This is a genomic window from Franconibacter helveticus LMG 23732, assembly GCF_000463115.2.
GTDB classification, from domain to species: Bacteria; Pseudomonadota; Gammaproteobacteria; order Enterobacterales; family Enterobacteriaceae; genus Franconibacter; species Franconibacter helveticus.
The window spans coordinates 228,348-283,766 of sequence record NZ_AWFX01000054.1; the positions used below are offsets into that span (position 1 = coordinate 228,348).

Annotated in this window: 59 protein-coding genes and 2 tRNA genes (2 of these 61 running past the window's edge); 33 read left to right on the forward strand and 28 right to left on the reverse strand. The window is 55.9% G+C overall.

Going from position 1 to position 55,419, the window contains the following annotated elements; all coding sequences use genetic code 11:
• Positions 1-80 carry the start of a flagellar basal body rod protein FlgB gene (gene flgB / locus DW56_RS19060; RefSeq protein ID WP_024552522.1) on the reverse strand. Its footprint begins 337 nt before the window's first position, so 80 of the gene's 417 nt are visible here — the first part of the coding sequence; its start codon is at positions 78-80; its stop codon lies beyond the left edge, outside the window.
• Positions 81-233: 153 nt separating this feature from the next.
• Here flgB and flgA point away from each other — a divergent pair, with 153 nt between their 5' ends.
• From flgA to flgN, 3 genes are all read left to right on the forward strand, one after another.
• Positions 234-890, forward strand: a complete 657-nt coding sequence (flgA, locus tag DW56_RS19065) for a flagellar basal body P-ring formation chaperone FlgA (protein WP_024552523.1) — start codon at positions 234-236, stop codon at positions 888-890.
• A 92-nt stretch (positions 891-982) separates the two neighbouring features.
• Complete coding sequence (flgM, locus tag DW56_RS19070; protein WP_024552524.1) at positions 983-1,279, forward strand: flagellar biosynthesis anti-sigma factor FlgM; 297 nt, start codon at positions 983-985, stop codon at positions 1,277-1,279.
• A 4-nt stretch (positions 1,280-1,283) separates the two neighbouring features.
• Positions 1,284-1,703 carry a flagella biosynthesis chaperone FlgN gene (flgN, locus tag DW56_RS19075; protein ID WP_024552525.1) on the forward strand — a complete coding sequence of 140 codons (420 nt, stop codon included), beginning with the start codon at positions 1,284-1,286 and terminating at the stop codon, positions 1,701-1,703.
• 85 nt (positions 1,704-1,788) lie between these two features.
• On the opposite strand, the gene murJ is transcribed toward flgN, so the two are convergent.
• The 4 genes from murJ to rimJ all read right to left on the reverse strand — a co-directional run bounded on the left by murJ (position 1,789) and on the right by rimJ (position 5,604).
• Positions 1,789-3,324: a murein biosynthesis integral membrane protein MurJ gene (gene murJ, locus DW56_RS19080; protein ID WP_024552526.1), complete on the reverse strand. Its 1,536-nt coding sequence runs from the start codon at positions 3,322-3,324 to the stop codon at positions 1,789-1,791.
• Between the two features lie 113 nt (positions 3,325-3,437).
• Positions 3,438-4,361, reverse strand: coding sequence for a Gfo/Idh/MocA family protein (locus tag DW56_RS19085; protein WP_024552527.1), 924 nt, complete (start codon positions 4,359-4,361; stop codon positions 3,438-3,440).
• 1 nt (position 4,362) lies between these two features.
• A complete protein-coding gene (locus DW56_RS19090; protein WP_024552528.1) occupies positions 4,363-5,010 on the reverse strand; it encodes a YceH family protein in 648 nt (215 codons plus the stop codon).
• A 9-nt stretch (positions 5,011-5,019) separates the two neighbouring features.
• Positions 5,020-5,604, reverse strand: coding sequence for a ribosomal protein S5-alanine N-acetyltransferase (gene rimJ, locus DW56_RS19095; protein WP_024552529.1), 585 nt, complete (start codon positions 5,602-5,604; stop codon positions 5,020-5,022).
• Between the two features lie 265 nt (positions 5,605-5,869).
• Between rimJ and mdtH the strand changes: the two genes are divergently transcribed.
• From mdtH to DW56_RS19140, 10 genes are all read left to right on the forward strand, one after another.
• On the forward strand, positions 5,870-7,078 hold the full coding sequence (mdtH, locus tag DW56_RS19100; RefSeq protein WP_024552530.1) for a multidrug efflux MFS transporter MdtH: 1,209 nt from the start codon (positions 5,870-5,872) through the stop codon (positions 7,076-7,078).
• Between the two features lie 62 nt (positions 7,079-7,140).
• Positions 7,141-7,788, forward strand: a complete 648-nt coding sequence (gene grxB, locus DW56_RS19105; protein ID WP_024552531.1) for a glutaredoxin 2 — start codon at positions 7,141-7,143, stop codon at positions 7,786-7,788.
• Positions 7,789-7,914: 126 nt separating this feature from the next.
• A complete protein-coding gene (locus DW56_RS19110; RefSeq protein WP_024552532.1) occupies positions 7,915-8,475 on the forward strand; it encodes a lipoprotein in 561 nt (186 codons plus the stop codon).
• Between the two features lie 123 nt (positions 8,476-8,598).
• Positions 8,599-9,651 (forward strand): dihydroorotase, encoded by a 1,053-nt coding sequence (gene pyrC / locus DW56_RS19115; protein ID WP_024552533.1) that lies wholly within the window; start codon positions 8,599-8,601, stop codon positions 9,649-9,651.
• A gap of 81 nt (positions 9,652-9,732) precedes the next feature.
• Positions 9,733-9,978, forward strand: coding sequence for a DNA damage-inducible protein I (gene dinI, locus DW56_RS19120; RefSeq protein ID WP_024552534.1), 246 nt, complete (start codon positions 9,733-9,735; stop codon positions 9,976-9,978).
• A gap of 301 nt (positions 9,979-10,279) precedes the next feature.
• Positions 10,280-10,534, forward strand: a complete 255-nt coding sequence (bssS, locus tag DW56_RS19125; RefSeq protein ID WP_034882020.1) for a biofilm formation regulator BssS — start codon at positions 10,280-10,282, stop codon at positions 10,532-10,534.
• A gap of 118 nt (positions 10,535-10,652) precedes the next feature.
• Positions 10,653-11,768, forward strand: a complete 1,116-nt coding sequence (gene solA, locus DW56_RS19130) for an N-methyl-L-tryptophan oxidase (RefSeq protein WP_024552536.1) — start codon at positions 10,653-10,655, stop codon at positions 11,766-11,768.
• 64 nt (positions 11,769-11,832) lie between these two features.
• Complete coding sequence (locus DW56_RS21920; protein ID WP_049291711.1) at positions 11,833-11,946, forward strand: DUF2770 family protein; 114 nt, start codon at positions 11,833-11,835, stop codon at positions 11,944-11,946.
• 272 nt (positions 11,947-12,218) lie between these two features.
• The gene (locus DW56_RS19135) at positions 12,219-12,773 is read left to right on the forward strand and encodes a cytochrome b (protein WP_024552537.1); all 555 of its coding nucleotides are present in this window, start codon (positions 12,219-12,221) and stop codon (positions 12,771-12,773) included.
• Between the two features lie 14 nt (positions 12,774-12,787).
• Positions 12,788-13,363 (forward strand): YceI family protein, encoded by a 576-nt coding sequence (locus DW56_RS19140; RefSeq protein ID WP_024552538.1) that lies wholly within the window; start codon positions 12,788-12,790, stop codon positions 13,361-13,363.
• Between the two features lie 52 nt (positions 13,364-13,415).
• Here DW56_RS19140 and trhO read toward each other — a convergent pair whose 3' ends face one another.
• Positions 13,416-14,465, reverse strand: a complete 1,050-nt coding sequence (gene trhO, locus DW56_RS19145; protein WP_024552539.1) for an oxygen-dependent tRNA uridine(34) hydroxylase TrhO — start codon at positions 14,463-14,465, stop codon at positions 13,416-13,418.
• 232 nt (positions 14,466-14,697) lie between these two features.
• Here trhO and DW56_RS19150 point away from each other — a divergent pair, with 232 nt between their 5' ends.
• Together DW56_RS19150 and DW56_RS19155 are read left to right on the forward strand one after the other, a co-directional pair.
• On the forward strand, positions 14,698-15,621 hold the full coding sequence (locus DW56_RS19150) for a Kdo(2)-lipid IV(A) acyltransferase (protein ID WP_024552540.1): 924 nt from the start codon (positions 14,698-14,700) through the stop codon (positions 15,619-15,621).
• A 180-nt stretch (positions 15,622-15,801) separates the two neighbouring features.
• Positions 15,802-16,176: a MysB family protein gene (locus tag DW56_RS19155; protein ID WP_024552541.1), complete on the forward strand. Its 375-nt coding sequence runs from the start codon at positions 15,802-15,804 to the stop codon at positions 16,174-16,176.
• A 3-nt stretch (positions 16,177-16,179) separates the two neighbouring features.
• Here the strand turns inward: DW56_RS19155 and DW56_RS19160 are convergent, their stop codons facing one another.
• The 3 genes from DW56_RS19160 to mdoG form a co-directional block, all read right to left on the reverse strand.
• Positions 16,180-16,422: a YceK/YidQ family lipoprotein gene (locus tag DW56_RS19160; protein ID WP_394372245.1), complete on the reverse strand. Its 243-nt coding sequence runs from the start codon at positions 16,420-16,422 to the stop codon at positions 16,180-16,182.
• 86 nt (positions 16,423-16,508) lie between these two features.
• A complete protein-coding gene (gene mdoH / locus DW56_RS19165; protein WP_024552543.1) occupies positions 16,509-19,040 on the reverse strand; it encodes a glucans biosynthesis glucosyltransferase MdoH in 2,532 nt (843 codons plus the stop codon).
• Positions 19,033-20,586 (reverse strand): glucans biosynthesis protein MdoG, encoded by a 1,554-nt coding sequence (gene mdoG / locus DW56_RS19170; RefSeq protein ID WP_024552544.1) that lies wholly within the window; start codon positions 20,584-20,586, stop codon positions 19,033-19,035. Before mdoG ends, mdoH begins: the two co-directional genes overlap by 8 nt.
• A 253-nt stretch (positions 20,587-20,839) precedes the next feature.
• Between mdoG and mdoC the strand changes: the two genes are divergently transcribed.
• Positions 20,840-22,003: a glucans biosynthesis protein MdoC gene (gene mdoC, locus DW56_RS19175; RefSeq protein WP_024552545.1), complete on the forward strand. Its 1,164-nt coding sequence runs from the start codon at positions 20,840-20,842 to the stop codon at positions 22,001-22,003.
• A 33-nt stretch (positions 22,004-22,036) separates the two neighbouring features.
• On the opposite strand, the gene DW56_RS19180 is transcribed toward mdoC, so the two are convergent.
• The 6 genes from DW56_RS19180 to csgB all read right to left on the reverse strand — a co-directional run bounded on the left by DW56_RS19180 (position 22,037) and on the right by csgB (position 25,936).
• Positions 22,037-23,524, reverse strand: a complete 1,488-nt coding sequence (locus tag DW56_RS19180; RefSeq protein ID WP_029697351.1) for a phospholipase D family protein — start codon at positions 23,522-23,524, stop codon at positions 22,037-22,039.
• Positions 23,466-23,999, reverse strand: a complete 534-nt coding sequence (ymdB, locus tag DW56_RS19185; RefSeq protein ID WP_024552547.1) for an O-acetyl-ADP-ribose deacetylase — start codon at positions 23,997-23,999, stop codon at positions 23,466-23,468. The genes DW56_RS19180 and ymdB overlap by 59 nt, the downstream gene beginning before the upstream one ends.
• An 83-nt stretch (positions 24,000-24,082) precedes the next feature.
• Positions 24,083-24,391 carry a type 1 fimbrial protein gene (locus DW56_RS19190; protein WP_024552548.1) on the reverse strand — a complete coding sequence of 103 codons (309 nt, stop codon included), beginning with the start codon at positions 24,389-24,391 and terminating at the stop codon, positions 24,083-24,085.
• Between the two features lie 162 nt (positions 24,392-24,553).
• Entirely contained in the window at positions 24,554-24,883 is a 330-nt protein-coding gene (csgC, locus tag DW56_RS19195) for a curli assembly chaperone CsgC (RefSeq protein ID WP_024552549.1), read from the reverse strand.
• Between the two features lie 66 nt (positions 24,884-24,949).
• A complete protein-coding gene (csgA, locus tag DW56_RS19200) occupies positions 24,950-25,435 on the reverse strand; it encodes a curli major subunit CsgA (RefSeq protein WP_024552550.1) in 486 nt (161 codons plus the stop codon).
• 45 nt (positions 25,436-25,480) lie between these two features.
• Positions 25,481-25,936 (reverse strand): curli minor subunit CsgB, encoded by a 456-nt coding sequence (gene csgB / locus DW56_RS19205; protein WP_024552551.1) that lies wholly within the window; start codon positions 25,934-25,936, stop codon positions 25,481-25,483.
• A 773-nt stretch (positions 25,937-26,709) separates the two neighbouring features.
• Here csgB and csgD point away from each other — a divergent pair.
• Genes csgD through csgG form a run of 4 tightly spaced genes read left to right on the forward strand, consistent with a single transcriptional unit; the run spans position 26,710 to position 29,054 of the window.
• Complete coding sequence (csgD, locus tag DW56_RS19215) at positions 26,710-27,357, forward strand: biofilm master transcriptional regulator CsgD (RefSeq protein ID WP_024552553.1); 648 nt, start codon at positions 26,710-26,712, stop codon at positions 27,355-27,357.
• A gap of 4 nt (positions 27,358-27,361) precedes the next feature.
• Complete coding sequence (csgE, locus tag DW56_RS19220) at positions 27,362-27,751, forward strand: curli production assembly/transport protein CsgE (protein ID WP_024562065.1); 390 nt, start codon at positions 27,362-27,364, stop codon at positions 27,749-27,751.
• 26 nt (positions 27,752-27,777) lie between these two features.
• A complete protein-coding gene (gene csgF, locus DW56_RS19225) occupies positions 27,778-28,191 on the forward strand; it encodes a curli production assembly/transport protein CsgF (RefSeq protein WP_024554579.1) in 414 nt (137 codons plus the stop codon).
• Between the two features lie 29 nt (positions 28,192-28,220).
• Entirely contained in the window at positions 28,221-29,054 is an 834-nt protein-coding gene (gene csgG / locus DW56_RS19230; RefSeq protein ID WP_024554578.1) for a curli production assembly/transport protein CsgG, read from the forward strand.
• A 40-nt stretch (positions 29,055-29,094) separates the two neighbouring features.
• Here the strand turns inward: csgG and DW56_RS19235 are convergent, their stop codons facing one another.
• The 4 genes from DW56_RS19235 to ghrA all read right to left on the reverse strand — a co-directional run bounded on the left by DW56_RS19235 (position 29,095) and on the right by ghrA (position 32,041).
• On the reverse strand, positions 29,095-29,568 hold the full coding sequence (locus DW56_RS19235) for a DUF1097 domain-containing protein (protein WP_024554577.1): 474 nt from the start codon (positions 29,566-29,568) through the stop codon (positions 29,095-29,097).
• A gap of 126 nt (positions 29,569-29,694) precedes the next feature.
• Positions 29,695-30,249 carry a TorD/DmsD family molecular chaperone gene (locus DW56_RS19240; RefSeq protein ID WP_024554576.1) on the reverse strand — a complete coding sequence of 185 codons (555 nt, stop codon included), beginning with the start codon at positions 30,247-30,249 and terminating at the stop codon, positions 29,695-29,697.
• Between the two features lie 23 nt (positions 30,250-30,272).
• On the reverse strand, positions 30,273-31,010 hold the full coding sequence (locus DW56_RS19245; protein ID WP_024554575.1) for a phosphatase: 738 nt from the start codon (positions 31,008-31,010) through the stop codon (positions 30,273-30,275).
• 89 nt (positions 31,011-31,099) lie between these two features.
• Positions 31,100-32,041 carry a glyoxylate/hydroxypyruvate reductase GhrA gene (gene ghrA, locus DW56_RS19250; RefSeq protein WP_024554574.1) on the reverse strand — a complete coding sequence of 314 codons (942 nt, stop codon included), beginning with the start codon at positions 32,039-32,041 and terminating at the stop codon, positions 31,100-31,102.
• Positions 32,042-32,242: 201 nt separating this feature from the next.
• Between ghrA and DW56_RS19255 the strand changes: the two genes are divergently transcribed.
• A tRNA-Ser gene (locus DW56_RS19255) sits at positions 32,243-32,330 on the forward strand.
• 541 nt (positions 32,331-32,871) lie between these two features.
• Here the strand turns inward: DW56_RS19255 and DW56_RS19260 are convergent.
• Positions 32,872-35,196, reverse strand: coding sequence for an FdhF/YdeP family oxidoreductase (locus DW56_RS19260; RefSeq protein WP_024562066.1), 2,325 nt, complete (start codon positions 35,194-35,196; stop codon positions 32,872-32,874).
• 311 nt (positions 35,197-35,507) lie between these two features.
• Between DW56_RS19260 and DW56_RS19265 the strand changes: the two genes are divergently transcribed.
• A tRNA-Ser gene (locus DW56_RS19265) sits at positions 35,508-35,595 on the forward strand.
• A gap of 223 nt (positions 35,596-35,818) precedes the next feature.
• On the opposite strand, the gene phoH is transcribed toward DW56_RS19265, so the two are convergent.
• The 5 genes from phoH to putP form a co-directional block, all read right to left on the reverse strand.
• On the reverse strand, positions 35,819-36,607 hold the full coding sequence (gene phoH, locus DW56_RS19270) for a phosphate starvation-inducible protein PhoH (RefSeq protein WP_024554572.1): 789 nt from the start codon (positions 36,605-36,607) through the stop codon (positions 35,819-35,821).
• A gap of 552 nt (positions 36,608-37,159) precedes the next feature.
• Complete coding sequence (gene efeB / locus DW56_RS19275; RefSeq protein ID WP_024554571.1) at positions 37,160-38,446, reverse strand: iron uptake transporter deferrochelatase/peroxidase subunit; 1,287 nt, start codon at positions 38,444-38,446, stop codon at positions 37,160-37,162.
• Between the two features lie 3 nt (positions 38,447-38,449).
• Complete coding sequence (gene efeO / locus DW56_RS19280; RefSeq protein WP_024554570.1) at positions 38,450-39,577, reverse strand: iron uptake system protein EfeO; 1,128 nt, start codon at positions 39,575-39,577, stop codon at positions 38,450-38,452.
• 52 nt (positions 39,578-39,629) lie between these two features.
• Positions 39,630-40,466 (reverse strand): iron uptake transporter permease EfeU, encoded by an 837-nt coding sequence (gene efeU, locus DW56_RS19285; RefSeq protein ID WP_024554569.1) that lies wholly within the window; start codon positions 40,464-40,466, stop codon positions 39,630-39,632.
• Between the two features lie 494 nt (positions 40,467-40,960).
• Positions 40,961-42,469, reverse strand: a complete 1,509-nt coding sequence (gene putP / locus DW56_RS19290; RefSeq protein ID WP_049294232.1) for a sodium/proline symporter PutP — start codon at positions 42,467-42,469, stop codon at positions 40,961-40,963.
• Positions 42,470-42,887: 418 nt separating this feature from the next.
• Between putP and putA the strand changes: the two genes are divergently transcribed.
• Positions 42,888-46,850: a trifunctional transcriptional regulator/proline dehydrogenase/L-glutamate gamma-semialdehyde dehydrogenase gene (gene putA / locus DW56_RS19295; protein ID WP_024562067.1), complete on the forward strand. Its 3,963-nt coding sequence runs from the start codon at positions 42,888-42,890 to the stop codon at positions 46,848-46,850.
• A gap of 56 nt (positions 46,851-46,906) precedes the next feature.
• A complete protein-coding gene (locus tag DW56_RS19300; RefSeq protein WP_024555345.1) occupies positions 46,907-47,299 on the forward strand; it encodes a lysozyme inhibitor LprI family protein in 393 nt (130 codons plus the stop codon).
• Here DW56_RS19300 and rutR read toward each other — a convergent pair.
• On the reverse strand, positions 47,296-47,934 hold the full coding sequence (rutR, locus tag DW56_RS19305) for an HTH-type transcriptional regulator RutR (RefSeq protein ID WP_024555346.1): 639 nt from the start codon (positions 47,932-47,934) through the stop codon (positions 47,296-47,298). The genes DW56_RS19300 and rutR overlap by 4 nt on opposite strands.
• A 274-nt stretch (positions 47,935-48,208) precedes the next feature.
• On the opposite strand from rutR, the gene rutA reads away from it, so the two are divergent.
• From rutA to rutG, 7 genes are read left to right on the forward strand one after another with little or no spacing between them, the layout of a single operon-like run.
• On the forward strand, positions 48,209-49,300 hold the full coding sequence (gene rutA, locus DW56_RS19310; protein WP_024562068.1) for a pyrimidine utilization protein A: 1,092 nt from the start codon (positions 48,209-48,211) through the stop codon (positions 49,298-49,300).
• Complete coding sequence (rutB, locus tag DW56_RS19315; RefSeq protein WP_029697355.1) at positions 49,300-49,998, forward strand: pyrimidine utilization protein B; 699 nt, start codon at positions 49,300-49,302, stop codon at positions 49,996-49,998. Before rutA ends, rutB begins: the two co-directional genes overlap by 1 nt.
• A gap of 9 nt (positions 49,999-50,007) precedes the next feature.
• Entirely contained in the window at positions 50,008-50,400 is a 393-nt protein-coding gene (gene rutC / locus DW56_RS19320; protein ID WP_024554367.1) for a pyrimidine utilization protein C, read from the forward strand.
• 3 nt (positions 50,401-50,403) lie between these two features.
• Positions 50,404-51,213: a pyrimidine utilization protein D gene (gene rutD / locus DW56_RS19325; RefSeq protein ID WP_024562069.1), complete on the forward strand. Its 810-nt coding sequence runs from the start codon at positions 50,404-50,406 to the stop codon at positions 51,211-51,213.
• Positions 51,210-51,800 carry a malonic semialdehyde reductase gene (locus DW56_RS19330; RefSeq protein ID WP_029590183.1) on the forward strand — a complete coding sequence of 197 codons (591 nt, stop codon included), beginning with the start codon at positions 51,210-51,212 and terminating at the stop codon, positions 51,798-51,800. The genes rutD and DW56_RS19330 overlap by 4 nt, the downstream gene beginning before the upstream one ends.
• 9 nt (positions 51,801-51,809) lie before the next feature.
• A complete protein-coding gene (rutF, locus tag DW56_RS19335) occupies positions 51,810-52,304 on the forward strand; it encodes an NADH-dependent FMN reductase RutF (protein ID WP_024554364.1) in 495 nt (164 codons plus the stop codon).
• Between the two features lie 27 nt (positions 52,305-52,331).
• Positions 52,332-53,675 (forward strand): pyrimidine utilization transport protein G, encoded by a 1,344-nt coding sequence (rutG, locus tag DW56_RS19340; protein ID WP_024554363.1) that lies wholly within the window; start codon positions 52,332-52,334, stop codon positions 53,673-53,675.
• Positions 53,676-53,773: 98 nt separating this feature from the next.
• Here the strand turns inward: rutG and DW56_RS19345 are convergent, their stop codons facing one another.
• Positions 53,774-53,956 carry a con-10 family general stress protein gene (locus DW56_RS19345; RefSeq protein WP_049294239.1) on the reverse strand — a complete coding sequence of 61 codons (183 nt, stop codon included), beginning with the start codon at positions 53,954-53,956 and terminating at the stop codon, positions 53,774-53,776.
• A 418-nt stretch (positions 53,957-54,374) separates the two neighbouring features.
• On the opposite strand from DW56_RS19345, the gene wrbA reads away from it, so the two are divergent.
• Together wrbA and DW56_RS19355 are read left to right on the forward strand one after the other, a co-directional pair.
• Positions 54,375-54,971: an NAD(P)H:quinone oxidoreductase gene (gene wrbA / locus DW56_RS19350; protein ID WP_024554361.1), complete on the forward strand. Its 597-nt coding sequence runs from the start codon at positions 54,375-54,377 to the stop codon at positions 54,969-54,971.
• A gap of 19 nt (positions 54,972-54,990) precedes the next feature.
• The gene (locus DW56_RS19355) at positions 54,991-55,218 is read left to right on the forward strand and encodes a YccJ family protein (RefSeq protein ID WP_024554360.1); all 228 of its coding nucleotides are present in this window, start codon (positions 54,991-54,993) and stop codon (positions 55,216-55,218) included.
• Between the two features lie 120 nt (positions 55,219-55,338).
• Here the strand turns inward: DW56_RS19355 and DW56_RS19360 are convergent, their stop codons facing one another.
• Positions 55,339-55,419: the 3' portion of an aryl-sulfate sulfotransferase gene (locus tag DW56_RS19360; RefSeq protein WP_035890310.1), read on the reverse strand. The gene runs 1,617 nt beyond the window's last position; only the last 81 of its 1,698 coding nucleotides appear in the window; its start codon lies beyond the right edge, outside the window; it ends in the stop codon at positions 55,339-55,341.

Below are 55,419 nucleotides of genomic sequence, written 5' to 3' on the forward strand. Positions count from 1 at the left end.
GCCAGAATCTCCTGACGCTGGGCGCGCAAATTAAGCGCTTCTTGCTGAAAGCGCAGCGCGGCGTCGAGTTTGTCGAGCATGATTCCTCCGCATAGCATGGTGATGATGCACAGCTTACTGGGTGAGCGCGCTCCCTTATCGCCGGAATAAGCGCAAAATGCGTCGCTATTTGTTGCCTTGAAGGAAAACGAGTGCGGGTAAAATCATCGCCATTCCGCTAACGGAGACGCGCAATGAAATGCCTGAAAATCTGTTGCGCAGCGCTTGTGCTGCTAAGCTCGCCCCTTTTTGCCGGGACGCTCGAGAGCCAACTGGTTCCCTTCTTCGCCGCAAGGCTTGCCGGGATCAGCGATGACGTCAGCGTCACGGTAAAAACGCCGGCCTCGCTCTGGCCCGCCTGCGAGCAGCCGCAGTTCAGCTTGCCTGGCAATGCGCGTCTGTGGGGCAACCTCAGCGTCCAGGCGCGCTGCGGCAATGAGAAGCGCTATTTGCAGGTGGTGGTTCAGGCGACAGGGCAGTATGTGGTCGCCGCGCAGCCTGTCGCTCGCGGCAGCCGTCTCGATAGCGCCGCTGTCCGTTTGGTACGCGGCCGGCTTGATCAACTCCCTCCCCGGGCGATGCTGGAGTTGAATCAGGCGCAGGATGCGGTTACGCTTCGCGACCTTGCGCCAGGCCAGCCGGTGTTGCTTTCTATGGTGCGCCAGGCGTGGCGAGTGAAAGCAGGCCAGCGCGTGCAGGTTATCGCGCAGGGCGAAGGCTTTAGCATTAACGGTGAAGGTCAGGCGTTGAACAACGCGGCAGTCGCCCAGAATGCCAGAGTTCGTATGGCTTCGGGGCAGGTGGTGAGCGGCACGGTCGGGTCTGATGGGAATATTCTGATTAGTCTATAATCTTCATAAAGATTCGCCGGCCATTGCCGATAAATAAGCAACACCTAAATGACAGGCTCTGCGCCGCGAGCCACCTCAGTGAGGACTAAACCATGAGCAGCATTGAACGCACATCGCCTTCTAAACCGATAAACGCTGTACAGCCGCGTGAAACCAACGAGGCTGCGCCACAGAAATCCCGTACGGAAAAAGCGACTGCCGCGAACAGCGCCAGCGTGACCTTAAGCGATGCGCAGGCCGCGCTGATGCAGCCTGGCGCAAGCGACATCAACATGGAGCGCGTGGAAGCGCTGAAAACCGCTATTCGTAACGGCGAGCTGAAAATAGACACCGGCAAAATCGCTGACGCGCTGATCCAGGAAGCGCGGAGTTACATGCAGAGTAAGTAACTATATGAGTCGTCTGTCGGAAGTGTTAGACCAAATGACCGTCGTCCTGACCAGCCTTAAAGAGGTCATGGATGCGGAACAGCAGCAATTGTCAGCGGGCCACGTTAACGGCAGCGCGTTGCAGCGTATTACAGAAGAAAAAAGCTCACTGCTCGCCACGCTCGACTATCTTGAGCAGCAGCGGCGCTCGCAGCAGGCTACCGTTTCCACTCATGACGACGACGCCCAACGCTGGCAGACAATTACGCAAAAAACGCATCATCTGCGCGATCTGAACCAGCACAACGGCTGGTTGCTTGAAGGACAGCTGGCGCGTAACAGCCAGGCGCTGGAAATATTAAAGCCGCACCAGGAGCCGGGCCTGTACGGCGCCAACGGGCAAACCGCCAGCGCTCATCGCGGCGGGAAAAAGATTTCGATTTAACGCAGACAGATAAACAAAAAAGGCGCCCCGCAGGCGCCTTTTTTGTTTTGCAGACAGACGAATCGTCGCCGGTGGACGCGCGGCGTTAAGCCGTACGCCTTGCGAAATCCCGGGGCCGGAAACCCATCGCCCCAAGGGTAATGAAATAAGCCGCCGCGCCTGCGATAACCACGGCCATCAGGCGCAACAGACGCCACGGCATCGTGCCCTGCTCCCAGTCGGGCATAACCTGCATCACGGCAAACAACGCGGCAGACATCACCAGAACGGCAATCACCAGCTTTAAAAGAAACGCCCCCCACCCCGGTTGCGGCGTAAAAATTTTACGCTTGCGCAGTTGCCAGTAAAGCAACGACGCGTTCAGGCACGCCGCCAGGCCAATAGAGAGCGCCAGTCCGGCATGCTTCAGCGGGCCGATAAACGCCAGGTTCATGAGCTGCGTCATTATCAGCGTCACAATCGCGATTTTCACCGGCGTCCTGATGTCCTGGCGAGAATAGAAGCCAGGCGCCAGCACTTTCACCACAATCAAGCCTGTCAGCCCCACGGAATAGGCGATGAGCGCTTTCTGCGTCATTTCGGCATCGGTGATCGTGAATTTGCCGTACTGAAACAGAGAAACGGTAAGCGGTTTGGCCAGAATGCCAAGCGCTACCGCGCTTGGCAGCGCCAGCAGGAAACAGAGCCGTAGGCCCCAGTCCATCAGACGGTTATATTCGTCGTGGTTGCCGTTGGCGAAGCTTTTTGACAAAGAAGGCAAAAGGATAGTGCCCAGCGCTACGCCCAGCACGCCCGAGGGGAACTCCATCAGACGGTCGGCGTAATACATCCAGGAAACCGAGCCGGAAACCAGAAACGAAGCAAAGATAGTGTTGATGATAAGCGAGATCTGGCTCACGGAAACGCCGAGAATAGCGGGGCCCATCTGACGCACCACGCGCCGCGCGCCTGCATCGCGCAAATTAATGCGCGGCAACACCAGCATGCCGATTTTTTTCAGGTGCGGCAGTTGGTAAACCAGTTGCAACACGCCGCCGACCGTGACCGCCCAGGCCAGCGCCAGCACCGGCGGGTTGAAATGGGGCGCGGCGAAGAGCGCAAAGCCAATCATGCTGATATTCAGAAACGTTGGCGCGAACGCAGGTACTGAGAAACGGTTCCAGGTATTGAGGATGGCGCCCGCCAGCGAAGCCAGCGAAATCAGCAGAATATAGGGAAAGGTAATGCGCAGCAGCTGTGAGGTCAGCGCAAACTTATCCGCCGTATCGGCAAACCCTGGCGCCGTGACCAGAATCACCCACGGCGCGGCAAGCATGCCGGCGACGGTCACTACCGCGAGCGCCAGCGTCAGCAGGCCGCTGACATAGGCGACGAAAACCCGCGTGGCGTCTTCGCCTTGCTTGCTTTTATATTCCGCCAGAATAGGGACGAAAGCCTGTGAGAACGCCCCTTCGGCAAAAATGCGACGCAGCAGATTAGGCAACTTGAAGGCGACGAAAAAGGCGTCGGTCGCAAGACCGGCGCCAAACACCCTCGCCACAATGGCGTCGCGCGCAAAGCCAAGCACGCGGGAAAACATAGTCATCGAGCTGACGGCAGCCAGCGATTTTAATAAATTCATTGAGTTGGTGTTCCACAAACACTAACGCCTGCAAAGCAGGCGTCGGGGCGTTGAGCGAAGCGCTTAGTCTACTCAACTGCCGGGGAAATACTACCGGCAGTTGTTACGAGGAATTATTCGCTCATCGCCTCCCGCCAGAGTTTCTCGACGATGCGTTGGGCCAGCAGCGCCTGGTCGCCCGCGGTTTCCGGAACAGTCTGATTGGTTACGCAGTCGATAAAATGGCGGGCGCAGCCGACAAACCCGCGCTGCTCCAGCGTGCTTTGCCAGCCTGGCACCGGGCTTGCGACTACGCCTGCGCCGCGCTCTTCTCGCCAGTCGCGCATATCGGTCACTTCATAAAGGCCGCCGTCGGTGACCGCCTGCACCCATTCGCGCTGGCTTCCCGCCCGCCGGTGCATGCTGGTGGTGATTTGCAAACGCTCGCGCGCGAAGTGATGCTCGGCGTAAAGCATTTCGCCCTGTTCATTGGCAAGCAGCGTACCGCTTTGCAAAGCGCCCTCGCCCCCCGCCAGCCAGAGCGCGGTATCCACCACATGCAGGTAGTCATCAAGTAACGTGAAACGTAAATCGTGCGGGCCAACGCTGTCGGCGCGGTGCTTATCCATACGCAGCGAAGCCGCTGCATGCAGGCATGCTTTGAGCTGCTGATAACGCGGGGCGAAGCGACGATTGAAGCCCACCATTAACGTCAGCTTTTTACGGGCGGCCAGCGCCACCAGCTTTTCGGCATCCGCGAGATTTTCCGCAAGCGGCTTATCCACGCAAACGTGAATGCCCGCATTCAGCAGTTCGCTGACCACCTGATAATGGCTGCTGGTGGCGCTGTGCACGAAGACCGCGTCGCACTGGGCGGCAAGTCCTTGTAAAGAGTCGATATACGGCAGGCGATAAGCTTCGCATACCGGCAACGCTTTTGCTTTGGTGGGCGAGAACGCGCCCGCTAACTGCCAGCCGGTCGCATGAGAAAGCACCGGCAGCCAGGCCTTTTGCGCGATGCCGCCAAGCCCTACCACCCCAATACGCAGTTTGTTCATGTCAGTCTCCCAGGTGGCCCAGCAGAGAATCGAGCCGCGCTTTCAGCTCCGCCACTTCCGCTTCAAGCGCTTCGACGCGCTGCGTCAGTGAATCCGCCGGCGTGCTGACTGCCTCCACGGCGGTAAGTAAAGTTTCGGTTTCGCCGCTGAAAAGGTGCATATAGCGGCTTTCGCGCTTGCCAGGCTCCCGCGGCAGACGGGCGACAAACGGGCCGTCTTCGCGGTTCGCAAGCCCTTCCAGCGTGGTTTCCACTTCGGTCATATCGGCAAACTCGTACATTCTGCCCACCCGGCTTCGCAACTCGCCCGGCGTCTGCGGGCCGCGCAGCAAAAGCGTGGCGACAAGCGCCACTTCCGGCGGCGACAGTTTCAGCGCGCCGAATTCTGAATTACAAAAACGCTGCTCATATTTGGTAACGCGGTTGCCAAAGCCGCTGACGGTGCGCAGATAGTGACGCTTCACCAGCTCATCGAGCGTTTCCTGCACCTCGCGCTCGGTCAGGTTCATTACCGGCTCGCGGTTGGTTTTCTGATTACAGGCGGCGACAACGCTGTTAACCGACAGCGGATATTGCTCCGGCGTCGTGACCTGCTTTTCCAGCAGGCTGCCGATAACGCGGGCTTGCAGCGCGCTTAACTGATGTTTCATTTTTGCTCCTCAACGACCCGGGATCCATTCTCTGGCGGTCAGCGCAGTCAATACATGGTCGCGCCATACGCCGTCTATCAGCAGGTAATCTTTGGCGTAGCCCTCTTTTTCAAAACCAAGGCGGGCAAGCAGATCGCCGCTGCGCTTATTGTGCGGCATGTAGTTTGCCATGATGCGGTGCATGTGCTGCGTGCGCTGCATGTAACGAATAGCGGACGTCAGCGCTTCAAACATTAAGCCCTGCCCTTGCCACTGTTCGCCCAGCGAATAGCCGAGGTAGCAGGCATGGAACGAGCCGCGCACCACATTGGAAAAATTCGCCACGCCCCGGATCGCTTTTTCGTCCGGATCCAGCAGCGCGAAATAGAAAGCGCTGCCCTGCTTGTGCAGTTCGTTGATCATGCCAAGCCGGGCCTGCCAGCCGGAGGGGTAGCAATGGCTTTCGTCGCGCACCGGCTCCCAGGGCTTGAGAAACTGGCGGTTTTCGGCGTAGTAATCCGCCAGTCGCCAGGCGTCACGGTCGTGCACCAGACGCACCACCAGGCGATCGGTCGTTAGTCGTACTTTCGGCACGTTACTGCGGTAGCCAAACATTTATCATCCACTCCTTCGTCCACGATAAGCCACACGGCGCGAGCGGACGAACCTTCCGCAAGGCGCGCAGTAAGTTAACTATACCTGTGCAAGACAAACAGCGAAAACAACAACATACCATTTTCTGTCTGCGTGAGGCTATTTCGATTAACGCCGTGAATTAAACGTCTGGATCGATAAAAAAATATTGTGGTTACGAATATAGGAAAGTACCGGACGCACCCGCAAAATAGACACTCTTTTTCGCGCTTTCCCGGGAGGGGAAATGGCCAGCGTGTCGCAGGCAAGGAGCCTGGGTAAATATTTCCTGTTAATAGACAATATGCTCGTGGTACTGGGCTTTTTCGTCGTCTTTCCCCTGATCTCGATTCGCTTTGTCGACCAGCTTGGCTGGGCTGCGCTGATGGTGGGCATTGCGCTTGGCCTGCGTCAGTTTATCCAGCAAGGGCTGGGCATTTTTGGCGGCGCGATTGCCGACCGTCTTGGCGCAAGGCCGATGATTGTGACCGGCATGCTGATGCGCGCGGCAGGTTTCGCCACGATGGCGGTCGCCCAGGAACCCTGGATGCTCTGGCTTTCCTGCCTGCTTTCTGGCCTTGGCGGCACGCTGTTCGACCCCCCGCGTTCGGCGCTGGTAGTCAAGCTGGTACGCCCGCATCAGCGCGGGCGTTTTTTCTCCCTGCTGATGATGCAGGACAGCGCGGGGGCGGTGATCGGCGCCCTGCTCGGCAGCTGGCTGCTGCAATATGATTTTCGCCTCGTCTGCGGCGCCGGCGCGCTGCTGTTTGTGATTTGTGCAGGCTTTAACGCCTGGCTGCTGCCCGACTGGAAGCTTTCCACCATCCGCACGCCGATGCGCGAAGGCATGAGCCGGGTTGTGCGCGATAAACGATTTGTCACCTATGTGCTGACCCTTACCGGCTATTACATGCTGGCGGTACAAGTCATGCTGATGCTGCCAATTATGGTGAATGATATTGCCGGTACGCCTGCTGCGGTGAAATGGATGTATGCCATTGAAGCGACCCTTTCGCTCAGCCTGCTTTACCCTATCGCCCGCTGGAGTGAAAAGCGGTTTCGTCTTGAGCACCGCCTGATGGCGGGCCTGCTGCTGATGACCCTGAGCCTGCTGCCAGTCGGCCTGGCAGGCAACCTGCACCAGCTGTTTATCCTCATTTGCCTGTTTTATATCGGGTCGATTATTGCGGAGCCGGCGCGTGAAACGCTCGGCGCCTCGCTTGCCGACGCCCGCGCTCGCGGCAGCTATATGGGCTTTAGCCGTCTCGGTCTTGCCTTTGGCGGCGCCCTCGGTTACGCCGGCGGCGGCTGGCTGTTTGACGCAGGCAAAACCTTGCAGCAACCGGAGCTGCCATGGGCGATGCTCGGCGTTATTGGCGTCATGACCTTTTTTGCCCTGTGGTGGCAGTTCAGCCAGAAACGTCTTGAACCCACCATGCTCGAGCCGGGCGGCTGATTTGCCCCACCCTGGCTTCTCTTCCATACTGAAGGCACGGACGCCATAACAGGAGGAGAAACGTGAAGCTCTATATTTACGATCACTGCCCGTTTTGCGTGAAGGCGCGCATGATATTTGGGCTTAAGAACATCCCGGTTGAACTGAACGTACTGCTCAACGACGATGAAGAAACCCCGACCCGGATGATCGGCCAGAAGATGGCGCCGATCCTGCAAAAAGATGACAGCCGTTATCTGCCGGAAAGCCTCGATATTGTTTATTACATCGATAAGCTTGATGGTCAACCGCTGCTGACCGGTAAACGCAATCCGGCCATTGAAACCTGGCTGCGCAAGGTAAATGGCTATGTTAACCGCCTGCTCTTGCCGCGCATTGCCAAAGCGCCTTTTGATGAGTTCGCCACCCCGCAAGCGCGGGCTTACTTTGTGAAAAAGAAAGAGGCGGCGATTGGCCCCTTCGACGAACATCTATCGCACTCCGCAGGGCTTATCAAGAACATCAATGACGATCTTCGCGATCTCGATAAGCTCATCAAACAGCCTAACGCCGTTAACGGCGAACTTTCGGAAGATGATATTCATCTCTTCCCGCTGCTGCGCAACCTGACGCTGGTGGCGGGGGTCGAGTATCCCAGCCGGGTCGCGGATTATCGCGATAACATGGCCAAACAAACGCAGGTCAATCTTCTCTCCTCAATCTCCATTTAATCCTTATGCCGGTGGTCGCCACCGGCTTTTTCAGCCTTTTCCGCTGGTGGTTCTTATTCTGGCGCGACATGCTGCTTTATGTCAGGATCGTTTGATACGGATTTCGTGCCCATGTCGAGGAATAAGATGAAGAGCTTTATTATTGCCGCCGGACTGGTTATCAGCGGCCTGCTGGCCGGATGCAACCAGCTTACCCAGTACACAATCAGTGAACAGGAAATTAATCAGGCACTGCAAAAGCGCAATAATTTCTCGCGTGATATCGGCGTGCCGGGCGTGGCCGACGCGCATATTGTGCTGAGCAATCTGGCCAGCAAAATTGGCCGGGAGGAGCCGAACAAAGTCACGCTAACTGGCGATGCGAATCTGGACATGACTTCCCTTTTTGGCAACCAAAAGGCGACCATGAAGCTCACGCTTAAAGCGCTGCCGGTTTTTAATAAAGAAAAAGGCGCGGTCTATTTGCAGGAAATGGAAGTGGTAAACGCAACCGTCGAGCCGCAAAAAATGCAGGCGCTGCTGGAAACCCTTACGCCGTATCTGAATCAGTCATTGCGCAGTTATTTCAATCAAAGACCCGCTTATGTGCTGAGCGAAGATGGCAGCGAAGGTGAAAAACTGGCGAAAAAATATGCCAAAGGTCTGGAAGTGAAGCCTGGCGAAATTGTGATCCCTTTCGTTGACTAACCCTGAAGCCGGGGAAGCCTCCCCGGCATAACGCATGAAAAGGATGCAAACGAAAACGTTTACGCTTATCCTTAGTGCCCGGCGCAAATCCAGCCATTATTGTCCTTCCAGCCGGAGCATTTCATGACTGAACAACCCCAGGTGTTAACTATCCGCCGTCCTGACGACTGGCATCTCCATCTGCGCGATGGCGAGATGCTGCAAACGGTGCTGCCTTATACCAGCGAAACTTACGCACGCGCCATCGTCATGCCTAACCTGGCTCCGCCTGTGACAACGGTGGAAGCGGCTGTCGCTTACCGCCAGCGCATTCTTGATGCCGTGCCCGCAGGCCATTCTTTCGAGCCGCTGATGACCTGTTACCTGACCGACACGCTGGACGCCGACGAGCTGGCGCGCGGTTTTCAGCAAGGGGTGTTTACTGCCGCCAAGCTCTACCCTGCAAACGCCACCACCAATTCCAGCCATGGCGTGACCAGCATTGACGCGATTATGCCGGTGCTTGAGCGTATGGAAAGCCTCGGCATGCCCCTGCTTGTTCACGGCGAAGTGACCCACGCGGATATCGACATTTTTGATCGCGAAGCGCGGTTCATTGAAACCGTTATGGAGCCGCTGCGTCGTCGCCTGCCCGGGTTAAAAGTGGTGTTTGAACACATTACGACAAAAGACGCCGCGCAATATGTTCGCGAAGGCAACGAGCTTCTTGCCGCCACTATTACGCCGCAACACCTGATGTTCAACCGCAACCATATGCTGGTCGGCGGCGTGCGTCCTCATCTTTATTGCCTGCCCATCCTGAAACGCAGCGTCCATCAGCAGGCGTTGCGCGAGCTTGTGGCGAGCGGCTTTGAACGCGTTTTTCTCGGTACGGACTCCGCGCCGCACGCCCGCCATCGTAAAGAAGCGAGTTGCGGCTGCGCCGGCTGCTTTAACGCGCCCTCGGCGCTGGGCGCTTACGCGACGGTGTTTGAAGAAATGAATGCGCTGGCGCACTTTGAAGCGTTTTGTTCGCTTAACGGGCCCCGTTTCTACGGTCTGCCCGTCAACGAAGACACCATCGAACTGGTGCGCGAGGAAACTGAAATAGCGCAAAGCATCGCGCTCAGCGACGACACGATCGTGCCGTTCCTGGCGGGCGAAAAAGTCAGCTGGTCGGTAAAACGCGCTCGCTAATTTCCGCATTTCTCTCGCCCCCTGTTGCAAAGCATCATGTGAGCCTGTATAAATATACAGTATCGTTAACAGGGGGTTTTTATGCGCGTTGAAGTCACTATCGCCAGAACCACAACGCTGCCGCCCGGCGCTATTGACGCGCTGGCCAGCGAGCTTACCCGTCGTCTGGAACAACAGTTTCCCGAGTTTCCTAACCGCGTTCAGGTGCGCTATGCCGCAACCAATAACCTTTCGGTACTGGGGGCAGGCAAAGAAGCGAAAGATCGCGTAAGCGAAATTCTTCAGGAAACCTGGGAAAGCGCGGAAGACTGGTTTAGCGAACCCTGATTTAACTAAAATTTCTCTTATGGTGTCGTTTCCGGGCTTCGCCGCCCGGTTTTTTTATTTTCTGCTATTATTAATATCGTCTTTTCAGCATATCCTTATTGATTCCTTTCCTCCGCGCTTATCATTGAATAATTTGCTGATTTATTGTTCAAATAAATCAGATGTTTCAAAAAATGTGTTGCAGGGTATTTATTTCCGTCACTTTTTAGCTTATTCATTGATATACTTATACAGCTTCAGTAAAAACACGCATTGAAACCTCATCAGCCGTTGTCTTTAAACACGTACTAAGGGGGTTATAATGGAAAAAATTAATGAAGTAATTCAGACACATCCCCTTGTTGGATGGGATATCAGCACCGTAGACAGTTACGACGCGATGATGCTAAGGCTACATTACTTAACGTCCAATCCGTCTGACCATGAAGAGACGGAAATAGGCCAGACTTTATGGCTTACTACAGATGTAGCCCGACAATTTATTTCCATTTTAGAAGCTGGTATTGCAAAAATTGAATCCAGCGAGTACCAGGAAAACGATTATCGCAAGCATTAGTCTGATGCTTCCCTTATAACAAGCAGGCGCTCTTCGGAGCGCCATTATTATTTTTGGCCTTGTGCTCTTTCCCTCCCTTAATTACTCTGCTAAGCAAGACCTTATGCGGAGCATTCCCATGCAGTACGATTTGATCATCATTGGCAGCGGATCGGTCGGCGCAGCGGCAGGTTTTTACGCCACGCGCGCAGGCCTGAAAGTCCTTATGACCGACAGCGCCCATCCGCCGCACCAGCAAGGCAGCCACCATGGCGAAACCCGGCTTATCCGCCACGCCTACGGCGAAGGTGAAATTTACGTCCCGCTGGTGTTACGCGCCCAGGCGTTATGGGATGAGCTTCAGTCCCTTACCGAAGCCCGCGTTTTTCAGCGCAGCGGCGTTATCAACCTGGGCCCGGCCCAGTCCGATTTTCTTCGCAACGTGGCGCAGAGCGCCAGACGCTGGCAATTGCCCCTTGAATCGCTGAATGCGCAACAGTTAATGGCGCGCTGGCCTGAATTCAGCGTGCCTGAGGATTACATCGGCTTGTTCGAGCCGGATTCCGGGGTGCTCTATAGCGAAGCGGCTATCGCTAACTATATCCGTCTTGCCGAAGAGGCGGGTTGCGCCCAGCTCTTTAACTGCGCCGTTACGGCAATTGAACCGCAGGCGCAGGGTGTGCGCGTAGTCACGGAAGATGGCGACTATGAAGGTCGCAAGGTGCTCATCAGCGCTGGCACATGGGTTAAAAAGCTGGTGCCGGGGTTGCCGGTCACCCCCGTGCGCAAAGTCTTCGCCTGGTATCAGGCAGACGGGCGCTACAGCACAAACAACCATTTTCCGGCCTTTGCCGGCGAAATGGCAAACGGCGATCAGTATTACGGCTTTCCGGCGGAAAACAACGAACTCAAAATCGGCAAGCACAACGGCGGTCAGCTGATTAATGCGGCTGAAGAACGTAAACCCTTTGGCGCGGTGGCGACGGACGGCGCTGAAGCGTTCCCCTTCCTGCGCCAGCACCTGCCGGGAATAGGCGGCTGCCTCTATGGCGCTTCCTGCACTTATGACAATTCGCCGGATGAAGACTTTATCGTTGATACGCTTCCTGATTGTCCTCAGGCGATGATTGTCACCGGCCTTAGCGGTCACGGCTTTAAGTTCGCTTCTGTGCTGGGCGAGATAGCAAGCCAGTTTGCTGCTGATAAACCCATTGAGTTTGATCTTACGCCTTTCAGTCTGGCGCGGTTTAACTGATCCAGGCGGCCTGCGGGCCGCTTTTTTATTGCCTGGCTAACATGGATTGATAAAAGGAGCCGTTGTGCAGCGTTTGATTCACTTTCTTGTTAACAATGTGCGTCGGCATCTTTTGCTTTATCTGGCGCTTTCCGCCTTGCTGGCGCTGCTTGACCTGCTATGGATTTACTATCATTAACATCAGACGCATTCAAAATAATTGACTTAACACTTACATAAACTGACAACGCGGATGATTATTGCGCCACTATTTTCTTTTGGTTATAACGAAATAACCGATTACGCGGCGAAACAGCAAGAATAAATAGCTATCAGGCCGCCGTTTTCTGTTTTCAATCGCCCAAACTTATCAATCAAATTTATTGAATAACATCGTTGATTTTTTTGGTTTGCTTTTAATTTCCCCTGCCTTCACTGTGACAGCATCTTTTTATTAACGGATGCGTAACAATGCAGTGGCGTAATACTCCGTCGCAATATGGACATTTTTCAGTACTGCTTCACTGGCTGATGGCGCTTGCCGTTTACGGCATGTTTGCGCTGGGGCTGTGGATGGTGACGCTCGGCTATTATGATGTCTGGTATCACCGGGCGCCTGAATTGCATAAAAGCATCGGCATCGTCATCTTTCTTTTTTTACTAGTGCGGGTTATCTGGCGCTTTATGTCGCCGCCGCCGCCTCCGCTCACCTCTTATTCCCGTTTGACGCGCGTAAGCGCCGTAGCCGCCCACATTTTGCTTTATCTGCTGCTGTTCGCCATTTTGCTGAGCGGGTATCTGATCTCCACGGCCGAAGGCAAACCGATCAGCGTTTTTGGTCTGATTGATATTCCGGCGCTGTTCAGCGGTGCGGGAGAACAGGCGGATACGGCAGGCGATATCCACCTCTGGCTCGCCTGGAGCGTGGTCGTTCTTTCGGTGCTCCACGCTTTCGCCGCGCTGAAGCACCATTTCATCGATAAAGACGTAACACTCAAGCGCATGCTTGGCAAATCGTCGCATTAACCAAGGAGTGATAAATGAAAAAAAGCCTGATGGGGTTAACGCTCGCCGCCCTCTTTCTGACCACCGGTTCCGCCGTTGCGGCCGATTACAAAATTGATAAAGAGGGCCAGCACGCCTTCGTTAACTTCCGTATCAAGCACCTTGGCTACAGCTGGCTGTATGGCACGTTCCGCGATTTTGACGGCACCTTTACCTTTGACGAGAAAAACCCGTCGGCGGATAAAGTGAACGTGACTATCAACACCACCAGCATCGACACTAACCACGCCGAGCGTGACAAACACCTGCGTAGCGCTGAATTCCTGAACGTGGCGAAATTCCCGCAGGCAACCTTCACCTCCACATCTGTGAAGCAGGATGGCGACGAGCTGGATATTACCGGCAACTTCACTCTTAATGGCGTAACCAAGCCGCTGACGCTGGAAGCGAAACTGATTGGCCAGGGCGACGACCCGTGGGGCGGCGTGCGCGCAGGCTTTGAAGCGGAAGGGAAAATCAAGCTGAAGGACTACAACATTACTACCGATCTCGGCCCGGCTTCTCAGGAAGTGGATCTGATTATTTCGGTGGAAGGCGTACGCCAGAAGTAATCCCGGCGACGGTTTCAGCCATAAAAAAGCCTCCTTGCGGAGGCTTTTTTCGTTATTCCGGATCGGGGATCCCGAGCGCGGTATTCAGCCTTCCGCGCGATTTATTGAAGATTTTATTGCCGTTTTCGCGACCGGCGCGGCGGCGGCGCTGCTCCTCTTCAGGAAGCTGGCTTTCTTCACGGCACAGTTCACTGCAACAACCCTGAAATTTCTCTGCGCAGGCCGGGCACTGGATGAATAACAGATGGCAACCGTCGTTCTTACAGTTGGTGTGGCTGTCGCACGGCGCGCCGCACTGGTGACAGTGCGCGATAACGTCATCAGAAATGCGCTCGCCCATGCGTTCATCAAAGACAAAGTTTTTACCGACGAAACGCACTGGCAGCCCCTGCTCGCGGGCTTTGCGCGCGTATTCGATAATGCCGCCTTCAATGTGCCAGACTTTATTAAAACCGTTATGGCGCATCCAGGCGCTCGCTTTTTCACAGCGAATGCCGCCGGTACAGTACATGACAATTTTCTTGTCTTTGTACTCCTGCATCATCTCCACCGCTTTCGGCAGCTGCTCGCGGAAGGTATCCGCCGGGATCTCCAGCGCATTTTCAAAATGCCCCACTTCATATTCATAGTGGTTACGCATATCGATAAACACCGCGTCCGGGTCATCCAGCATGGCGTTAACTTCAGCCGCCTTGAGGTAGTCGCCCACGTCGCTGGCGTTGAATGTCGGGTCTTCAATGCCGTCGGCGACTATGCGCTCGCGCACCTTCATGCGCAGCACCCAAAACGATTTACCGTCATCGTCGAGCGCAATATTCAGTCGCAGGCCGTCCAGCGCCGGATCAAAACCGTACAGCAGCGTGCGAAACGCCTCAACTTTGCTTTGCGGCACGCTAATTTGGGCATTGATGCCCTCATTCGCCAGGTAAACGCGACCAAAAACGTTGAGATCGGTAAACGCTTTATAGAGCGCATCGCGCGTCGCTTTCGGGTCGGCAATAGTGAAGTACTTATAGAATGAGATAGTGGTGCGCGGCTCGGTTTCGGCCAGCATACGCGCCCTCAGTTCCTCATTCGAAATGCGGTTGTGTAACACTGGCATGGTGTACGTGTCCTGCAATCGTTAGGGGAGTGAAAATCGGCGGGCATGATATAGCAATTACCGGTAATTTACATCCATGAATTTTGCGCTACATTTCCATCACTTTGTTTCTGCACATTTCTCATAACTGGCGTGAAAACCGCCGCCTGTCGCCCGTGAATTTTGGCAGGACGGAAAAAAATGTCACAATGTCCCTAACAAGTGGACTGACCCGCAACCTGATGGAATTTTCATGACGACCCATTTACCGCAATTCAACCGCGCTTTGCTCCATCCCCGCTACTGGCTGACCTGGCTTGGCATCGGCTTGCTTTATCTTGTCGTGCTGCTGCCCTACCCGGTAATTTACCGCCTGGGTTGCGGTATGGGCCGCCTGGCGATGCGCGTAATGAAGCGCCGCGCGCGTATCGCCCACCGTAATCTGGAACTTTGCTTTCCGGAAATGAGCGAAACCGAGCGCCAAAAGCTGGTTGTGAAGAATTTTGAATCCGTAGGCATGGGCCTGATGGAAACCGGCATGGCCTGGTTCTGGCCGAACTGGCGCATAGAACGCTGGTTTGACGTTTCTGGCGTGGAGCCGGTTAAAGCGCTGCTGGCGCAAAAAAAGGGCATTTTGCTTATCGGCCTGCATTTTTTGACGCTTGAGCTGGGCGCTCGCATTTTTGGCATCCATACGCCAGGCATCGGGGTCTATCGGCCGAACGATAACCCGCTGCTCGACTGGCTGCAAACCTGGGGACGGCTGCGCTCCAATAAAACCATGCTCGATCGTAAAGATCTCAAGGGCATGATCAAAGCGCTGAAGAGCGGCGAAATCATCTGGTATGCGCCGGATCACGACTACGGCCCGCGCAATAGCGTTTTCGTTCCGCTCTTCGCGGTGGATCAGGCGGCCACGACGTCCGGCACCTGGATGCTGGCGAAAATGTCCAAAGCCTGTATCGTTCCCTTTGTGCCTCGCCGCAAGCCGGACGGCAAAGGCTACGAACTTATCGCGCTGGAGCCGGAATGCCAGCCGCCGCTGGGCGATGCCGAAGAGACGGCGGCCTGGATGAACAAAGTGGTGGAAAAATGCATTCTGATGGCGCCGGATCAGTATATGTGGCTGCACCGTCGTTTCAAAACCCGTCCGCAAGGCGTTCCCTCCCGCTATTAATTTTGCTGCCCCGGCGAAATTCAGCCCGGGGCGGTAATAATGTCCCGGCGCGTAGCGTTTCCCTCTAAGGCGCTGATGCTGAACATTATATTTCTCCCCTTTTTTTCGCTTTCTTACTTGCGATTACGGATCTTCGTCTATCCTTTCCTGAAACAACCATGTCTGTTCAGGGAGAAAATTATGTCCATGTTTGCAACGCTTGAAGAAGCCATCGACGCTGCACGCGAAGAGTTCCTCGCCGACAATCCGGGGATGGACGAAGAGGATGCGGTTGTCCAGCAACTCAACATCCAGAAATATATTCTGCAAGACGGTGAAATTATGTGGCAGGTCGAATTCTTCGCTACCGACGAAGAGCAAGGCGAGTGCCTTCCGGTTTTAAGCGGCGAAGCGGCGCAAAGCGTCTTTGACGGCGATTACGACGAAATCGAGCTTCGTCAGGAGTGGCTGGAAGAGAACACGCTGCACGAATGGGATGAAGGCGAGTTTCAGCTTGAGCCGCCGCTGGATACCGAAGAAGGTCGTACAGCGGCAGATGAATGGGATGAGCGCTAACGCTTATTCATAGGGGCCGTGCTGCATGTCTATCGGCAACAACAGCGTGTCGAAGACCAGCGAAAACGGCAGATCAAGCACCGTGACGTAACGCCACGCTGAATCTCTTACATCCCACTGAACGCCGGGGTAATACTGGTTGCCATGTCCCTGCCCCGGCACCGTCCGACTGATTATGCTGCCGCATCCGCTCAGCAGACAGGCTGCCAGAACCAGCGCCAATGCTTTCACGCTAAACCTCACCATTTCCTGTTTCCGCTAAGTATAAGGTGTAACCCGTTCGGGTGAAAAAAAAGCCGGCCACCAGGGCCGGCATTTTCACTAACGCTTGTTTATCCGTGTGTTTTAAGCGCATGCGGATTCAACTGCAACGCTTTGTAGTGGCTTATCCACGAGGAATAGCGCTCCGGCGTCGCCCAGACGCGGTAGTGCAGACGCGCCATGGTTACCGGGTCGCTTAACAGCACCAGACGACGATCGCGGTTGAGTTTTTCCGGCGTTTCATTCAGCGCCTGTTCAACATGACGGTCGCGGGCGATTTCCAGCACCTGGCTTGCGCGGTGGCGCGCGGTGGCCATCGCTGTCGCCAGCGCGTTGAAAGAAGGATGGAACACAGCGTGCATAAACCCATCTTCCAGCGAGCGGCTGCGGTTCAGCTCCAGGTACTTATCGGTATCCACCAGCACCTGCGGCGGCGAATACTCTTCCGGGATCAGGAAAAGCTTCCAGCGCTTCGTGCGCAGACCCACCGTTGCGCGGCTTGAAATCACCGAGACAAACGGCGAGAGGATCAGCGAGAAGACGATAGGCGCCAGCCAGAAGAGGAAGCGCAGGTCGAGCCATGCCATCCCTACCGCCCAGACCAGGCCCAGCAGCAGTTGCGAACCGTGGCGCATAAAGGCTTCGCTCCAGGGGGTGGAGTCGTCATCGCGCTGCGGCGAATTCCAGACCACTTCCCAGCCCAGGAAGGCGCTGACCACAAACACGGTATGGAACAGCATGCGAACCGGAGCAAGCAGCACGGAGAAAAGCACTTCCAGCAGCAACGAAAGCGTTACGCGCAGGAAGCCGCCATACTCTTTCGAGCCTTTACACCAGATAAGCACCACACTCAGCAGCTTCGGCAGGAACAGCAGCACCATGGTCGAAGCAAACAGCGCAATCGCCAGCTCAGGACGCCACTGCGGCCACACCGGGAAGAGCTGGCGCGGTTGCAGGAAGTACTGCGGCTCGGTAAGCGCGTGAACCACCTGAAGCGCCGTTGAGAGCGCGAGGAACAAGAACCAGAGCGGCGCCGAGAGATAAGACATCACGCCCGTCAGGAACACCGCGCGGTGAACCGGGTGCATGCCTTTTACCAGGAACAAGCGGAAGTTCATCAGGTTGCCGTGGCACCAGCGACGGTCGCGCTTGAGTTCATCCAGCAGGTTCGGCGGCAGCTCTTCATAAGAGCCCGGGAGATCGTAAGCTATCCACACCCCCCAGCCGGCGCGACGCATCAGCGCGGCTTCCACAAAGTCATGGGAGAGGATAGAACCGGCGAACGAGCCTTCGCCCGGCAGCGGCGCCAGCGCGCAATGCTCGATAAACGGCTGCACGCGGATAATGGCGTTATGGCCCCAGTAGTGCGACTCGCCAAGCTGCCAGAAATGCAGGCCGGCGGTAAAAAGCGGGCCATAGACGCGGGTGGCGAATTGCTGGCAGCGCGCATAAAGCGTATCCATACCGGACGCTTTCGGCGAAGACTGGATAATCCCTGCGTTCGGGTTCGCTTCCATCAGGCGGACAAGCCCTGTCAGACACTCGCCGGTCATCACTGAGTCCGCATCCAGCACCACCATATAGCTGTACTGGCTGCCCCAGCGACGGCAGAAATCGTCGATGTTGCCGCTTTTACGTTTCACGCGGCGGCGACGGCGGCGATAGAAAATTTGCCCCTCGCCCTGCACTTCAGCAATCAGCTCCATCCAGGCTTTTTGTTCCGCCACGCAAATATCGGGGTTGTAGCTGTCGCTCAGGATATAAACGTCGAAATGTTGCTGCTGCCCGGTGGCCTTCACGGATTCCCAGGTCGCCCGCAGGCCCGCGAAAACGCGGTCAACGTCTTCGTTACAGATAGGCATAATGAGCGCAGTGCGATGTTCCGGATTTATCGGTTCATCGCCCACTGTGGAAGCGGAAATACTGTATTTGTCGCGCCCAATCAGCAGTTGTAAAAAGCCCATCAGCGCGGTCCAGAAACCGGCGGAGACCCAGCAGAAAAGAATAGCGAAGAGAATAAGGATGCCGCTTTGCAACACGTAAGGCAGGAGTTGCATAAAGGACACCCAGATATCCTGCCCTACCATATCGGCCGGATTAATGAGCGCCCAGCCCTGATAAGGAAGGATCGTCTTCATGTACCAAGTGGCGACCACGGTCTGGGAGAGCGTCAGCAGCAGCAGAATGTAGCGACGGATAGTGCCGACGGTGCGCCACTTTTGCTCTGCGGCGCGCTCCTCTTTTGAAAGGCGAGCCATATAGCGCGGAAGTACTTCCCTTCCGCGCAGGCGATCCCAGAAGCGGCCAATCGGGTTGGTGCGCCACGGGTCGGGAAACATGGAAGAGCGCTTTGCTTTCGGCATCGCCTCCAGTTGCGTGCGCCCCTCGTCATCCTTAATAAGCTGGCCTTCCGCCAGCGAATCCGGCCAGCTGTGCTCAAGGCGCGCCTTTACCGAGCCCAGCGGCGTATCATCGTCCCGCTCGTAAACGCGGCCTTCGCCGCCCAGCGCCTCGTGGACGCCGCGCAGCTCGCCATCCGGCAGCGCCGCTTTTTCAGCGGCGCCAGGCGGCAGCAGGTTAATATACTCAGTCGACTTATTCATTGGCAGGTAGCTGATAGCTCCAGGTTTCACTCAGCGTCTGGTCGCCGTTCATCAGCGCAGCACGCATGTCGGTGGTTTTCTTCGCGTCTTTGATCTTCACGCGCAGCGTCATACGCCAGCCCTGCGTCACCGGGTTATAGCGTACGTTGCTGTCAACGATTTCGCCGTTATCGCCAATGCTGGTTTGCGCAGCCACTGGCGTTTCCGGCGGCAGCGCTTTCATATCGGCGCCAGCGAAGTCCACAATAAACGCGATAGTGCCATCCGGCTGGCGGATAAGGTTGGACTGTTTCACATCGCCCGTAGAGCGGCGAGTTTGCAGCACATAAGCATTATCGGCGGCATGAAGCTTATCTTCATCACGGCTGAAGGTGATGGTGTACTTGAAGTTCATCTCCTTGCCCGGCTCCGGCAGTTGATCCGGCGTCCAGTAAGCCACGATGTTGTCGTTGGTTTCGTCGTTGGTCGGAATTTCAACCAGTTCGATTTTCCCTTTGCCCCACTGGCCCTGCGGCGTTACCCAGGCGCTTGGACGCTGATCGTAACGATCGTCGAGATCTTCAAAGCGGTTGAACTCGCGGCCGCGTTGCAGCAGGCCGAAGCCCTGCGGGTTTTCGGTGCTGTAGCTGCTCACGGCCAAATGGCGCGGGTTATTCAGCGGGCGCCAAATCCATTCATTATTACCAGCATGAATAGACAGGCCGTTGGAATCGTGCAGCTCCGGACGGAAGTTGGTGTTTGGCGACGGTTGATTCGGCCCGAACAGGAACATACTGGTCAGCGGCGCTACGCCAAGCTTGCCGACTTTATCGCGCAGGTAAACTTTCGACTGCACATCAACCACCGTGTCGCTGCCCGGCATAATAACGAAGCGATAGGCGCCGGTTGCGCGCGGCGAGTCAAGCAGCGCATAAATCGTCAGGCGCTTGTCGTTGGGCTTCGGACGCTCGATCCAGTACTCGCGAAAACGCGGGAACTCTTCGCCGGAGGGCAAGGCGGTATCGATGGCCAGCCCGCGCGCGGAAAGGCCATACACCTGGCCCTGACCGATAACGCGGAAATAACTTGCGCCGAGCATGCTGACAATTTCGTCGTTCTTATCTTTGCTGTTGATGGGATAAAGCACTTTGAAACCCGCGAAACCCAGGTCTTTCACGGTGTCTTTATCGTGCTGGACGTTACCGAAATTAAAATAATCCGGGCTGTACTTGATCTTGTGTACGGCATTGGCCGTCACTTCGTTCAGCGTGACCGGCACATCGAAGTACATACCCTGATGGTAGAATTCGAGCTTGAACGGAGTTTTTATTTTGCTCCAGTAAGCTTTGTCGTGATTGAACTGGATCTGTTGATAGTCCGCGTACTTCATATCGCGGAAGACGGAGGGCAGGTTGCTTTTAGGTGCTTCGTAGCTTTTACCCGCTAATGATTTCGCCTGTTTTGCGACATCATCGATAGTGAAGGCCCAAACCGAAGTGGTATAAAGGGACAACATCACTGCCGCACCCAACCAGCGCATTTTCATCATTTGTGGTTTATGTTTCATATTAACCAGCACATCCCCCTTTGTGTGCTTCAATCAATCCGATCCATTTTAATGGAAACTTGAGCTTTCCGACAACACAATCCCCGCTTTGTTCAGCCGCTGGCTCAGGTATTAAGCAAATGAATGCGCGCGACTTTCGCTTTTAGATTTTCTCCTGGAGACAGGTTATCTACGTTGGTGTAGGGTTGCCGCCGAATCTAAACACAAACCGTCTCAGGGATAAGACGAATAGTCTGAGAATGACCGGAGTTATATGACTAACACACCTGTACAGCGAGAATTTTTCCTTGATTCCATCCGTGCATGGTTAATGCTGCTGGGGATCCCTTTCCATATCTCGCTGATTTATTCCAGCCATCAATGGCATGTTAACAGCCTCGCCCCTTCCGCCTGGCTGACGCTGTTCAACGATTTTATCCATGCTTTTCGCATGCAGGTTTTCTTTGTCATATCCGGCTATTTTTCTTACATGCTCTTTCTGCGCTACCCGCGCAAGCGCTGGTGGAAGGTGCGTGTCGAACGTGTTGGCATACCTATGCTGACCGCGATCCCCCTGCTTACGTTGCCGCAATTTCTGATGTTACAACAGGTAAAAGGCACGGCGGGAAACTGGCATACGCTGTCGCTGTATGAAAAATACAACACGCTGGTCTGGGACCTTATCTCCCATCTCTGGTTTCTGCTGGTATTAATTATTTTAACTACGCTTGGACTGGCGCTGTTCGCTAAATTAAACCGCCGTGCTGAACAACCGGAAGGGGGCTTTTTCAGCCGCTTAACCCTGGGCAAGCTCTCGTTGGTTTTCCTGCTGCTGGGCCTGCTTTATGCGGCGCTGCGGCGCGCCATTTTTATTCTTCATCCTCAGTTACTAAGCGACGGGCTGTTTAATTTCGCGGTGATGCAAACCCTTTTCTACCTGCCTTTTTTCCTGCTTGGGGCGCTGGCGTTCAAACATGAAAGCATCAAAACGCTGTTCACCAGGCCTTCGCTGGGTTGCGCTATTGCCGCAGCGTTCGCTTTTGGCGCTTATCTTTTGAATCAGCGTCTTGGCAGCGGCGATGCCTGGCTATATGAAACGGAAAGCGTGATTACGATGCTGATGGGGCTGTGGATGGTGAACGTGGTGTTTGCGCTGGGGCATCGGCTGCTGAATTTTAAATCCTCCCGCGTCACCTATTTTGTTAACGCCTCATTGTTTATCTACCTGGTGCATCATCCGCTAACGCTCTTTTTCGGCGCTTACATCACGCCGCATATCGCCTCAAATACGCTTGGCTTTCTTGCCGGGCTGGTTTTCGTGATCGGCATAGCGCTGGTGTTATATGAACTGCATCTGCGCGTAGCGCTGCTGCGTTTTCTCTTTTCTGGCAAGCCGCAAAATAAGGTCGTCAGCCTGACCTCTTCCATCAATTCATAACGCCCGGGCGGGCCGCGCAGAACGCAGGCCCGCTCAAAGCAACCATTCCACCGGCAGCCACGAGGCAAGTCGCACCAGCAGGCGCTGGCTCAGGCGAGTTTTCGGCTCCTTCTTCAACACCTTTTCTTGCCCGTCCTGGTGCTCAATCCAGTTGATGCGGCCCCATCGGTCAAGACGCAGCGTCCAGGCCGCCTCCCGCTGGTTACGGGTAAAGCGCTGGTGGAACAACTTCGCCAGCGACTCGCTTTCTATCACAAAGCCCATTTCCGTATTGAGCATGGCGGAGCGGGGGTCGAAATTGAACGAGCCAATAAAGACATGATGGTCGTCCACACTAAACGTTTTCGCATGCAGACTGGCGCCGGAGTTGCCGGTAAGCCCCCGGTCATGCTGCACCGGGCCTGCATCGCGGGTGGGTTTTAGCTCATAAAGCTCCACGCCATGCCGAAGCAGTTTTTTGCGCCAGCGGGCATAGCCGGCATGCACGACCGCCACGTCGTTTGCGGCCAGCGAATTTGTCAACACCGCGACGCGAACGCCCTTACGCCGCAGGGTCAACAGCAGCGCAACGCCCGAACGGGTGGGCACGAAATAAGAAGAGATAATGTCGATAGATTTTTCAGGCTGACCAATCAGGTTCATCATACGCTGCGGCAGCAGCGTATGTTCACGCGCTTTCCCCTGCCCTTTACGCGGGTCGTCGCTGACTAAGCGGGTTTTCGCCCAGATGAGTTGCAGGGTACGCGATTCAAGATGCGTCGCGAAACGGGTGCTAGAGAGGCGATCCAGGTAGCGACGGGCGACAGGATCGCTCTTCCAGTCTTCCGGCAACTGAACGCGCGCGTCTATCTCTTCATCGTTAACATCCAGCACTTTTTGCAGCGTCGAGACCGAACCGCTGCGCCAGTAACGCTCAAAGTCCTGTTCAACATCGGCGACTACCGGGCCGATAGCCAGCACGTCGAGGTCGGAAAAGAGCGGCTGTTCGCCTGCGCCAAAATAAGCGTCGCCTACGTTACGCCCGCCAATAATGGTCACCTCGCCGTCTACGGTGAAGCTTTTATTGTGCATGCGGCGATTAAGGCGGGCGAAATCCGTCAGATACCCTAAGGCGCGCAGCGTGCGAAAGGAAAAGGGATTAAAGAGGCGCACTTCAATAAGCGGATGGGCATCGAGCATACGCAGCGTGCTGTCGAGCCCCAGCGTATTATTGTCATCGAGCAAAATGCGCACTTTTACACCACGTCGGGCAGCCGCGAGCAGCGCGCTGAACAGCAGCCGCCCGGACATATCATCCTCCCAGATGTAGTACTGAACATTGATAGTCTGCTCCGCCATCCCTGCGAGCAGGTAACGGGCGGCGAACGCATCCAGACTGTCATCCAGCGGATGCAGCCCGCTGTAGTGAGGATGCTGCGCCGTCGCAGGCGCAATCGCGCGCCCAAGGCGTGTGCCATGTGGCTCAGACCGGGAATCGTTGGGTAAGTAACCTTTGGTAAAGTCGGGCGTTTTCTTCGTCATAGCAGACAAAGTATACCTGCTCCGGTAAGGGGTGCCTGGTGAGATAATCCGAAACGGTGTCCATAGCGATTTGCGCCGCCGCCGCTTTCGGATAACCATAAATGCCTGTGCTGATGGCCGGAAACGCCACGCTCCGATAGCCGTTGGCCGTAACCAGTTGTAGGCTGTTGCGATACGCGTCGCTTAAAAGCTGCGCCTCGTTGTCGTTTCCGCCCCGCCATATTGGCCCAACGGTATGCACCACGGCTTTGGCGGGGAGTTCCCCCGCCTCAGTGATAACCGCGTGGCCCGGGGCGCACTCGCCCTGTTGCTGACGCACAATTTTACAGGCAGCCAGCAGCGCAGGCCCTGCGGCGCGGTGAATAGCGCCATCCACGCCGCCGCCGCCAAGTAACGAGGGATTGGCGGCGTTGACGATAACATCCACCTCGAGGCGGGTAATGTCGTCTTCCAGTACTTGTATGCGGTTTTGCATGGTGACCTCCTGACATGAAGCGATGATGTTAGTGTAGATCACCCCACAACGCTGCCGATGTCGGTAAGCGAAACCGTAAAGCTTTACTGATAGTCCACCTGCAACACGCCGAGGCGATGGGCGTTATCAAGCCATTTCAACTGCGCCGTGGCGTTGGCCGCCTTCAGGCTGACCTCATTCATGTGGTTTACGGCGAGCGTTTGCCGGTTAAATTTCCCGTCTCTGTAACAGGAAAAGGCGACGTGAGTCTGTGAGTTTTCTACCGTGCAGGCATCTTCCACAACCGCGCCGATGAAATGAATGACGCCGTCGGGCGCTTGTTGAGCGAAAGCGGTCAGCGAGACCAACAACAGCGCGCCGGCAGCGGCGTGTGAGTAAGTTGAAAGGGTCATTTGCAGGGCTCCATTATCGGCTTTTGCCGTTGGGTTGTTGTTATATAAACAGTAGCTATAAAAGCGACTTAACGCGCGGCGCTAACGTTCGCTTTTATGTGAGCTTTATCCTGTTCTTTACGCTATTTTCGGCAGCTTTAGCATAAACCTGAGCCCTGCTTTTTATACCCGCCCCGGCGGCGACCACTGGCGCGAAAGGTGGAGCGCGTTTCCGTCGCTCACTGTCACGGTGACGATAATATTGTCGCCAGGCTGGGCGGAGAGCGTAATTTGTGAAAGGGCGTAAGGCTCCCCTGCCCTGATATTCACCCTGCCGCTCTGTCGGGTGGTGCTGTTACCTGATGCGGCCTGCCGTGACGTCTCCATCTGGATGCGGCACTGGCAATCTTCATTAAGCGTAACCTGCGGCGTTATCGTCCACATATCCCCTTGCTGGCGGGCATCAAAATTTATCTGGCTGGTCAACGCGGCAAGTAAAATCAGCGTATGCATTTTCTTCTCCCGAAAAAAAAACAGGGCTTGCGCCCTGTTTTTATTGCTCAATGTTCTACAGGCAACTTAGTGCTGCGCAGCGTTAGCCGTGTTGAAAGCGCCAACCTGAGTCACGTAAACCTGAGAAGAAGAAGCAGACTGGTTAACCGTCGCGTTGTTCAGGTGACCATCCTGGTTAACGGTGGTGGCAGAGTTACGGCTGCTCCACTGGTTAACAGTCGCATTGTTGCGGAAACCATCCTGGTTTACGGTCACGCCGGAATCAGAGCCGCCCCACTGGTCGATAGAAGCCGTCTGGCCGTGGCCGTTCTGGGTCAGTTTGATGAAGCTGTTGTCAGAACCCTGCCCGGTATCAGCAACATGGTTAGAACCACGTTGTTTGATTTCAGTCGTAGAGTGGTAAGCATCAGATTGCAGTGCGTTAGCATTGTTGCTGGTACCGTACTGATAAATTTTCAGGCTTGAATCTTCACCATACTGATGAAAAGGAGCTGCCAGTGCGCTACCAGAAACTACCATTGCTGCCAATGCTGCGACTTTGAAAAATTTCATGGTTTCTTCCCCATAGGATTGAAGTTAAATAAGTCTGCATAACGTTCAACGTTGAATAACGCGAACCGCCATTTGCGACTGTTTTTGCACTACAACTGCAGTTTTTTGCGTACCAGACTGGATAATATCCGCACGGTTAGCCGAACCTTTTTGAATAACCAGCGCGGTATTATCGTAACCCTCTTGTTTTAGGTTCACTTCATTGCCGTAGCCCTGTTGTGAAACGTAAGCAAGATTGTAATATCCTGATTGGTCAATGTTTGCGCGGTTAGCGACGCCGGTCTGGCTAATCACTGCCTGCAATTTATTACCATCCTGGCGAACCCAGGCATCATTATTGCTGCCTGTTTGACCAATTATCGCGGCCTGATTCAACGAGCCTTTGCTTATTTCATTCACGGCAAAGTTATATTCCGAAGCTGCAAGATCAAAATGACTTGCATGAGCTAAACCAGGCACACCCAGTATTGTTAACATCGTAAACAACAATTTGTTTTTCATGTCTCCACCCTGGACCTGGTTGTTTATTTCGCGAAATAAACAACATGCCAACGACTAATAAGTAAACGCAACAAATAATGTGCTATCGCCGCGTTACGGAAAAGAGTATGTCCAGAGGGGCATTTTAAATATCTCACCTGCGAGTAGGATTTTTATCACCGCATTCACCCCAAAGCATGAGATTGATTTTGGTGGCCTTTCTGTGGCGCCTTTTCTTAATCTCCTGATGGGTGTTTTTGTTTTGTCACTTTGCCTTCATCAGACTGAAAACTCATTGCTGTCCGCAATCCCCAACACAAATAATGATAATTTTGGACAGATAGATGTAACGGGCCCTCTCTTTTCTTAAGGTAAACTTTTCGTAAAGCCATCATTAGAAAGAGGGGTATATTTTCTGAGATTTACCACTTTTGCCTTTTTATAAAAACATATATAAATCATAATGATATAGATAATCAAGCCGTAAAAAAAACGATGCAATTGATAAAAAATGTACAACTTTTCCATCAAAAACAAATACACAGAAAAAGATATCGTTAACATTTTAATATCTTGAGTTACATCTAGTTACATCTTTAACACTTGCTTTAAGATTGGCAATGACTAGATTGAACTCATCAGAACTTTCTTGGTTTTAGTTTTTTCACGCCCTCCCGGGGCATGATGTTTTGTTATTAACACACGCAGCAGTGCATTTTCCCAGTAACCTCTGGCGGATTACTTTTGTTTGTAATCCCTTGCCGGGAACCAAATAAAAAGAGTGGAGTTTCATCATGTTTAATGAAGTCCTTAGTTTACCTGGTCAAACCTTATTATTGATTACCAAACCTTCATTACAAGCTACCGCATTATTGCAGCACCTTAAGTCTTCTTTAATGCTCAATGGCAAGCTCCATAACATTCAGCGTTCGCTGGATGAAATTCCCGTGAATGGCTTGATCTTGCTGGATATGATGGAGGCGGATAAAAAGCTTATTCAGTACTGGCAGGAAAATTTAGGCCGCCGTAATAACGTTAAGGTTTTGCTGCTCAATACGCCGGAAGAATACCCCTTCCGCGACATCGAAAACTGGCCGCATATCAACGGCGTTTTCTACTCCAATGAAGATCAATCGCGCGTTATCGAAGGCATGCAGGGCGTGATACGCGGCGAATGCTACTTCAGCCAGAAGCTGGCAAGCTATCTCATTACCCGTTCAGGTCATTACCGCTTTAACAGCGCGGAATCCGCCCTGCTGACGCACCGTGAGAAAGAGATCCTGAATAAACTCCGCGTCGGGGCCTCTAACAATGAGATAGCCCAGTCGCTGTTTATCAGCGAAAACACCGTCAAAACCCATCTCTACAATCTTTTCAAAAAGATTTCGGTGAAAAACCGCACCCAAGCCGTCTCCTGGGCCAATGACAATCTCAGACGATAACATGATGAAAAAGTTAACCGGCTGGTTACTGGCCGCAGGGATCCTGTGCGCCAGCGGCGGCGCCCGGGCGCTGGAAGTGGAAGTGCCTGGGCTGTTAACCGATCACACTGTATCGTCCGTCGGGCATGATTTTTATCGCGGCTTTAGCGATAGATGGGAAAGCAATTACAGCGGGAACTTAACGATTAATGAACGGCCCAGCGCCCGTTGGGGCAGCTGGATCACCATTACCGTTGAGCAGGATGTTATTTATCAGGTTTTTTTATTCCCGACGAAGCGTGATTTTGACAAAAACGTTGACCTCGCACTGGCCCAGACTCATGAAGCGTTGCAGCGTCGACAAATCGATAAAGCATTACTCAGCACCGGCGATTTAACACACGATGAATTCTAACGTTTTATTCACTTCAGGAGGCTGTCATGCGGGTTGCATACGCGGTTATTACCTTAATGCTAGTGTCGCCACTTTCGTGGGGCGGAAATATGGTATTTCAATTCCGTAATCCCAATTTCGGCGGAAACCCTAATAACGGCGCTTTTCTTCTTAATGAAGCTCAGGCGCAAAACTCTTATAAAGATCCCAGCTATGAGGATTACGCCATAGAAACGCCGTCTGCGCTGGATAATTTTACCTCAGCAATTCAGTCGCAAGTTTTAGGCGGCCTGTTAACCAATATTAATACCGGGCAACCGGGACGAATGGTGACGAATGACTATATCGTCGATATTGCTAACAGAGACGGACAGTTGCAGCTTAACGTCACCGACCGTAAAACAGGTAAAACATCAACGATTCAAGTTTCGGGCCTGCAAACAGGAACCACCGATTTTTAGGCCCTGTTAAATATTAAAGGATGACTACCATGCAGCGCTTATTATTACTTCTCGCCGTCACATTATTAAGCGGATGCCTTACTGCGCCGCCAAAAGAAGCGGCAAAGCCTACGTTAATGCCGCGGGCGCAAAGCTACCGCGATTTAACGCATCTGCCCGACCCTAAAGGCAAGCTCTTTGTTTCGGTCTATAACATTCAGGATGAAACGGGTCAGTTTAAACCTTATCCAGCCAGTAACTTTTCAACCGCAGTGCCGCAGAGCGCCACTTCTATGCTGGTAACGGCGTTGAAAGATTCTCGCTGGTTTATTCCGCTGGAGCGTCAGGGATTACAAAACCTGCTGAATGAACGCAAAATTATCCGCGCGGCTCAGGAGAACGGTACGGTCGCAGACAATAACCGGATGCCGTTGCAGTCGCTGGTGGCTGCTAACGTGATGATTGAAGGATCGATTATCGGTTATGAAAGCAATGTGAAATCGGGCGGCGTAGGCGCGCGCTATTTTGGCATAGGCGGCAATACACAGTACCAGCTTGATCAGATTGCCGTGAACCTGCGCGTGGTAAACGTAAGCACGGGGGAAGTGCTTTCATCGGTAAACACCAGTAAAACCATTCTCTCTTATGAAGTGCAGGCGGGCGTTTTCCGCTTCATCGATTACCAGCGTCTGCTGGAGGGCGAAATTGGTTATACGGCGAATGAGCCGGTAATGCTCTGCCTGATGTCAGCGATTGAAACCGGCGTGATTCATTTGATTAACGACGGCATTAACCGCGGTCTGTGGGAACTTAAAGATAAAAAAGATTCGAAAGACGCCATCCTTGCGAAATATCGCAGTATGGCTGTCCCGCCCGAATCCTGACAGCAATAAAAAAACCAGCGTACGCTGGTTTTTTTATGCCTTACGCGGCTTGCTCGCTTTTTGCGGCAAGCCGCGCCGCAAGCCAACTCCCGCTGCTTTTCATCGCAAACCCAAACAACAGCCCCAGCACTAAAGCCGGCGTCACGCTTTTCCATTCGCCTTGCGCAGCGAAAGTGGCGCAGGCGCCGATAAAGGTGCCGGGCACAAAGGAAAGCAGCAGATGCCTGGCCTGCATGCACATCAGAAAGGCCACTATGCCTGTCATTGCATAGCTGAGCATTTCTACCTGCGGCGCCAGCGCGCTGCCGTAAATAATGACCTGCGCCCAGAGCACACCGCTCAGTAACGTACACAGGGTTGTGAGGAATCCCGAAAGATTCGGTTTAGGGCAGGCAAACCAGGCGGTGCAGCCAAGAAACCCGGCCCAGCCGGGGAGATTAAAGCTCACCGCCGCCCAGCCCCAAAGGGCGGAGAGCAAACCGGTGGTCAATGCGAGGGGAAAGCGTCTGTTCATGGCGGCGTATACTAACAGAGGATCCGTTTCGCCATGAGAGGTCACACACAAAAAAAGTAAATAACCGTGACTTATTACATTGCAATGGTGATAAGCATCACAAAAACCGGGCTTTCGCCCGGCTTTTTATTCCTGTTCTTCTTCCTGCAACTCTTCCCACATCGCCTGAATGGCGTCGCGGGTCAGTTGGGCGAAGGTTCGCCAGAAAGCGCTGCCCGCATGGGCTTCCACTTTCCCCAGAAAAGCGCCGCACCAGGGTAACAGATAATCGGCGAACAGCGCTTCCAGCGCTTCGCTCTCATCTTCCTGCGCCTGGTCTTCCAGCCAAGAGGCCGCCAGCAGCAGCATGCCGAAGTGATCGGCTGGCGCTTCAGACAGCGGCATGCCCCGTTCGCTAAGAAACGCCCTCACCTCGTCTTCTTTCGCCCCTTCCTGCCAGGCGGCACGCAACGGCGACACGCGACATTCATCGCCAACAAAGAGCGACAGGTAATCCGCTTCGATTTCTTGCGCGTTATAGCTTTTTTGCAGGCGCTCCAGAAGCGCATCCTGCTCAAGCGGCCAACTCTGCGCCAGCTTGCCTTCGGCAATTAATGCATAAACCGGGGCAAGCACCGGATCCTGCGGTTCGCGATACCAGAGGGAGCCGAGCAGGCGACAGATAATTGAAAATTCATTCATGAAGCAGATCCATTGAGTTGTGATTAAAACGCAGCGAATTCGGCGATGGGCGCCATACCGCGGGATTCAAGAAAATTAAGCAGGCGGCGCGGCGTAACGTTAAGGATGCGATCTTCCGGGAACGCCACGTCGTCGAGGATCTTACGGCACTCCTGGAAGTCGCCAAGCGTAAAGGCGGTATGTGAATCGGACCCGAGCGCCAGCCAGCCGCCTGCGTCGCGTACCGCCTCGGCGATAGCGCGGCAGTTCGGTCCGCTTCCTTTACGGGAGTGCGTAAAAGAAGAGTTATTTAACTCCAGCGCCACCTGGTATTTCGCGGCCGCGGCGGCGATAGCCGGAATGTCGACCGGAAATTTGGGGTTGCCGGGATGGCTGATAATATGCACATTGCCGCTTGCCATGGCGGCTATCATCGCCTCGGTATGGGTAGCTTTATCCTGCGGCGGGAAGACAGGCTCGTGAAAGCCCGCCACGATAAGATCAAGCGACTCAAGCATCGGGCCGGTGCAATCAATCTCGCCGGCTCTGTTTTTAATATTGGCTTCAATACCGCGCAGAATGCCGACGCCATCCACCACTCGCGGCCAGATGCGCATATTTATAAAGTGCCAGTAGTGCGGCGCATCGGCCATATCCGGGCCGTGGTCGGTTATCGCGAAAAGCTGGATATTTTTTTGCTTCGCGGCGGCGATATAGTCATGAAGGTTGCTGTAAGCGTGGGTACTGGCGACGGTATGCATGTGCAGGTCAACGGGATACATGGCGCTCTCCTTTCAGTTTTGCGCAAGGATAGCAGGTATCGGCGTTGAGGTTTAGCCTGAAAACCCGGCCAGGCGGCCGGGACGGGGGTTCAGTAGCCGCGTTGCAGGTCAACTTCGCCTGCGGGTTTTTCGCCCTCTTCGAGCTGAACGATGGTCGCGCCGATAAAGGCCACCGCCTCTGTCGGGCGCGTAACGGCTGCTACGTGCGGCGTTATCGCCACGCGCGGATGGCACCACAGCGGGCTTTCGGCGGGCAGCGGTTCACGGGCAAAGACATCCAGCATCGCGGCTTTTATTTTGCCCTGCTCCAGCGCAGCCAGCAGATCTTCCTCCACCAGATGCACGCCGCGCGCAAGGTTAAGCACATAAGCATTGTCCGCAAGCTGGTTCAGCAAGCCGCGATTAATAATACCTACCGTTTCCGGCGTGTTCGGCAGCAGGTTAATCAACACCCGGGTGTCTTTCAGGAACGCGGCAAGTTCTTGCGCGCCGACAAAGCTTTTCACGCCGGGGTAATTTTTATGGCTTCGGCTCCAGCAACGAACCGGAAACCCCCAGTTGACGAAACTTTCGGCCACTTTAGCGCCCAGTACGCCCGCGCCGAGGATGCCGATAGTGAAATCTTTGCGCTCATAATCCGCCAGCGGCTCCCATTTCGCCTGCTGTTTGAGCGCCTGATAATCATCAAAGCGGCGGAACCAGTGCAGCACCTGGCTTACTGCGTATTCCTGCATTTGTTCCACCATGCCGGTATCTTCGAGCCTGAACAGCGGCACGCCGGCGGGTAGCAAATCCGGGTGGGTTTTGAGTTTGCTTAAAATGGAATCGACACCGGCGCCCAGGGCAAAGACAGCTTTTAAGCCGCTGCGACCGCGTAGCATTTCAACCGGAGGATGCCAGACCAGCGCATAATCCGCTGGGCCGTTATCGCCCGGTTTCCATTCCCGGATCCTGGCTTGCGGAAGCTTTTGTTGCAGCAGGGACAGCCAGTAGCTGGCGTCAAAAGTGGGGTGATAAAAAATGATGTCCATAGCGTCTCCTTTTTTAACCAGGATTACGCGAAAGCGCTTGGTTTGCAAGGCAATTGCCATAAAAACAGGCAATATGCCGATTTTGAGAGCAAGTTGCTGGAAGTTTGAGTAAACGCGCTGAAAATTCCGAAAAGTATATTGACTGGCGCAGGCCTTTTGCCTACATTAGCGCCCGTCCCGAACACATCGGGAAGACAATATGGTGAGGTGTCCGAGTGGCTGAAGGAGCACGCCTGGAAAGTGTGTATACGGCAACGTATCGGGGGTTCGAATCCCCCCCTCACCGCCATCTTCTAAGAAAAAGCCCGAGCTAAAACTCGGGCTTTTCCTTTATATATCGTACCAGCCTGGGGGGGATGAGAAGCCCCGACCGGGGTTCGACAGGCGGTTTACCGCCTGGACAGCAGGACCGCCTGCGGTCATGCTGCCCGCCGGGCGAGCGCCAGCGAGTCAATCCCCTCCTCACCGCCATATTCAAAGAAGAAGCCTGAGCTAACGCTCAGGCTTCTTTGCTTTTATATCGCGCCGACCCGGGGGGGATGAGAAGCCCCGACCGGGGTTCGACAGGCGGTTTACCGCCTGGACAGCAGGACCGCCTGCGGTCATGCTGCCCGACAAAAACGCCGGGAGCGTTTTTGAACAACGCAAAGCGTTGGCCCCGAAGGGGCGAGTCCCATGGATGGGACGAGTAACGGCGAGCGCCAGCGAGTCAATCCCCCCCTCACCGCCATATTCAAAGAAGAAGCCTGGGCTAACGCTCAGGCTTCTTTGCTTTTATACCGCGCCGACCCGGGGGGATGAGAAGCCCCGAGCCGGCCCACGGCTTACCCTCACCGCCGCGCACCCGATGTTTCCACTGGCGTTTCAACACGTTCCATGGCAATCGGGATGCTTTTGTAAGCCGGTATGCCGCTCTGGGTGTCATGACTGTCCAGCGGCACCAGCACGTTCGCTTCCGGGTAGTAAGCGCCGACCGAGCCGGGCGCCATATCAATGACCACAATCGTGAGATTATGCATGCGCCGCGACGTGGGGTTGCCGTCAGGATCGAGGGCGACGATATTCACCTGATCGCCTACTCGTAACTGCCGTTTTTCTGCCTCATCAGGATTGATAAACAGCACGTCTCGCCGCCCGGTCACGCCGCGGTAGCGATCGTTTAACCCATAAAGCGTGGTGTTGTACTGGTCGTGGCTGCGCAGGGTCGTCAGAACCAGGTCATGGCACTTCAGCGAACGCGGATCCTCATTAATCCCCTGCATGATTTTGAACTGCGCTTTGCCTGTCGGGGTATTCCACACCCGCTCCGAAGCGGCGTTGCGCAGGCGGAAACCGCCCGGTTTTTTTACCCGCTCGTTGTAGTTTTCAAAGGCCGGAAAGACCGCCTCGATCTTCTCGCGAATAAAACTGTAGTCGCCCACCAGCCGGTCCCAGTTCACAACGCTGTTGGGCAGCGTCGCTTTCGCAAGCCCGGCGACCAGCGCCGGCTCCGATTTAAGATGCGGCGATGCGGGCTTCAGAGACCCGCGTGAAGCATGCACCATCGACATGGAATCTTCGACCGTGACGCTCTGCGCGCCCGACGCCTGCTCGTCGAGCTCAGTACGTCCAAGCACGGGCAACAGGTAGTTATGCTTGCCGAGCAACAGGTGGGAGCGATTAAGCTTGGTCGCCATATGCACAACCAAATCCAGCTTACGCATGGCCGGGAAAGTGACTTGCGGATCGGAAATCGCTTCCGCCAGGTTGCCGCCCAGACACAACAGCGCTTTGGCTGTTCCATCGCGCATCGCCTGAATGGCGGCAACGGCACCGTGCCCATGTTTTTGCGGCGGCCTGAAGCCGAAAACCCGTTCAATGCTGTCGAGCAGCTCCTGTGAGGGGATTTCCGTAATGCCTACGGTCCGATCGCCCTGCACGTTTGAGTGGCCGCGAAGGGGGCATATCCCGGCCCCTTTTTTACCTATATTGCCGCGCAGAAGCAGAAGATTCGCTATTTGCTGAACGTTTTGGGTGCCGTACTGATGCTGAGTGATCCCCATACCGTAACAGATGATCGTACGCCGGGCGTTAGCGTAAAGGCGGGCTACATGCTGGATCTCTTTGCGCTCCATACCGGAAACTTTGAGAATATGATCCCACTGCGTAGCGTCGAGATCGGCTTTCAGCGCCTCGAACCCTTCCGTGTGTTCCCGAATGAACGTTTCGTCGAGCACGCCCGGCTCTCCTTTCGCTATCCGCTCCTCATGCATCGACAGCAAGATTTTCATTACGCCTTTCAGCATCGCCGCGTCGCCGCCTACGCGCACTTTATAATAGGTCGACGCAAGCTCCGTGGAGCTTAACGAAAGCATTTCAATCGGGCTTTGCGGCGAGGTAAAGCGCTCAAGTCCGCGCTCACGCAAGGGGTTGATAGCAACGATAGTGGCGCCGCGCTTAGCAACTTCGCGCAGCGTGCCAAGCATGCGTGGATGGTTGGTGCCTGGATTATGCCCAATGCAAAGCACAAGGTCGCAATGGTTAAAATCCTCCAGTTCAACAGTGCCCTTTCCAACGCCGATCGATTCCGGCAGGCCTACGCTTGTAGGTTCATGACACATATTGGAGCAGTCAGGGAAGTTATTGGTGCCATATTCCCGGGCAAAAAGCTGCCAGAGAAAAGCGGCTTCATTAGAAGCGCGACCGGAGGTGTAAAACTCCACGCTGTCAGGATCTTCGTAGCTGCGAAGATGCTCGCCGATCTCTTTAAAAGCCGTTTCCCATTCGATGGGTTGATAAGTGTCGCTCGCCGGATCGTATTTCATCGGATGCGTAAGGCGCCCTTCGCCTTCAAGCTCAAACGCGTTCCAGTTCCACAGTTCGCTTACCGTGTGCGCGGAAAAAAACTCAGGCGTGGTGCGCTTACTGGTGGCTTCCCAGGAGACCGCTTTGGCGCCGTTTTCGCAAAATTCAAACGAGGAGCCATGCTGCGGGTCGGGCCAGGCGCAGCCGGGGCAGTCAAACCCTTGCGGCTGGTTAACTTTGAACAGGGCAATCACGTCCTGCTTCACCGACATTTGGCCGCGAATGGCGTCGGCGACCGCTTTCAATGCGCCCCAGCCGCCTGCTGAACCGCCATAAGGCGCGATGCCGATAGTACGATTTTGCTCTTTCATAATGCTCCACATTCTTTGTCTGATAGCTCGTCTTTAAGCCTGGTACAGAAAATTAGATAAGCGAAGCTAATCTTTCTTTTACCGTGCCGTTTCAAAACGCAAAACATGGCGCGTTCTGGCGGAGCGGGTAACGCAGCGCTTCCCCAACCGGCCTTCGGCTTCTTTTTTCCGTTTTCATTTGGCTGGGGAACCGGCATTTCGTTTAAGCCTTAACCGAACGATTAAGAAAGAAAAAATACTGCTTGACCCTTTTACCCCTCCCCCCTATAGTAGCGCCCCGTTGCCCCCCAAGCATGGGCAGCAGACAATATGGTGAGGTGTCCGAGTGGCTGAAGGAGCACGCCTGGAAAGTGTGTATACGGCAACGTATCGGGGGTTCGAATCCCCCCCTCACCGCCATATTCAAAGAAGAAGCCTGAGCTAACGCTCAGGCTTCTTTGCTTTTATACCGCGCCGACCCGGGGGGGATGAGAAGCCCCGACCGGGGTTCGACAGGCGGTTTACCGCCTGGACAGCAGGACCGCCCGCCAGCGAATCCCCTTACAGCCCAACGCTTATCGGCCGCAAAAACAAAAAAGGCCCAACCAGGTTGGGCCTTCGTTGTCAATTTTCACCAGCAACTTTAATCGTAGGCGTTAAGCGTACGCTGGCAGAGCGCGGAGCGGACACAATCGTCTTTGGTGAAGCGCACCACGCCGATCATGTCGTCCTCTTTGAAACGCGCCAGCGCATCGCTCAGGCCGGACTGGACGCCGGCAGGCAAATCGCACTGGGTGATATCGCCATTGACGATAACGGTCACGTTCTCCCCGAGGCGGGTTAAAAACATCTTCATCTGCGCAGCGGTAACATTCTGAGCCTCGTCCAGAATCACTACCGCGTTTTCAAATGTACGTCCGCGCATATAGGCGAACGGCGCAATTTCTACTTTGCCTATTTCCGGTCTCAGGCAGTACTGCATGAACGAGGCGCCCAGGCGGCGCACCAGCACATCGTAGACCGGACGGAAATAAGGCGCGAACTTCTCAGAAATATCGCCGGGAAGGAAGCCGAGATCCTCATCGGCCTGCAATACCGGACGCGTGACGATAATCCTGTCGACATCCTTGTGGATCAAAGCTTCAGCCGCTTTTGCCGCGCTGATAAACGTTTTGCCGCACCCGGCTTCGCCGGTGGCGAATATCAGCTGTTTACTCTCAATTGCCTCAAGATACTGCGCCTGAGCCTCATTGCGCGCGGCTATTGGCGATGTATCGCGACTGTCCCTTGCCATACCAATAGCTTCAACGCCACTCATCTGCACAAGCGAAGTGACCGATTCCTCTTCGCGCTGTTTATGGCTGCGCGAATCCCGTCTTAACACACGCTTTGCTTCACGACGAGCTTTGATCACTGCTTTCTGTCTTCCCATGGATGGCACCTTGTTAAGTAGGTTTACATTGCCCGCGTCTTCACTGCCGACGCGATTATGCGCACGAACGTAGTAGGTTTGGCTTCCTTGTAAGCCATGATTGCCGGAAATAGACGCAGTAGTACGGCTACGCGCACCGCTTACTGCATCGGTGAAATCTGAAGAGGAAGTGGCTTGTCTGGATGAAGAAGTGACGAAAACTGTGCCGGAGGTAGAGTCTCCGCGCCGGATCTTGCGGGGGGTTTTGCTTTTTAGTCCATCACGGGACACTACCATTCGCGATCTCCATAGTGAAAGTGCTGCTCACGATTGGGAACTACCGCATCTGTTCTAAGTACATCAAAAATTTTCATAAATGCAACATTAGGTTTACTTATTTTTAACTTTTAAGCGATTTCTGACGATGCATTTTTTATGACACAGAAATATTACAGAAAAGTATCAATAACCTGCCGGGAGCGAAATCCGTTGTCTGGTCGCGTCAGTAAAATGTTAGCAAATGCTACGGAACGTGTGAGGAAATATCCCCGCAGGTTAAAACGGGGATACAGGTCAGGCTTGCAGCAGCCCTTCGGCAAGATAGTGGTTTTTATCGGCAACCCCCGGAAGAACAAAGAAATAACCGCCGCCGATGGGCTTTACATACTCTTCCAGCGCTTCGCCGTTTAAACGCTTCTGGACGCTTAAAAATCCTTTTTCCAGGTCATGCTGATAACAGACGAACAGCAGCCCCATATCAAGCTGCCCGGAAGCCGTTACGCCAAGCGAATAGCTGTAGCCCCGTCGTAGCATCAGGCTGGACTGGGTTTCCGCCGTGCGCGGGTTGGCCAGACGGATGTGGCTGTCGAGCGCGATAACCTCGCCCTCCGGGTCGCTTGCGTAATCCGGCACGTCATGTTCATGCGCCATGCCAAGCGGCGCGCCGCTGTGCTTTTCACGACCAAAAATGGTTTGCTGCTCTTTAAGCGGCGTGCGGTCCCAGAATTCAACATGAAACTGAATAATGCGCACCGCCTGATAGCTGCCGCCCACTGTCCAGGCCGGTTCGCCCTGCTCCGGCGTGACCCACAAAATGCTGTCCATTAAGGTTGCGTTCTGCGTATCCGGGTTAGCGGTGCCATCTTTGAAACCGAGCAGGTTAATCGGCGTCTCTTTACCGCGGCTGCGCGCTGCATGGTCAGAGATAAACCCTTCCCGCTTCCAGCGCACGCTCAGCAGATCCGGCGTGTGCTTGATAATGTCACGCAGCGCGTGGATGACCGTGTCCTGCGTGTTGGCGCAAATTTGCAGCAGCAGGTCGCCATGACAGAGCGCCGCATCAAGCGAATCGTTAGGAAATCGCTCCATTTTTTGCAGTTTTTTCGGCATCTGCGCCGCCAGGCCGAAGCGGTCGTCGAACAATGCGCGGCCAAGCGAAACGGTAATGGTGAGGTTGTCTGGCGCGATAACCTTGCCAAGAATACCGGAATCCATCGGCGGCATGCGCGGGTCAGGCGTTTGCGGCGCAGGCCCGCCTTCGGTTAAGAAGGCAATACGCGCCGTCAGCAGGCGAAACAGCCGTTCCAGATCCGCTTTGTCCGAAGCCAACACGTCGAAGGCGACCAGCATCATCGAGGCCTGCTGCGGCGTAACGATGCCTGCCTGATGCGGGCCGTAAAAAGGCTGTTTCTCCTGACGGGCATCGGGAGAGAGCGTACCCGGCGGCGCGGAAGGCTTAGCCCCGTGCGCAACAGGGCAGCCGCCCGTTACGGCGAGCGCCCCGCCAAGCGCTCCCAACCCTTTTAATAGCCGTCGACGCGCCGGCTCCGGCGCGTCCTGATGCTTTAATGCGTCGTTCATGCTTTAGTCCAGGCCGAGCACGCCGCGCAGTAAAGAGAGATCTTCAGCAAGCGCCGTGACCGGTCCTTTCAGCGCGTTACGGTCGGCGTCGGTCAGCTTATCGTAGGTTTCGAACCCTTCTTTGGTACGGTATTTGGCAAGAATGGTGTTCACCTTTTTAAAGTTGGCGTCCACTTTACCGAGCAGCTCAGCGTTGTCTTTCTGCAACTGCGGACGCAGGAGGTCGACAATTTTCTGCGAACCTTCCACGTTCGCCTGGAAATCCCACAGGTCGGTGTGGCTGTAGCGGTCCTCTTCGCCGCTGATTTTGCTGGCCGCCACTTCTTCAATCAACCCGGCCGCGCCGCCCACCACTTTCCCTGGCGGGAAAGCCAGTTCGCTGATGCGCTTTTGCAAATCCTGCACGTCGCGGTAAAGCTGGTCGGCATAGTTATCCATGCCTTTTACGCTGTTGTCGCCAAACAGCGCTTTTTCCAGCCGGTGGAAACCGGTGAATTTCGGGTCGGCCGCTTTTTGCTCGTAGTCATCTTCACGGGCGTCAATACTGCCGTCGAGATCAGAGAAGAGTTCAGCAACCGGCTCGATGCGCTCGTAGTGCTGGCGCGTCGGGGCATAAAGGGCTTTCGCTTTTTCAATGTCGCCTGCTTTCACCGCGTCGGTAAACGCTTTGACGCCTGCCACCAGCGCGGCGGTTTCAGCGGTCACGTAGGCCTTATATTGCGTAATGGCGCCTTCAAGCGAGAGTAAATCGCCCTTTGCCGCGGTTGGCGCGTCGCCTGCCGCTTTCACGATAAGCTTGCCTTTCGGGTTGCTCAGCAGGCCGCAGGTCATATCATATTCGCCCGCTTCCAGGTTGGCGGTCATCTTCTGGCTGAAGCCCGGCGCGATATTCTCACGCTCCTCCACCACCATGACCCCTTTTAAAATTTCCCACTCCAGCGCCTTCTGGCTGTGGTTGAGAATAATGAACTGGGTTTTACCGGCGTTGACGGTAAGCGTCATCGGTTCGCACTGCTTATCGTTCACCGTGACTTTAACCTGCGGCACGTCCGCCGCGCTGGCGGCAAAGGCGGAAGCTAAAAGCGCAAGCGTGGTTAGTTGCAGCGCGCTGCGTCGACCGTTTTTCATCATGACCATTCCCTCTAAAAGTATGTTGTAACTAATAAGGCGCTTCGCCCTGTTGTTATCCGTTTGCGCTGCCGGAAGGCTGCGGCGCGGCGCGAGCGGGTAGCGCATACAGCGCCAGCGCCGGAAGAAGATAAATCAGCCAGACCGCCACTTCGCTGACGGTCGGCGCTTCCTGATAACCAAAAATGGATTCCAGCAGGGTGCCCGTCAGTGAATGGGTGGTGAGAACATGGCTCAGGTCAAAAGCCACCTGCTGGAAATGGTTCCACAGGCCAGCTTCGTGAAAGGCGCGGATGGCGCCGGCGGCAAGCCCCGCCGCCACCAGCAAAATAAAGAGGCTGGTCCATTTGAAAAAAGTGCCGAGGTGAAGGCGAATACCGCCCCAGTAGAGCAGAAAACCCATAACCACCGCCGTCGCCAGCCCGAGCACAGCGCCAAGGGGCGGCCAGACGCCCACGTCCTGGCCAAAAGCCGCCAGCAGAAAGAAAACCGACTCCAGCCCTTCACGCGCTACCGCAAAAAAGACCATCAGAATCAGCGCCCAGCTCTGGCTGCCGCCGCGTTTAAGCGCGTTGTCGACCGCCTGCTCCAGCTCTCCTTTCACATTGCGGGCCACTTTGCGCATCCAGAACACCATCCAGGTGAGTATGACCACGGCGATAACCGCCACGATCCCCTCAAACAGCTCCTGCTCTTTTTGCGGAAATTCGCCGGTGGTTTCATTAATGAAAATGCCTAAGCCCAGACAGAGCGCGGCGGCAAGAATCACGCCCGTCCACATCGCTCCCAGCCACTGCCCGCGCTGCGTGCGCTTCAGGTAGCTGGCGATAAGACTGACAATAAGCGCGGCTTCCAGCCCTTCGCGCAGCATAATGAGAAATGGAACAAACATCCCGCCACCCTTAATGTGAAATCAGGTCAACTGTTGCAAAGAAACGTAAATATGAGTGCAAGTGATTATCATTACCAATCAAAGAAACACAAGCAAAATGTACGAGGAAGTATGACGAAGTGTGAAAGTTGCGAAGTGGATTAATCACTCAACTGAATTACAGTGTCGGGCAATGGAAAAAAACCATTTTTCCCGGGGCCCGTTACGCTCAGCCGCGCCTTTAAAAAAACCGCTAATGCTTATTCCATTCGCCAGAAAAGGATGCGGGAAATTATGCTAGCGCGCTGTTTACCGGCTTTTTTCTGCGGCTAACTACTTTTTCAAACGCCTGCGAGCCTGTGACTATCCTGTTTCATGCCCGCCAGCGCGTTTCCTGTTTATTGTCGGTATAGCGGGCGGATAAATACCCTTCCCGCTGGCCGGCAAGCGCTGCCAGAGGCCATTGTATTGATGAGCAAGAAAAAACCCGCCTTGCGGCGGGTTTGTCAGACGGGTTAATCAGCCTGTAATTTCGAGGGCGGCGCGGTGTGATACTCCGCATCCGCTTTCTCAAAGCGCGCCTGCATTGAAGCAGAAGGCGCTTTATCCAGCAGGCTGAAGATAACAATGCCAAGGCTCGCAAAGAGGAAGCCCGGAATGATTTCATACAGGCCCAGCCAGCCGAACTGTTTCCAGACGATAACCGTTAACGCGCCAATCACCATACCGGCCAGCGCGCCGTTGCGGGTCATGCGCGACCACATTACGGAGAAGAGGATCACCGGCCCGAAGGCTGCGCCGAAGCCCGCCCAGGCGTAGCTCACCAGGCCGAGCACGCGGTTTTCCGGGTTCGCCGCCAGCGCGATGGCGATAAGCGCCACCACCAGCACCATCAAACGCCCCACCCATACCAGCTCTTTCTGGGTGGCGTTTTTACGCAGGAACGCTTTGTAGAGGTCTTCGGTAATGGCGCTGGAGCAGACCAGCAGCTGACAGCTCAACGTGGACATCACCGCCGCGAGGATCGCAGAAAGTAAAATGCCAGCAATCCATGGGTTGAACAGGATTTGCGCCAGTTCGATAAAGACGCGCTCGCCGTTCTGGTTCACCGCCGTCGCCTGGTCCGGGTGGTTGTTGAAGTAAGCGATGCCGAAGAACCCTACCGCTACCGCGCCCGCCAGGCAGAGGATCATCCAGGCCATGCTGATGCGGCGAGCTTTAACGATGGTGTGGTGGGAATCCGCGGCCATAAAACGCGCCAGGATATGCGGCTGGCCGAAATAACCGAGCCCCCAGCCCATCAGGGAAACGATCGCCACAAAGTTTAGCCCTTTCAGCATATCGACGTTTTCAATGCTCTTTTGCTTGATCACCATCAGCGAGTCGTCCAGGCCGCCGACAGCGAGAATAACGAACACCGGCGTCAGGATCAGCGCGAAAATCATCAGGCTCGCCTGCACCGTATCGGTCCAGCTCACCGCAAGGAAGCCGCCGATAAAGGTATAAAGGATGGTTGCCGCCGCGCCGGCCCACAGTGCGGTTTCGTAGCTCATGCCAAAAGTGCTTTCAAACAGGCGCGCGCCCGCCACGATGCCGGAGGCGCAGTAAATGGTGAAGAACAGCAGAATAACCAGGGCGGAGATAATGCGCAGTATGCGGCTTTTATCCTCAAAGCGACCGGTAAAATAATCCGGTAACGTCAGGGCGTTATTGTTCGCCTCGGTGTGAACGCGCAGGCGGCCTGCCACCAGCTTCCAGTTGATCCAGGCGCCGAGCGTAAGCCCGATGGCTATCCAGCTTTCAGAGATCCCGGAGAGGAAAATAGCGCCCGGCAACCCCATCAGCAGCCAGCCGGACATATCCGACGCGCCTGCTGATAATGCCGTTACCACGCTGCCGAGGCTGCGACCGCCAAGGATGTAATCGTCAAAGTTTTTAGTCGAACGCCACGCAATAAACCCTATCAATATCATCCCAAAGATATAAATAAGGAAAGTCACCACCATCGGTGTACTCGCTGTCATTTCACTTCTCCGTCTAATCAGGCCATTTTCGGCTTGTCACCGCCGGAACGCAGCGGTGTTGTTATCGTCGTTTTCGTTTCGCGGCAGTATCCTGCCGGAAGCGTTTTTCATTCACAATCGATTTAACACACCATTTACAACAATTACATCTTCGCTAAAAATGCCCGTTTGCAGGAGGTTGCACTTGCTCACGCTTTTTACGGTTGCACCTTTTAAAAGTGTTAACCAGGCCCGGAATATCAGCTTATATCGCCGTTTCGCCTGTATGGTCATAGCAATTTCATATTTAACATTTCATTCATTTTTGAGCTTGCTGGCGAGGTCACATTTAACATGGTTGCACAAAGTTGCAACATGATGGATAGTGCCGAATAACGTTAACCGCAGACAAAAAAGCGAAGAAAACAGGAGTTAAGGCATGGGCACCACTACCATGGGTGTGAAGCTTGACGATGCCACCCGTGAGCGCATCAAAGCCGCCGCAACTAAAATAGACCGCACGCCGCACTGGCTCATCAAGCAGGCTATTTTCAACTACCTTGAAAGGCTGGAAAGCGAGGATACGCTGCCTGAGCTGCCTGCCCTGCTGGCGGGCGCAGCCAATGAGAGCGAAGAGGCGGGCGTACAGCCAGAAGAGGCGCATCAGCCTTTCCTGGAGTTCGCCGAGCAGATCCTGCCGCAGTCCGTTAACCGCGCCGCCATTACCGCCGCTTACCGCCGCGCCGAAACCGACGCCGTGCCGATGCTGCTTGAGCAGGCGCGTCTGCCTGCGCCGGTAGCGGAGCAAACCCACCAGCTCGCCTATAAGCTCGCTGAAAAACTGCGCAACCAGAAAACCGCCTCCGGCCGCGCCGGCATGGTTCAGAGCCTGTTGCAGGAGTTCTCGCTCTCTTCCCAGGAAGGGGTGGCGCTGATGTGCCTTGCCGAAGCGCTGCTGCGCATTCCTGATAAAGCGACCCGCGACGCGCTGATCCGCGACAAAATCAGCAACGGTAACTGGCAGTCGCATATCGGGCGCAGCCCTTCCCTGTTTGTGAACGCCGCGACCTGGGGCCTGCTGTTTACCGGCCGTCTGGTCTCGACCCATAACGAAGCCAGCCTGTCACGCTCGCTCAACCGTATTATCGGCAAGAGCGGCGAGCCGCTGATCCGCAAAGGCGTGGATATGGCGATGCGGCTGATGGGCGAGCAGTTCGTGACGGGCGAAACCATCGCCGAAGCGCTGGCTAACGCCCGCAAGCTGGAAGAAAAAGGCTTTCGCTACTCTTACGATATGCTTGGCGAAGCGGCGCTGACCGCCGCCGACGCGCAGGCGTATATGGTTTCTTACCAGCAGGCGATCCACGCTATCGGCAAAGCCTCCAACGGCCGCGGCATTTATGAAGGCCCGGGTATCTCTATTAAGCTGTCGGCGCTGCACCCGCGCTATAGCCGCGCGCAGTATGACCGCGTAATGGAAGAGCTTTATCCGCGCCTGAAATCCCTGACGCTGCTGGCGCGCCAGTATGATATCGGCATTAACATCGACGCCGAAGAGGCGGACCGTCTGGAAATCTCCCTCGATCTGCTGGAAAAGCTCTGCTTCGAGCCGGAGCTGGCGGGCTGGAACGGCATCGGCTTTGTTATCCAGGCTTACCAGAAGCGCTGCCCGTTCGTGATTGATTATTTAATCGATCTGGCGACCCGCAGCCGCCGTCGCCTGATGATCCGCCTGGTGAAAGGCGCTTACTGGGACAGCGAAATCAAGCGCGCGCAAATGGAAGGGCTTGAAGGCTACCCGGTGTACACCCGCAAGGTTTACACCGATATCTCCTACCTGGCCTGCGCGAAAAAACTGCTGGCGGTGCCGAACCTGATTTACCCGCAGTTCGCCACCCACAACGCCCATACGCTGGCGGCGATTTATAACCTGGCGGGCCAGAACTACTACCCGGGCCAGTATGAGTTCCAGTGCCTGCACGGCATGGGCGAACCGCTTTATGAGCAGGTTGTGGGAAAAGTGGCGGACGGCAAACTCAACCGCCCCTGCCGCATCTACGCCCCGGTAGGCACGCATGAAACGCTGCTGGCTTACCTGGTGCGCCGCCTGCTGGAAAACGGCGCCAATACCTCCTTCGTCAACCGTATCGCCGACACCACGCTGCCGCTGGATGAACTGGTCGCCGACCCGGTGCTGGCGGTAGAAAAAATGGCGGCGCAGGAAGGCAAAGCGGGCCTGCCGCATCCGAAGATCCCGTTGCCGCACGATCTCTACGGCGAAGGCCGCATGAACTCAACGGGCATCGATCTTTCAAACGAACACCGGCTCGCCTCGCTCTCTTCCGCTCTGCTCAACAGCGCCGCGCAGAAATGGCAGGCGTTGCCGGTGCTGGAAGCGCCTGTCGAAGCGGGCGAACTGACGCCGGTCCTTAACCCGGCAGAGCCGAAAGATATTGTCGGCTATGTGCGTGAAGCCACCGAAGCGGAAGTGTCGCAGGCGCTGGAAAACGCGGTCAACAATGCGCCGATCTGGTTCGCCACGCCGCCGCAGGAGCGCGCCGCCATTCTTGAGCGCGCCGCGGTGCTGATGGAAGACCAGATGCAGACGCTTATCGGCATCCTGGTGCGCGAAGCGGGTAAAACCTTCAGCAACGCCATTGCCGAAGTGCGCGAAGCGGTGGATTTCCTTTATTACTACGCAGGCCAGGTGCGCGACGACTTCGACAACGAAACGCATCGCCCGCTCGGCCCGGTGGTGTGTATCAGCCCGTGGAACTTCCCGCTCGCTATTTTTACCGGCCAGATTGCCGCCGCCCTTGCCGCTGGCAACAGCGTGCTGGCGAAACCGGCGGAGCAGACGCCGCTTATCGCCGCACAGGGCGTGAATATTCTGCTGGAAGCGGGCGTGCCGGCGGGCGTATTGCAACTGCTGCCAGGCCGCGGCGAAACCGTGGGCGCGAAGCTGACCGGCGATGAGCGCGTGCGCGCCGTTATGTTTACCGGCTCGACGGAAGTGGCCACGCTTTTACAGCGCAATATCGCCACCCGTCTTGATCCACAGGGCCGCCCGACGCCGCTGATTGCGGAAACCGGCGGCCTGAACGCGATGATCGTCGACTCCTCCGCCCTGAGCGAGCAGGTGGTAGTGGATGTGGTCGCCTCCGCCTTCGACAGCGCAGGCCAGCGCTGCTCCGCCCTGCGCGTCCTTTGTTTGCAGGAAGATATTGCCGAGCACACGCTGAAGATGCTGAAAGGCGCGATGGCGGAGTGCCGCATGGGCAACCCGGGCAGACTCTCCACCGATGTCGGCCCGGTTATCGACGCGGAGGCGAAAGCCAATATCGACCGCCATATTCAGGCAATGCGCGCTAAAGGCCGCACTGTCTTCCAGGCGGTACGCGAAAACAGCGCTGACGCCCGTGAGTGGGAAACCGGCACCTTCGTTATGCCGACGCTTATCGAACTGGAAAGTTTTGACGAGCTGAAAAAAGAGATCTTCGGCCCGGTGCTTCACGTGGTGCGCTACAGCCGCAACAACCTGGACGGGCTGATCGAGCAAATCAACCGCGCAGGCTACGGCCTGACGCTCGGCGTGCATACCCGCATTGACGAAACCATCGCGCAGGTGACCGGCGCGGCGAAAGTCGGCAACCTCTACGTTAACCGCAATATGGTCGGCGCCGTAGTGGGTGTACAGCCGTTTGGCGGCGAGGGGCTTTCCGGCACCGGTCCGAAGGCGGGCGGCCCGCTCTATCTTTATCGCCTGCTGGCGAACCGCCCGGAGAACGCGGCGCTGGCGACGTTTAACCGTCAGGATGCGCGCTACCCGGTCGACACGCAGCTCAAAAACGCGCTGACGCAGCCGCACCAGGCGCTGACCCAGTGGGCGGCGGGACGCGCGGAGTTTAAAGCGCTTTGCGAAAAATATGCCGGGCTTTCGCAGGCTGGCGCGCAGCGTGTGCTGCCAGGGCCGACAGGCGAGCGCAACACCTGGACGCTGCTGCCGCGCGAGCGCGTGCTGTGCGTGGCGGATAACGAACAGGATGCGCTCACCCAGCTGGCGGCCGTTACCAGCGCGGGCAGCCGCGCGTTGTGGCCGGACGACAAGCTGCATCGCGAACTCGCGAAACAGCTGCCCGCCGCCGTGCAGCAGGCGATCGATTTCGCGAAGCCGGAACAGCTGATGAGCCAGCGTTTCGATGCCGTTATCTACCATGGCGATTCAGACCAGTTGCGCACCCTGTGCGAACAGGTGGCGGCTCGCGAAGGGGCGATTGTTTCGGTCCAGGGCTTTGAGCGCGGCGAAACCAACCTGCTGCTGGAGCGGCTGTGGATAGAGCGTTCGCTTAGCGTGAACACCGCAGCGGCGGGCGGCAACGCCAGCCTGATGACAATCGGCTAAGACCTGGCTACGCTTGCAAGGCTCCTGTTTCAGGAGCCTTTTTTATGGAGAGACCCATGAAACGACTCCCGCTCTACCTGCTCGCCCTGCTGAGCGCCCCGGCGCTTGCCGACAACTGCGATAAAGCGACCACCCAGACCGATCTTAACGTCTGCGCCGCTGCGGATTACCAGCAGGCGGATACCGCCATGAATGCGATTTATAAAAAAGTGATGGATCGCGCAAGCGAAGCGCAGCGCGATTTGCTGAAAAAAGCCCAGAACGCCTGGCTTAGCGTGCGCGACGCCGACTGCGCGTTTGTCAGCTCCGGCGCCAACGGCGGCAGCGTGCAGCCGATGACGGAAAGCCAGTGTCTGGCAGATAAAACCCGCGAGCGCGCCGCTTTTCTGGAGTCGTTAACCCAGTGTGAAGAGGGCGACGTAAGCTGCCCCCTGCCGCCGGGCCCTTAACGCAGGCGAATGCCTTCGATAACCATCCGCTGCACGTTTTCCACCGTCTGGCGAAAGAAGGCGTCATCCTGCAACGTTTTCCCCGTTACCGCCTCTACCTGCGTGGCGAAATCGGCGTAGTGCTGCGTGCTGGCCCAGATCATAAAAATAAGATGATGCGGGTCCACCGGGCCGATTTTGCCGCTCGCCACCCAGCCCGCAATAATCGCCGACTTCTCATCCACCAGGCTTTTCAGATCGCCCGACAGCTCCGCCATCAGCAGCGGCGCGCCCTGCAACATCTCAAGGCAGAAGAGTTTTGATGCCTGGGGGTGATCCCGTGAGACTTCAAGCTTCAGGCGAATATACTCGCCTATCGCCGCCAGCGGCTGTAAGTCGGCGCGAAACGCTTTTAACGGCGCGAGCCAGACATCCAGGATCTGCTTCAGCACCGCCACGTAGAGCGCCTCTTTCGACGGGTAGTAATAGAGAAGATTGGTCTTGGAGACATCGGCTTTATCGGCGACCTGCTCAAGGCTGGTGCCATGAATGCCGAACCGGGAAAAATAATCGAGTGCGGCGGCCAGAATCGCCTGTTTTTTCGCCGCCACCGCTTTTGAGCGCCTGCCCACTTCTTTAACCGCGCCTTGCGCCATGCGCTCTCTCCTTTGCATTTTGCCTCAAGCATAGCAAAACCGCCGCTGGCCCTGCACCCTCATCGCGCAGCGTTGCCTGTTTTCTGTGCAGCTTTTTTGACCGTTCAGTCCACTTTTTTGCGGCCCAATTTTAAACAACCAAGCAACACATTGATAACATTACGCCTTTTAAAACTGGCATTCCCCTTGCACTACCTCTTTCGAGCGAGGCTTAACGGAGAATGCAGGATGCAGCGCCGCGTGAGTTCCCTTTCCGACTGTGACGAGGTTCGCGATGAAAATTGGTGTGTTCGTTCCCATTGGCAACAACGGCTGGCTGATTTCCACCCACGCTCCCCAGTACATGCCGACATTTGAGTTAAACAAGGCGATTGTGCAAAAGGCGGAGCAATACCATTTCGACTTCGCGCTGTCGATGATCAAGCTGCGCGGCTTTGGCGGCAAAACCGAATTCTGGGATCACAACCTGGAATCGTTCACCCTGATGGCGGGGCTTGCGGCGGTGACGTCGCGCATTGAGATCTACGCCACTGCCGCCACGCTGACCCTGCCGCCCGCCATCGTGGCGCGCATGGCCGCCACTATCGATTCTATCTCCGGAGGACGCTTTGGCGTGAACCTCGTTACTGGCTGGCAGAAACCGGAATATGAGCAGATGGGCCTGTGGCCGGGCGATGCGTATTTTTCGCGCCGCTACGACTACCTCACCGAGTATGTGCAGGTGCTGCGCGACCTGTGGGGTAGCGGCAAAAGCGACTTCAAAGGCGAATTTTTCACCATGAACGACTGTCGCGTCAGCCCCCAGCCGCAAAAACCGATGAAGGTGATTTGCGCAGGCCAGAGCGATGCGGGCATGGCCTTCTCTGCGGCCCATGCCGACTACAACTTTTGCTTCGGCAAAGGCGTTAACACCCCCACCGCTTTTGCGCCTACGGCGGCGCGCATGAAAGCGGCGGCGGAAAAAACCGGGCGCGACGTCGGCTCCTATGTGCTGTTTATGGTCATTGCCGATGAAACCGACGAGGCGGCGCGCGCCAAATGGGAACACTACAAAGCTGGCGCGGATGACGAGGCGCTGGCCTGGCTTACCGAGCAAAGCCAGAAAGATACCCGCTCCGGCGCCGACACCAACGTACGCCAGATGGCAGACCCCACCTCCGCCGTCAACATCAACATGGGAACGCTGGTGGGGTCTTACGCCACCGTCGCGCGCCTGCTGGATGAGGTAGCGACGGTGCCGGGGGCGGAAGGCGTACTGTTGACGTTCGACGATTTTCTGGCCGGCGTGGAAACCTTCGGCGAGCGCATACAGCCGCTGATGCAGTGCCGGGCGCATATTCCGCAAATCACCAGGGAGGTGGCGTAATGAAAAGTCTGACGCTGAAAGCGCGCCCGGAAGCCATCGAATTTACCCCGGCGCAGAGCGCGCTCATTGTGGTGGATATGCAAAACGCCTACGCAAGCCAGGGGGGGTATCTGGACCTGGCCGGGTTTGACGTCTCGGCTACCGGGCCGGTTATCGACAAGATCAACGTTGCCGTGGCCGCCGCGCGCGAGGCGGGGATGACCATTATCTGGTTCCAGAACGGCTGGGACAGCGACTATGTCGAAGCAGGCGGCCCCGGCTCGCCGAACTGGCACAAATCCAACGCGCTGAAAACCATGCGCAGCCGCCCGGAGTTGCAGGGCAAGCTGCTCGCCAAAGGCGGCTGGGACTATGAACTGGTCGAGGCGCTTGAGCCGCAGCCAGGCGACATTGTGCTGCCAAAACCGCGCTACAGCGGCTTTTTCAACACGCCGCTCGACAGCATTTTGCGCAGCCGCAACATTCGCCACCTGGTCTTTACCGGCATCGCGACCAACGTATGCGTGGAATCGACGCTGCGCGACGGCTTTTTCCTCGAGTACTTCGGCGTGGTGCTGAGCGACGCCACGCACCAGGCCGGGCCGCCGTTCGCCCAGCAGGCCGCGCTTTTCAACATTGAAACGTTTTTTGGCTGGGTCAGCGATGTCGCGACATTTTGCGACGCCCTCGCCCCTTCACGTATCGCCCGTATCACCTGAGGAGCCATTATGCCAAAGCAGGTCATTATTCCACCTGGCACCACCACGCCCATCGCCCCTTTCGTGCCAGGCACGCTCGCTGACGGCGTGGTCTACGTCTCCGGCACGCTGCCGTTCGATAAACAAAATAATGTGGTCTACCCTGGCGACCCAAAGGCGCAAACCCGTCATGTGCTGGAGACAATACGGAGCGTTATCGAAACCGCTGGCGGGACGATGGAGGACGTGACGTTCAACTCGATCTTTATTACCGACTGGAAAAACTACGCCGCGATTAACGAGGTTTACGCCGAGTTTTTCCCGGGTGATAAGCCTGCGCGCTTTTGCATTCAGTGCGGGCTGGTAAAACCCGACGCGCTGGTAGAAATAGCCACCGTCGCGCACACCGGCAAACGGGAGTAAGCCATGAACCTGACGCTAACCCCGGCGCCTTATCCCGGCGCGCCGGTGCTGGTGCTGATAGCCGGCCTCGGCGGCGCGGGAAGCTACTGGCTGCCCCAGCGCGCCGCGCTTGAGCCGCATTATCAACTGATGATTTACGACCAGCGCGGCACCGGTAATAACCCCGATATTCTGGCGCAGGGATACAGCCTTTCAGAGATGGCGCATGAACTTTATGACGCCCTGCTCGCCCATGGCGTCAGCCATTTTGGCGTGATGGGCCATGCGCTTGGCGGCCATATCGGCATGCAGCTCGCGCTGGATTATCCGCAGGCGATCGCCTCGCTGGTGATAATCAATGGCTGGCTGCGTCTTAACCCTCACACCCGCCGCTGCTTTGCGGTGCGCGAACGGCTTTTACAGGCCTGCGGCGCGCCAGCTTACCTTGAGGCGCAGCCGCTGTTTCTTTATCCGGCAGACTGGATGGCGGCTAACCAGCCGCGCCTTGAGGCGGAAGAGGCGTTGCACAACGCGCATTTTCAGGGCGCGCAAAATCTGCAACGGCGGCTGGCGGCGCTGAAAGCGGCTGACTTCAGCCAGACGGCGCGCGCCGTGACGCAACCCGTGTTGCTGGTCTGCGCCCGGGATGATCTGCTGGTGCCCTGGATCTGCTCGGCGGCGCTGCACGAAGCCTTGCCCGACAGTCGCCTTGAAGTACTGCCCTGGGGGGCGCACGCCTGCAATGTTACCGCCAGCGAGGCTTTTAACGCCCTGGCGCTCGCTTTTCTCGCTGCGACGCTCTCCTCGCCGCCCTCTGTTAAGGAAGCCGTATGAACGAAGCTTTAAGCCCTCTTGCGCTGGATACCCTGTTTACCCAGGCGCGAACCCATAACGCCTGGCAGGGGCAGGCGGTAAGCGACGAGCAGATCAGGGAGATTTACCGTCTGCTGCGCATGGCGCCTACCTCCGCCAACTGTTCGCCAGCACGCTTCCTGTTTATCCGTACCCCGGAGGGCAAAGCGCGGCTTAAGCCCGCCCTTTCTTCCGGCAATCTGGAGAAAACCCTGACCGCCCCGGTGACGGCGGTCATCGCCTGGGATACGCGGTTTTACGACAAGCTGCCTGCGCTTTTCCCGCACGGCGACGCCCGTTCGTGGTTTACCTCAAGCCCGGCGCTTGCCGAAGAGACGGCGTTTCGCAACAGTTCGATGCAGGCGGCTTACCTGATCATGGCGTGCCGGGCGCTCGGGCTGGACTGCGGGCCGATGTCCGGTTTCGACCGCGAAAAGGTGGATGCGGCGTTTTTTGCAGGTACAGGCTGGCAAAGCAACCTGCTGGTTAATATCGGCTACGGCGATAGCAGCCGGGTTTATCCGCGCCTGCCGCGCCTCGCCTTTGACGACGCCTGCGCGCTTTTATAGGAGAACGCGATGTCAGCACTCAGCCAACAACAGTTTCGCGACGCGATGGCCCGCCTCGGCGCCGCCGTTAACATCATCACTACCGACGGGCCGGCGGGAATGGCGGGCTTTACCGCCTCTGCGGTGTGCAGCGTAACGGACAGCCCGCCGACGCTGCTGGTTTGCCTGAACCGCGCCGCCTCGGTGTGGCCGGTGTTCAGCGAAAACCGCCAGCTTTGCGTCAACACGCTTGCCGCCGGGCATGAGTCACTCTCCAATCTCTTCGGCGGCAAAACGCCGATGGCGGAGCGATTTACCGCTGCTGAGTGGCGCTACGGGGCCTCCGGCTGTCCCCGGCTTGAAGGCGCCGTTGTCTCGTTCGACTGCCGGGTAAGCCAGACCGTCAGCGTCGGCACTCACGATATTCTGTTTTGCGAAGTGACGGATATCGCGCGTAACGACGACGCCCACGGCCTGGTGTGGTTTGACCGGGGTTATCACCCACTGATGCGGCCCGCCTGTTAGCCGCCCTCTTCTGCGCAGGAGATTCACATGTCACACACCTGGTTTCCTCAATGGCGTAAACATACCGCGGGCGACGTAGTGGCGCCGGACGAAACGCTGCCCCTCGGCCAGACCGTTATTATGGGCGTGCAGCATGCGGTGGCGATGTTCGGCGCCACCGTACTGATGCCGCTGCTGATGGGGCTTGATCCCAACCTCGCTATTTTGCTTTCCGGCGTCGGCACGCTGCTCTTTTTTCTCGTCACCGGGGGGCGCGTGCCGAGTTACCTCGGGTCCAGCGCCGCGTTCGTCGGCGTGGTCATTGCCGTTACTGGTTTTAGCGGCCAGGGGCTTAACCCGAATCTCAGCGTGGCGCTGGGCGGCGTTATCGCCTGCGGATTGCTTTATACGCTGATTGGCTTTGTGGTCATGAAATCCGGCACCCGCTGGATTGAACGGCTGATGCCGCCGGTGGTGACCGGCGCCGTGGTCATGGCGATTGGCTTAAACCTTGCGCCCATTGCGGTGAAAAGCGTTTCCGCCAGCAGTTTCGACAGCTGGATGGCGGTGATGACAGTGCTCTGCATTGGCCTGGTGGCGGTGTTTACGCGGGGGATGGTGCAGCGGCTGTTGATCCTCATCGGGTTGATTGTCGCCTGGGCGCTTTACGCCGTGCTGACGAACGGGCTGGGGCTTGGTAAACCGGTGGATTTCTCGCCGCTCTCTCAGGCCGCCTGGTTTGGTCTGCCTCATTTCACTTCCCCCACCTTTAGCGGCCAGGCAATGATGCTTATCGCGCCAGTGGCGGTGATCCTCGTGGCGGAAAACCTCGGTCATCTTAAGGCAGTAGCGGGCATGACCGGGCGCAACATGGACCCTTATATTGGCCGGGCTTTTGTCGGCGATGGCCTGGCGACCCTGCTTTCCGGCTCGGTGGGCGGCAGCGGCGTGACAACCTACGCTGAGAATATCGGCGTGATGGCGGTAACAAAGGTCTATTCCACTCTGGTGTTTGTCGCCGCCTCGGTTATCGCTATGCTGCTCGGTTTTTCGCCCAAATTTGGCGCGCTTATTCATTCCATCCCCGGCCCGGTGATTGGCGGCGCCTCGATTGTGGTATTCGGGTTGATTGCTGTCGCGGGCGCGCGCATCTGGGTGCAGCATCGCGTGGATTTAAGCCAGAACGGCAATTTGATTATGGTTGCGGTGACGCTGGTGCTCGGCGCCGGGGATTTCGCGTTAACGGCCGGAGGATTTACGCTTGGCGGGATTGGCACCGCGACCTTTGGCGCGATTTTACTGAATGCGATATTAAGCAAACGCCCGTTAGTTTTAGCCGCACCGGATGAGGCTGCCGGGAAACCTGGCGTTACCGGAACCGTACCGGAATAACCAGACTGTAAAAAAACAGCCGCCGGGCGCTAACCCGGCGGCGTTGGGCGAATAACCAGCGCTCTATCTTCTGATAATGGCTGATTATTTAACAGTCATCAGCTGTTGCTGCTGCGGCCCCCGCCATGACTATTTTTGCCCCCTTTTTTTCCAGCTTCAGATGCGCGCTGCGGGTCATTTTTAAAGTTCCCGCCGCTATGCTGGCCACCTTTACGACCTGCTTCTGATGCTCTTTCACGATCTTCTGCGAAATTACCTGAACCACCACGATGGTTTGCCATTTCAGACCTCCAGACACATGTGAAATCATTAGACATCATACTGCATTCAGTAAAAGAGGATCCTTTCACCTGGCGACAACAGGTCGGAACCTTTTTTCGTTGCCGCGTGATTTGAAGCTTAGTGCAGCAAGCATGGCCTGGCGTGAAACGGTAATATTCTGCAACATCAAATTGACCAGACGGCAAAAATTTTGCCGCTTCAATCCATAAGTCGTTCTTATGATTAACAAAGCGTAATTATTCATACATGTTTCCAAATATGACAAACAAAACAAACGTTATATTTTCTTAAAAATCAACTAATTGCCCCGTTCCCTTTGCACTCTGCCGGGCAGCGCTTATCTTTAACAGGAGCGCAGCGATAAAACGGTCTGCATAACCCCGTCAAAAAAGCCTTAAAAGTTAAGGAGTCAGGTCGATGGTTAAAGTACTGGTGCTTTATTACTCGATGTATGGACACATTGAAACCATGGCGCATGCGGTAGCGGAAGGCGCAGAAAAAGTGGCAGGCGTTGAAGTCACTATCAAACGCGTGCCCGAGACGATGCCTGCGGATGTTTTCGCGAAAGCGGGCGGCAAAACGCAAAACGCACCGGTCGCCACGCCGCAGGAGCTGGCTGACTACGATGCGATTATCATCGGCACCCCTACCCGGTTCGGCAATATGTCCGGCCAGATGCGCACTTTTTTCGACCAGACCGGCGGGCTGTGGGCTTCCGGCGCGCTTTACGGCAAGGTCGCGAGCGTGTTCAGCTCGACCGGCACCGGCGGCGGCCAGGAACAGACGATTACCTCTACATGGACTACGCTTGCACATCATGGGATGGTAATTGTGCCTATTGGTTACGGGGCGCAGGAGCTGTTTGATATTTCCGCGGTGCGCGGCGGCACGCCTTACGGCGCCACCACCATCGCAGGCGGCGACGGTTCGCGTCAGCCAAGCCCGGAAGAGCTGGCTATCGCCCGTTACCAGGGCGAGTATGTGGCCGGCGTCGCCGCCAAACTGAAAAGCTAAATCAGCACAGGAGGAAAGTATGCCAACACAAGAGTCGAAAGCCCACCACGTGGGAGAATGGGCCAGTCTGCGTAACACCTCTCCGGAAATCGCCGAGGCGATTTTTGAGGTAGCGGAGTACGACGAAAAGATGGCCGAGAAAATCTGGGAAGAAGGCAGCGATGAAGTGTTGATTCGGGCTTTCAAAAAAACGGATGCCGATTCGCTCTTCTGGGGTGAACAAACCATCGAGCGTAAAAACGTCTGATTTGCGCGCCCTGCGTTTTCGCTACTCAGGATAACGACAGGTGCAGCAAGAGGTCAGTGCGCGGCGTTTGTCGAAACGGGGCCCTGTGGCCCCGTTTCTTTTTCTGCCTGAACGGCTTTTTTATCCGAACAACGGCAGTTTATAGGCGCGGAAACAGGTGATGTTGTAGCGATACATGGAAGGATCGTCATTTCTGCTTCT

Excerpts from the sequence above, each read along its gene's own strand:
- DW56_RS19235 (WP_024554577.1), bottom strand. The coding sequence starts at position 29,568 with ATGAACAGACGCTTTCCCCTCGCATTGACCACCGGTTTGCTCTCCGCC.
- rimJ (WP_024552529.1), bottom strand. The coding sequence starts at position 5,604 with ATGTTTGGCTACCGCAGTAACGTGCCGAAAGTACGACTAACGACCGAT.
- DW56_RS19160 (WP_394372245.1), bottom strand. The coding sequence starts at position 16,422 with ATGGTGAGGTTTAGCGTGAAAGCATTGGCGCTGGTTCTGGCAGCCTGT.
- flgM (WP_024552524.1), top strand. The coding sequence starts at position 983 with ATGAGCAGCATTGAACGCACATCGCCTTCTAAACCGATAAACGCTGTA.
- DW56_RS19245 (WP_024554575.1), bottom strand. The coding sequence starts at position 31,010 with ATGTATCCCGTTGACCTGCACATGCATACCGTCGCCAGTACCCACGCT.
- DW56_RS19090 (WP_024552528.1), bottom strand. The coding sequence starts at position 5,010 with ATGAAACATCAGTTAAGCGCGCTGCAAGCCCGCGTTATCGGCAGCCTG.
- rutF (WP_024554364.1), top strand. The coding sequence starts at position 51,810 with ATGTCAGCACTCAGCCAACAACAGTTTCGCGACGCGATGGCCCGCCTC.
- DW56_RS19355 (WP_024554360.1), top strand. The coding sequence starts at position 54,991 with ATGCCAACACAAGAGTCGAAAGCCCACCACGTGGGAGAATGGGCCAGT.
- putA (WP_024562067.1), top strand. The coding sequence starts at position 42,888 with ATGGGCACCACTACCATGGGTGTGAAGCTTGACGATGCCACCCGTGAG.
- csgF (WP_024554579.1), top strand. The coding sequence starts at position 27,778 with ATGCGGGTTGCATACGCGGTTATTACCTTAATGCTAGTGTCGCCACTT.
- murJ (WP_024552526.1), bottom strand. The coding sequence starts at position 3,324 with ATGAATTTATTAAAATCGCTGGCTGCCGTCAGCTCGATGACTATGTTT.
- pyrC (WP_024552533.1), top strand. The coding sequence starts at position 8,599 with ATGACTGAACAACCCCAGGTGTTAACTATCCGCCGTCCTGACGACTGG.
- csgE (WP_024562065.1), top strand. The coding sequence starts at position 27,362 with ATGAAAAAGTTAACCGGCTGGTTACTGGCCGCAGGGATCCTGTGCGCC.
- efeU (WP_024554569.1), bottom strand. The coding sequence starts at position 40,466 with ATGTTTGTTCCATTTCTCATTATGCTGCGCGAAGGGCTGGAAGCCGCG.
- rutA (WP_024562068.1), top strand. The coding sequence starts at position 48,209 with ATGAAAATTGGTGTGTTCGTTCCCATTGGCAACAACGGCTGGCTGATT.
- DW56_RS19180 (WP_029697351.1), bottom strand. The coding sequence starts at position 23,524 with ATGACGAAGAAAACGCCCGACTTTACCAAAGGTTACTTACCCAACGAT.
- mdtH (WP_024552530.1), top strand. The coding sequence starts at position 5,870 with ATGGCCAGCGTGTCGCAGGCAAGGAGCCTGGGTAAATATTTCCTGTTA.
- rutG (WP_024554363.1), top strand. The coding sequence starts at position 52,332 with ATGTCACACACCTGGTTTCCTCAATGGCGTAAACATACCGCGGGCGAC.
- csgG (WP_024554578.1), top strand. The coding sequence starts at position 28,221 with ATGCAGCGCTTATTATTACTTCTCGCCGTCACATTATTAAGCGGATGC.
- dinI (WP_024552534.1), top strand. The coding sequence starts at position 9,733 with ATGCGCGTTGAAGTCACTATCGCCAGAACCACAACGCTGCCGCCCGGC.
- flgN (WP_024552525.1), top strand. The coding sequence starts at position 1,284 with ATGAGTCGTCTGTCGGAAGTGTTAGACCAAATGACCGTCGTCCTGACC.
- DW56_RS19135 (WP_024552537.1), top strand. The coding sequence starts at position 12,219 with ATGCAGTGGCGTAATACTCCGTCGCAATATGGACATTTTTCAGTACTG.
- csgC (WP_024552549.1), bottom strand. The coding sequence starts at position 24,883 with ATGCATACGCTGATTTTACTTGCCGCGTTGACCAGCCAGATAAATTTT.
- flgA (WP_024552523.1), top strand. The coding sequence starts at position 234 with ATGAAATGCCTGAAAATCTGTTGCGCAGCGCTTGTGCTGCTAAGCTCG.
- DW56_RS19240 (WP_024554576.1), bottom strand. The coding sequence starts at position 30,249 with ATGAATGAATTTTCAATTATCTGTCGCCTGCTCGGCTCCCTCTGGTAT.
- DW56_RS19150 (WP_024552540.1), top strand. The coding sequence starts at position 14,698 with ATGACGACCCATTTACCGCAATTCAACCGCGCTTTGCTCCATCCCCGC.
- mdoG (WP_024552544.1), bottom strand. The coding sequence starts at position 20,586 with ATGAAACATAAACCACAAATGATGAAAATGCGCTGGTTGGGTGCGGCA.
- efeO (WP_024554570.1), bottom strand. The coding sequence starts at position 39,577 with ATGATGAAAAACGGTCGACGCAGCGCGCTGCAACTAACCACGCTTGCG.
- mdoH (WP_024552543.1), bottom strand. The coding sequence starts at position 19,040 with ATGAATAAGTCGACTGAGTATATTAACCTGCTGCCGCCTGGCGCCGCT.
- DW56_RS19345 (WP_049294239.1), bottom strand. The coding sequence starts at position 53,956 with ATGGCAAACCATCGTGGTGGTTCAGGTAATTTCGCAGAAGATCGTGAA.
- DW56_RS19300 (WP_024555345.1), top strand. The coding sequence starts at position 46,907 with ATGAAACGACTCCCGCTCTACCTGCTCGCCCTGCTGAGCGCCCCGGCG.
- ghrA (WP_024554574.1), bottom strand. The coding sequence starts at position 32,041 with ATGGACATCATTTTTTATCACCCCACTTTTGACGCCAGCTACTGGCTG.
- rutC (WP_024554367.1), top strand. The coding sequence starts at position 50,008 with ATGCCAAAGCAGGTCATTATTCCACCTGGCACCACCACGCCCATCGCC.
- solA (WP_024552536.1), top strand. The coding sequence starts at position 10,653 with ATGCAGTACGATTTGATCATCATTGGCAGCGGATCGGTCGGCGCAGCG.
- DW56_RS19260 (WP_024562066.1), bottom strand. The coding sequence starts at position 35,196 with ATGAAAGAGCAAAATCGTACTATCGGCATCGCGCCTTATGGCGGTTCA.
- DW56_RS19140 (WP_024552538.1), top strand. The coding sequence starts at position 12,788 with ATGAAAAAAAGCCTGATGGGGTTAACGCTCGCCGCCCTCTTTCTGACC.
- rutD (WP_024562069.1), top strand. The coding sequence starts at position 50,404 with ATGAACCTGACGCTAACCCCGGCGCCTTATCCCGGCGCGCCGGTGCTG.
- mdoC (WP_024552545.1), top strand. The coding sequence starts at position 20,840 with ATGACTAACACACCTGTACAGCGAGAATTTTTCCTTGATTCCATCCGT.
- csgB (WP_024552551.1), bottom strand. The coding sequence starts at position 25,936 with ATGAAAAACAAATTGTTGTTTACGATGTTAACAATACTGGGTGTGCCT.
- phoH (WP_024554572.1), bottom strand. The coding sequence starts at position 36,607 with ATGGGAAGACAGAAAGCAGTGATCAAAGCTCGTCGTGAAGCAAAGCGT.
- DW56_RS19110 (WP_024552532.1), top strand. The coding sequence starts at position 7,915 with ATGAAGAGCTTTATTATTGCCGCCGGACTGGTTATCAGCGGCCTGCTG.
- DW56_RS19085 (WP_024552527.1), bottom strand. The coding sequence starts at position 4,361 with ATGAACAAACTGCGTATTGGGGTGGTAGGGCTTGGCGGCATCGCGCAA.
- DW56_RS19190 (WP_024552548.1), bottom strand. The coding sequence starts at position 24,391 with ATGACCCTTTCAACTTACTCACACGCCGCTGCCGGCGCGCTGTTGTTG.
- DW56_RS19155 (WP_024552541.1), top strand. The coding sequence starts at position 15,802 with ATGTCCATGTTTGCAACGCTTGAAGAAGCCATCGACGCTGCACGCGAA.
- efeB (WP_024554571.1), bottom strand. The coding sequence starts at position 38,446 with ATGAACGACGCATTAAAGCATCAGGACGCGCCGGAGCCGGCGCGTCGA.
- rutB (WP_029697355.1), top strand. The coding sequence starts at position 49,300 with ATGAAAAGTCTGACGCTGAAAGCGCGCCCGGAAGCCATCGAATTTACC.
- rutR (WP_024555346.1), bottom strand. The coding sequence starts at position 47,934 with ATGGCGCAAGGCGCGGTTAAAGAAGTGGGCAGGCGCTCAAAAGCGGTG.
- bssS (WP_034882020.1), top strand. The coding sequence starts at position 10,280 with ATGGAAAAAATTAATGAAGTAATTCAGACACATCCCCTTGTTGGATGG.
- ymdB (WP_024552547.1), bottom strand. The coding sequence starts at position 23,999 with ATGCAAAACCGCATACAAGTACTGGAAGACGACATTACCCGCCTCGAG.
- csgA (WP_024552550.1), bottom strand. The coding sequence starts at position 25,435 with ATGAAATTTTTCAAAGTCGCAGCATTGGCAGCAATGGTAGTTTCTGGT.
- putP (WP_049294232.1), bottom strand. The coding sequence starts at position 42,469 with ATGACAGCGAGTACACCGATGGTGGTGACTTTCCTTATTTATATCTTT.
- trhO (WP_024552539.1), bottom strand. The coding sequence starts at position 14,465 with ATGCCAGTGTTACACAACCGCATTTCGAATGAGGAACTGAGGGCGCGT.
- DW56_RS19330 (WP_029590183.1), top strand. The coding sequence starts at position 51,210 with ATGAACGAAGCTTTAAGCCCTCTTGCGCTGGATACCCTGTTTACCCAG.
- wrbA (WP_024554361.1), top strand. The coding sequence starts at position 54,375 with ATGGTTAAAGTACTGGTGCTTTATTACTCGATGTATGGACACATTGAA.
- csgD (WP_024552553.1), top strand. The coding sequence starts at position 26,710 with ATGTTTAATGAAGTCCTTAGTTTACCTGGTCAAACCTTATTATTGATT.